We start from the raw sequence: 57671 nt of genomic DNA on the forward strand, positions 1-57671 counted from the left end.
TGATTTTTGGCACGCTGTTGAGTTCTCAAGGAACGGACGCTTCCTTTGTACTCACCCTCTCGGGCTTTCCTCCGGGCGCTTCCCTTCGGTGTTTCCAAACTCTATCAGGTCTTTTTCGGGCCTCTGACCACGGTCATCTGCGAACACACAGAACCGCACTCAGAGACTAAGATCCGACTCGATGGATGCTGCCGAGCCTGGACGCTTGGGGCGTCGCTTGGCCTCAGGCAGGAGTCCGACTGTACATGGGGTGTTGGGTCGACGCAAATCGTTTGTGCAGTGCCTCTACGGCTGCCAACCGGGACCTCTCGTGCGGAACCGGGACTTCTTATGACTTACCCTTCTGAACAGTGCGTCGTCCAGGACAGGTAGTGACGGCGGCTACGAATCTCCGCCCCCTGGGAGGCTTGCCATGACCAGCGTGACGTCCCCGCTTGCAGGACGCGCCATTGGGCTCTCTGCTGTACCGGATCCCGTGTTCTCCGGCGCGATGGTGGGTCCCGGTACCGCCATTGACCCCGCGCGTGAGCCCTCTGAGGCTGTCGCACCCGTGGACGGCATCGTCGTCTCGCTTCACCCGCACGCTTTTGTCGTGGTCGACGACCAGGGTCACGGCATCCTGACGCACCTCGGCATCGACACCGTGCAGCTCAACGGTGAGGGCTTCGAGCTGCTTGTCAGCAAGGGTGACACGGTGCAGCGCGGCCAGGGCGTGGTGCGCTGGGACCCGGCTGCCGTGGAGAGCGCCGGTAAGTCCCCGGTCTGCCCGATCGTGGCTCTCGAGGCCACGGCCGAGTCCCTCGCCGACCTCGTCGAGGCCGGCGACGTGAAGGCCGGCGACGCGCTCTTCAGCTGGAAGTGACGTCATCGCCGTCGCTGACGGCAGGTAGGACATCCAACCGCGGCGGCTGGGCCCGTCGCACTATCGGAGACGGGTGAAATGGAGACAACGCTGCGAGGCGTCGGCGTGAGCCACGGGGTGGCGATCGGCGAGGTTCGGCACATGGGAACGGCGGTACTTGAGCCGCCCGCCAAGCAGATTCCCGCGGAGGAGGCGGAGCGCGAACAGGGGCGCGCCCGTCAGGCCGTGGAAGCTGTGGCGGCCGACCTGATGGCGCGCGGCAATCTGGCCGGCGGCGAGGCGCAGGCGGTGCTCGAGGCCCAGGCCATGATTGCTCAGGACCCCGAGCTCATGTCCGACGTCGACCGTCGTATCGCGGTCGGCAGCACTGCGGAGCGCGGGATCTACGACGCGTTCTCGCACTACCGCGAACTGCTCGCCGGGGCCGGTGAGTACATGGCCGGGCGCGTCGCGGACCTGGACGACGTGCGGAATCGTATCGTCGCCCGGCTGCTGGGCGTTCCGATGCCGGGTGTGCCGGACAGCGACAAGCCCTACGTGCTGATCGCGCGTGACCTCGCGCCGGCGGACACCGCTCTGCTGGACCCGGCGCTGGTGCTCGGCTTCGTCACCGAAGAGGGCGGGCCGACCAGCCACAGCGCGATCCTCGCGCGGGCGCTCGGTGTGCCCGCCGTGGTCGCGCTTCCGGGCGCGGGTGAGCTGGTCGAGGGCACCGTGGTGGCCGTCGACGGCAGCACCGGTGAGATCTTTGTCGACCCGACCGCCGAGAAGCGCGAGCAGCTCGAGGCCGCCGCGGCCGAGCGGAAGGCCGCGCTTGCCGCCTCCACCGGGCCGGGCGCCACGTCCGACGGGCACAAGGTGCCGCTGCTTGCGAACGTCGGCGGTCCCGCGGATGTGCCGGCGGCCGTCGAGGCCGGTGCCGAGGGCGTCGGTCTGTTCCGTACCGAGTTCCTCTTCCTGGACGACAGCTCCAAGGCGCCGTCGGAGGAGAAGCAGGTCGAGGCGTACCGCAAGGTGCTGGAGGCGTTCCCCGAGGGCCGGGTCGTGGTGCGTGTGCTCGACGCCGGTGCGGACAAGCCGCTGGACTTCCTGACGCCGGCCGACGAGCCGAACCCGGCTCTGGGCGTGCGGGGTCTGCGCTCGCTGCTCGAGCACCCGGAGGTGCTGCGCACGCAGCTGACCGCGCTGGCCAAGGCTGCCGAGGGACTGCCGGTCTACCTCGAGGTCATGGCGCCGATGGTCGCGGACCGCGCCGACGCCAAGGACTTCGCGGACGCGTGCCGCGAGGCGGGCCTGCAGGCGAAGTTCGGTGCCATGGTCGAGATCCCGTCCGCCGCTCTGCGGGCGCGCTCGATCCTGCAGGAGGTCGAGTTCCTGTCGCTGGGGACCAACGACCTCGCGCAGTACACCTTTGCCGCCGACCGTCAGGTGGGTGCGGTGTCGCGGCTGCAGGACCCGTGGCAGCCCGCGCTGCTCGACCTGGTCGCGCTGTCCGCCGAGGCGGCGAAGGCCGAGGGCAAGAGCTGCGGTGTCTGCGGTGAGGCCGCGTCCGACCCGCTGCTGGCGTGTGTGCTGACCGGTCTGGGTGTCACCTCCCTGTCGATGGGTGCGGCGTCCATTCCTTACGTGCGGGCGACGCTGGGCAAGTACACGCTGGCGCAGTGCGAGCGTGCGGCCGCGGCCGCACGGGCCGCGGACAGCGCCGAGGAGGCGCGGAAGGCCGCGCAGGCAGTGCTGTCCGGCGAGTAGTCGTGACGGCCGGTCGTCGGGCCGGTGTTTCCGAGGGGCGTTCCACCTGTGTGGTGGAGCGCCCCTCGGGCGTTCTCAGTGGGTGTGTCCGGTCTCCGGTTCTCCGTCGTCCAGGTCCGGGGCCGCGCAGTAGTCGACGCCCGGCTCCGGAGACAGGAGGTCGCCGGTGATGGCGTCGGTGCAGTAGGCGTCGAAGACTTCGGAGGCGGTGAGGGGCGTCAGGCGGGTGCCGTTGAGCCGCCAGCCCTGGACCCGGTCCGGGCCTGCGTCGGTGGTGGTGCGGAGCACGAGGCCCGCGCGGCGGTCGGTCGCGATGCCGAGGGCCAGGACCGTGGTGAATTCCAGGGCCTCGCTCTCGTCGATCAAGGTGCCTGTGGTGGAGCCGGTGGTGATGTGCAGGGCGGCGAGCACGGGCTCGGCTTCTGTGGGGACGCTGCACACGAGGTGGCGGGCTCCGGGGTCGGAGGTGTCCAGCACGCGGGTCAGCAGGCTCGCCGCTCTGTTGAACGCGGCCCGGCCGATGTCCTCGCCGCAGTCGGTGCAGGTACCCGCGCGGGCCAGGACCACCGTCGCGTACTCCCACGTGGCCCGGCGTACCGATTCGTCGACCAGGTCCGGCAGGAGGTCGGCGAGCGGGCGGCCGTCGTACGGGAGCGTGGGGCCCGACGAGGCCAGTTCCGCGGTGAAGCGGGTGCGGCTCGCGGGCGCGTCCGGGTCGAGGCCCGCGTCGGAGCAGTACTCCTCGTACTCCACTGGGTCGAAGAGGGCGAGGCTGGTGTGGTTGCCCTGGGCGGCGAGCGCCCGGAGCAGGGCCTCGACCTCGCGGAGATAGGTCTTGTGGTCGTCGAAGGAAAAGGTGCGGTAGCGGCGCATCGCCGCGAAGTCTTCCGCGTCGGCCAACAAGCCGATCGTCCCGGCGACTTCGCGGCGCAGGACGCGTCGCATGGTCTCGTGCTGGCTGTTCGCCATGTTCCCCCCTGCGGACAGTCGATCAATGCTCACTCACCGTAATGGGAGGCACTGACAACGGCCGCGGGAAGGGGGCACGGGCTGGTGTCAGCGGCGGGTGCGGGCCAACTCCTCGTAGAAGCGCAGCAGGTCGAGGTTGTCCACCGAGCCCGGGTTGACCGCCTTTTCCATCGGGGTTCCCTGGAGCAGGCGTTTGACGGGGACCTCGATGCGCTTGCCGGTCAGTGTGTGCGGGATGCCAGGGACTTCGGTGATCTCGTCGGGGACGTGGCGCGGGGAGAGCTGATCGCGGATGGTCTGCTTGATGCGGGTGCGCAGGGCGTCGTCCAGGGTGGCGCCTGGGGCGAGGTGGACGAACAGGGGCATCCAGTAGCCGCCGTCGGGCTGTTCCACGCCGATGACGAGGGACTCGCGGATCTCCGGCAGGCGTTCGACGGCCTCGTAGATGTCCGCCGAACCCATGCGTACGCCTTGGCGGTTGAGCGTGGAGTCGGAGCGGCCGTGGATGACGACCGAGCCGCGTGCGGTGACGGTGATCCAGTCGCCGTGGCGCCAGACGCCGGGGTAGGTGTCGAAGTAGCTGTCGTGGTAGCGGCTGCCGTCGGGGTCGTTCCAGAAGTGGATCGGCATGGACGGCATGGGGTTGGTGACCACGAGCTCGCCGACCTCGTCGACGAGGGGCTTGCCCTGGGGGTCCCATGCCTGGAGGTCGGTGCCGAGGCAGGGGGCCTGGAGTTCGCCGATGTGGACGGGGAGGGTGGGGACGGCCCCGGCGAAGCAGGAGCACACGTCCGTGCCGCCGCTCACGGAGGCGATCCAGAGGTCGCCCGCGGTCTCGGCGAACTCGTCGTGCAGCCACCGGAATCCGTCGGGCGGCAGCGGGGAGCCAGTGGTGGCGACGCACTGCACGCGGGAGAGGTCGAAGTCGCGGGCCGGGTGGACGCCGGCCTTGCGGCACGCCATGACGTACGCCGCGGAGGTGCCGTAGAGGGTGGCTCCGGTGCGTTCGGCCACACGCCATTGGGCGCCGGTGTCCGGGTAGCCGGGGCTGCCGTCGTACAGGACGATCGTGGTTCCCGTGAGGAGGCCGGAGACGAGGAAGTTCCACATCATCCAGCCGGTGGACGTGTACCAGAAGAAGCGGTCCTCGGGGCCGAGGTCGCAGTGCAGGCCCAGCTGCTTGAGGTGTTCGACGAGGATGCCGCCCTGGGACTGGACGATGGCCTTGGGCAGGCCCGTCGTCCCCGAGGAGTAGAGCACCCACAGGGGGTGGTCGAAGGGGACCTGCTCGAAGACGGGGTCGGTGTCGGCGGACGTGAGGGCGGACCACTCCAGGGCGCCCTCGGGGACCTCGGTGCCGAGGAGCGGGATGTGGACCACGGCGCGCAGGGTGGGCAGTTCACGGCGGAGCTCGGCGACGGTGTCGCGGCGGTCGTGTTCCTTGCCTCCGTAGCGGTAGCCGTCGACGGTGAACAGGACGACGGGTTCGACCTGTTGGAAGCGGTCGAGGACGGAGCGGGCGCCGAAGTCGGGGGCGCAGGAGGTCCAGACGGCGCCGACGGCGGCGGTGGCCAGGAGGGCGACCACGGACTGCGGGATGTTCGGCAGATAGCCGCTGACGCGGTCTCCGGGGCGGACGCCGAGGGCGCGGAGCTCGGCGGCCAGGGAGCCGACCTGGCGGCGCAGTTCGGCCCATGTGACCGGGCGCGGCTCGTGCGTCTCGTCGACGTGGAGGAGGGCGGGGGTGTCCGCGCGCGCGGGTTCCTCGGCGGTGCGCAGGGCGTGCTCGGCGTAGTTGAGGGTGGCTCCGGGGAACCAGCGGGCGCCCGGCATGGAGCGGTCGGCGAGCACGCGCGTGTACGGGGTGCTGAAGCGCACGTCGAACCAGTCGGTGACGGCCTTCCAGAACATCTCCAGGTCGTCCACGGACCAGCGGTGCAGGGCCGCGTAGCCGCCGTCGGCGGGTGCTCCGTAGCGCTCGGCCCACGCCTGGAAGCGAGTGATCTGCGCCGTGGCGATCCGATCCTGGTCGGGCTGCCAGAGCGGCGAGGGGTTCGCTGGTGACATGGGGCGGCTCCCGGACTGTACGCGGCGTCTGCGTGTGCCGTGCGCACGAGCTGGGTGTGCGCGTGACACGACTGACACGGACCTTGCCACGTGATCGTCTTCCGCACCAGGGCGGGGCCGTGGTGGCCGAGATCATGACCCTGCCGGGTAACCGTGGGTGAACGGCGATTGAACGACTCACGCGCGCGGGCGGGCGGGTGGCAGGGTGAGCAGCATGAACGGTCGTGACCTGGTGCGTTCGGTGAAGGCGGTCGGCTCGGCGGGCCCGGCCCAGGGGCTGCGCTCGGTGCGGTCCGCGTGGCGCAGGAGGCGGGCGGACGCGACCGGGCTCGAGCCGCGCGGGGCCGAGCGGGCCAGGGTGCCGGGCGCGGTGACGGGGGTCGAACCGGGTCCTGGTGGCGGCGTGGTGCGGTTCGCGCGCTCCGAGCTGCGGGTGCGGGTCACGGCGGGCGGCTCGGTGTTCTGGGGCTGGGACGGGGCGCTGCCGGAGCCGTCGTACGCGCTGGCCGGGGAGGCCCCCGAGCCGGATCCGCGGGCCGTTCTGGAGCCCGACAAGGACGGCGGCTGGCGGGTGGTGGCGGAGCGCGCGACGGTGGTGGTGTCCCGGTACGGGGCGGTGGAGTTGCTCACGCCGGGTGGTGTGCGGCTGCGGCGTGACCTGCCGCCGCGCTGGTGGGAGCCGGTCGGCGGGGGCCCGGCGCGCTGGGTGCAGCGGTCCGAAGTGGCGGCGGACGCGCGGTTCTTCGGGCTCGGGGGGCGGACTTCGGGGCCGCGGTTGCGGAGCGGGGTCTATCGGTTGTGGAACACCGATCCGGGCGGGTCCTTCGGTCCCGAGGACGACCCCTTGTACATCACGATGCCGGTGCAGATGGTGGTCGCGGACGCGGGCACGCACCTGGTGTTCCACGACAACCCGTGGGACGGCACGGTGATGGTGCACGAGGGCGAGGAGGGCGCGGGTTCGGGCCATGACCGGGGCGGGTCGTGCGAACTGCGGATGGGCGGGGGTCCGCTGCGGTGCTGGGTGATGGTGGGCACCCCCGCGCGCGTGTTGCACGCATGGGTCTCCTTGACGGGTGCTCCGGCGCTGCCGCCTTCCTGGGCCCTCGGGCACCATCACGCGCGCTGGGGCTTCGGCAGCGAGCGTGAGGTGCGGCGGGTGGTCGCCGGCTATCGCAAGCGGGAGCTGCCGCTCGACGCCGTCCATCTGGACATCGACCACTTCTCCGGGCACCGGGTGTTCACGGTGGACCAGGAGCGGTTCCCTCATCTGCCGCAGCTCGCCGAGGAGTTGCGTGGCGACGGGATCCGGCTGGTGTCGATCGTCGATCCGGCGGTCGCGTCCGAGCCGGGCAACGAGGTGTACGACAGCGGGACGGCGGCGGACGTCTTCGTGCGGGACGCCGCGGGCCGGACGGTGCGTGGGGTCGTGTGGGCCGGGGAGTCGGTGTACCCGGACTTCACGGACGCGCGGGCGCGGAAGTGGTGGGGCGGGCTCTACCAGGAGCGGCTCGCACAGGGCTTCGCGGGCTTCTGGCACGACATGAACGAGCCGGTGTCGTTCGCTGCCTTCGGAGAGACCACGCTCCCCCGCTCGGCCCGGCACAGCCTGGAGGGCCGTGGCGGGGACCATCGGGAGGCTCACAACGTGTACGGCCTCGGGATGGCCCGCGCCGGGCACGAGGGGCTGCGTGAACTGCGGCCCCAGGAGCGGCCGTTCCTGTTCTCGCGGTCCGGCTGGGCGGGGATGCAGCGCTACGGAGGGACCTGGTCGGGCGATGTGGCCACGGGCTGGCCGGGGCTGCGGGCGTCGCTGTCGCTGGTCCTCGGTCTGGGGCTGTGCGGGGTTCCGTACTCGGGGCCGGATGTGGGGGGCTTCGACGGCAGCCCGTCTGCGGAGCTGTATCTGCGGTGGTTCCAACTGGGCGCGTATCTGCCTCTGTTCCGTACGCACGCGTCGCTGCGGGCCGGGCGCAGGGAGCCGTGGGAGTTCGGGCCCGAGGTGCTCGGGCACGCGCGTGTGGCGCTCGTGGAGCGGCGGCGGCTGTCGCCGTACTTCATGACGCTCGCGCAGGTGGCACGGCGCACGGGCGCTCCGTATGTGCGTCCCTTGTGGTGGGGCTGCCCCGAGGACCGGGCGCTGCGGGACTGCGAGGACGCCTTCTTGCTCGGTGACTCCTTGTTGGTGGCGCCGGTTCTGGAGCCGGATGTGCAGCGGAGGTCGGTGCGGCTGCCGCGGGGCCGCTGGTACGACACGGCGACCGGGAAGGCGTACGAGGGGCAGGCCCAGGTGGTGCTCGACGCTCCCTTGTCGCGGATTCCGGTGCTCGCGCGCGCGGGTGCGGTGCTTCCCGTGCGGGGCGCGGACGGGGGCGTCGAGCTGGAGGCGTGGGCTCCGGCTCGGGGCGGTGCCGGGGGCGGTCTGTTGATCCGGGACGGGGGTGACGGGTGGGAGGAGTCCGCGGTCGAGCGGTTCACCTCCCGGTGGCGGGACGGCAGGGTGGTCGTGGAGCGGGAGGGCCACGAGGGCGGGGAGGCCGGGTGTCCGGTCCGGGTGCGGGGATCCGCGACCTGACCGCGGGGCCTGCGCTCCCGGTCAGATGTAGCGGCCCTCGAACCAGGCCCTGACCGCCGACGTGTGGAGGGGGAAGGCGAGGTCGGTGGGGCGGCGCAGCAGGTCCCAGCCGTCGGTCTCGTCCGTGGCCGCGGAGGGCGGGAAGTCGGCCGCCGGGCGTTCGGGCAGCAGCCCGAAGAGGAGCAGGTGGCCGTCCGGTGCGCTGAGGGCGTCGGCGAGGCGGACGTCGTGGCTCGCCGCGCTGATGCCCGTCTCCTCCTTGAGTTCACGGACGATGGCGTGCCGCCAGTCCTCCCTGTCGTCGACGTAGCCTCCGGGGAGGGCCACTCCCCCGCGCGCGGGCGCGATGGTGCGGGTGATCACGACGAGGCCGGTGCCCTGGGTGTCGTACGCGGGCTGGAGGGCCACGGCGACGGGCAGCGGGTTGCGGTAGGCGGTCGCGCCGCAGTCGGCGCAGGTGCGGGGCCAGCCGGAGATGTGCTCCTCGTAGGGTGCGCCACAGCTCGAACAGTGGGAATCCGGGGCGGGGTTGGCGCGGTGCTGGGATGCGGACACGCGCGGACTGTATCCGATGGCGGGGCTTCCGGTCTTTCGCCCCGGGGCCTGGCCCTGATAGACGCGGGGGCATGACAGGACTCGCCTCCGCCCTGCGGAGCCTCACCGCCACCGCTGCCGCCCTGCTGGCCGTCGCCGCCGCTCCCGCGCCCGCTCAGGCCCACTCCGGGCCGAAGGCGCCGAAGGAGTTCGTGGCCCTCAGCGACGTCGACCCGACGATCATCCAGGAGATCCGGTACTTCACCCCGCACAACTTCGTGGGTCAGCCCGTCGACGGCTACAAGAAGCCGATGTGCATCCTCACCGAGCCCGCGGCGAAGGCCCTGCACCGGGCGCAGCGTTCGCTTCTGCGGCGGGGCTACTCCCTGAAGGTGTACGACTGTTACCGGCCCCAGCGGGCGGTCGACCACTTCGTGCGGTGGGCGGAGGACCTCAAGGACACGCGCATGAAGGCGGAGTTCTATCCCCTTGTCGACAAGTCGCGTCTGTTCGAGGACGGCTACATCGCCGCGAAGTCCGGCCACAGCCGCGGTTCGACCATGGATTTGACCGTGGTCCGGCTGCCGGTGAAGCCCACGCGGCCGTATGTTCCCGGTGAACCGCTCTCTCCTTGTTTCGGCCCGAAGGAGCAGCGCTTCCCTGACAACTCCGTGGACATGGGCACGGGCTTCGACTGCTTCGACCCCAGGGCGGGTGAGACCAGGGACGATCAGCTCTCTCCGAAGCAGCTGGCGAACCGGCAGGTGCTGCGGTCGACCATGGAGAGGGCGGGTTTCGTCAAGCTCCCCGAGGAGTGGTGGCACTTCACGTACAAGCCGGAGACCTTCCCGGACACGTACTTCGACTTCCCGGTCTCCCGGAAGTCCCTGTCGCGGCACTGACCTCGCCTAATTCGCTGGAGCCAGGCGGTCGGGGCTCGCTACGGTGCCCGTAACCTAGAGGTCCTAGGTTACGGGCACCGCCCGTCCTGCGCCCCCTCATGCCTTGGAGGCTCCCCATGCACCCGCTGTCCGAGCAGGACATCCGTACGTCGTTCATCAACTGCTCCAAGGGTGAGGCGAAGCGCCTCACCGTCCCCCGCGACCTCGACCGTTTCCCCTGGGACGACCTGGACTTCCTGGGCTGGCGAGATCCAGGGGCCCCCGACCGCAGCTACCTGGTGACCGGGCACGAGGGGCGCCTCACCGGTGTCACGCTCCGCTTCCCCTCCCGCCAGCGGGGCTTTCAGCACCGGAGCATGTGCTCGCTGTGCCTGACCACGCACCCGGGAAGCGGTGTCTCCTTGATGACCGCCCGCAAGGCGGGCGCGGCGGGGCGTGAGGGCAATTCCGTCGGCGTCTACATGTGCACCGACCTCGCCTGTTCGCTCTACGTGCGCGGCAAGAAGCCACTGGAGCCGGGCGCGCGCTTCGAGGAGACCCTGACCGTGGAGCAGCAGATCGCGCGGACCACGGGCAACCTGACGGCCTTCCTGGAGCGGCTCCACGACTGATGGCTCCACCCCGCGCGCGAGAGGGCGTCCGGGGCCACCCCCGTCGGCTCCGGACACCCTCTCCGATACTCGGACGCGAAAGCGGTGTCCAGGGTTCAGCCACCCCACCCCGATGACGGCACGCCGGGAGCGTGGCACACTTCTGACGTTCCGTCAGATCCAGTGCTGTGGAGGGACCTTGTCGCGTACGCGCACACCCGTGGTGCCCCAGTGGTTCGGCGGCGAGGGGGATGCCTTCCGGCTCCTCGGCACCCGCTGCTCGGCCTGTGAAGCCGTGTTCTTCCCGCGGGAGGACGCCTTCTGCCGCAACCCCGGCTGCTCCGGCGGGGAGCTGGTCGAGGTGCCGCTCTCCCGGCGCGGCACGATCTGGTCGTACACGGACGGCCGCTATCGCCCTCCCGCGCCGTATGTGTCCGACCCGGAACTCACCTGGCAGCCCTACACGTTGATCGCTGTGGAGCTGGCGGCCGAGCGCATGGTGGTGCTCGGCCAGACGGTTCCCGGGATCACCCCGGCCGACCTGGAGATCGGCATGGAGGTGGAGGTCGTCCTCGGCGTGCTGAACGAGGACGAGGAGACGACCTGGACGACATGGCAGTGGCGGCCGGTGGGGGTGGGCGCATGAGCGGCGAGGTGGCCGTGCTGGGCGCGGGGATGCATCCGTGGGGCAAGTGGGGCAAGGGGTTCGTCGAGTACGGGACGGTGGCGGCCCGGGCGGCGCTCGCCGACGCGGGGGTCGACTGGCGGGACGTCGGCTCGATCGTCGGCGCGGACACGGTGCGCGGCGGCTATCCCGGATATGTGGCGGGGGCGACGTTCGCGAAGGCGCTCGGCTGGCAGGGCGCGCGCGTGGCGAGCGTGTACGCGGCATGCGCCTCGGGGGCACAGGCCGTCAACACGGCCCGCGCGCAGATCCTTTCGGGGCTCGCGGACGTGGTGCTCGTGGTGGGCGCCGACGCCGCTCCCAAGGGGTTCTTCCGGCCCGCGGGCGGCGACCGTCCGGACGACCCGGACTGGCTGCGCTTCCGCGTCCTCGGGGCGACCAACCCCGCGTACTTCGGGCTCTATGCGCGCCGCAGGATGGCCGTCCACGGGGACACGCTGGAGGACTTCGCCCAGGTCAAGGTGAAGAACGCGGCGGCGGGCGCACTGAATCCGAACGCGCGCTACCGCAAGGCCGTCACGGCCGAGGAAGTGGCCGCCTCCGCCGTCGTCGCCGACCCGCTGCGGCTGCTCGACATCTGCGCCACCTCGGACGGCGCGGCTGCGCTCGTGCTCTCCAGCATGGAGTTCGCGCGCCGGCACGGGGCGGCCGACCCGGTGCGCATCCGTGCGGTCTCCACGGTCACGCCCACGTACCCGACCACCGTCCTGGACCTCCCGGACATCGCGACGGACTCCGCCGCCGTGGTGGAGCCGGGCGGCAGGTCCTTCCGGGCGTCCATCGCCCACGCCGCGTACGAGGAGGCGGGCGTCGGCCCACAGGACCTCTCCTTGGCGGAGGTGTACGACCTCTCCACCTCCCTGGAGCTGCAGTGGTACGAGGAGTTGGGGCTGTGCGGAGAGGGTGAGGGTGCCAAGCTGCTGCGCGAGGGCGCGACGGCTCTGGGCGGACGGATACCGGTCAACACCAGTGGCGGTCTCGCGTCCTTCGGAGAGGCCGTTCCGGCCCAGGCGATCGCCCAAGTCTGCGAGCTCACCTGGCAGTTGCGGGGCACGGCGGGCGACCGGCAGGTCGAGGGCGCGCGGGCAGGGATCACCGCCAATCAGGGCCTGTTCGGGCACGGTTCGTCGGTCGTGGCGGTGCGCTGAGGCGGCCTTCAGCCTCCGGGGGCGGGCCCTGGGGTGAACGCGGCGCACCGGTTAAGCCGGTGCCGTCCGCGACCTTGACGCTCCATCACGGCCGGTGAACACTTCCGGGTGTCAGTCGGCATCGCCGCCCTCGGCTCCGCGCCGCTCAGAGCTCCTGCTCCGCGCGATGGGTCTGCACAAAGGCCCAGCTCAACCGGGTATCCCCCATGGGCGATTCGACTGCGACGGCACGCTCGCCATGGAGGCCGGGCGGGGCGCGGGACGACCCCTGCCTCGGGCTGACGTAGCCAGCGGTAGTCAGGCAGTAGTCGTGGGAACCGCACCCTGCACGGAGTACCGGGGGCGCACCAACCCCCGGGCGAGGGCCTAGGAGCCGCCATGTACTCGAATAGGGACATCTTCGTCGGTGAGACCATCGGCACCGCACTCCTGATTCTCCTCGGCGCCGGTGTGTGCGCCGCCGTCACCCTCAAACACTCGAAGGCGAAGGCGTCCGGGTGGATCGTCATCGCCTTCGGATGGGGCTTCGGCGTGCTGGCCGGCGCCTACACCGCGGGGCCGCTCTCCGGCGGGCATCTCAACCCCGCCGTGACGCTCGGCATCGCCATCGACACCGACAAGTGGGACAAGGTCTGGGTCTATCTGCTCGGTCAGATGGTCGGCGCGATGCTGGGCGCCGTACTCGCGTATCTCGTGTACATGGCGCAGTTCAACGCCAATGTGGCGCGGGGCGTCAAGGACGACGACTCGGCTCCGGACGAGCCGACACCGACGCTCGGGATCTTCTCGACCATCCCCGAGATCCGTAACCCCGTCGCCAACCTGATCACCGAGATCATCGCCACGATCGCCCTGGTGCTTCCGGTGCTCGCGTTCGGCCTCACCAAGGGCCTCGGCCAGTCCGGCACACAGACGCTGATGGTCGCCTTCGTAGTCGTCGGCATCGGTCTCTCGCTCGGCGGCCCGACCGGGTACGCGATCAACCCGGCGCGCGACCTGGGCCCCCGCATCGTGCACACCTTCCTGCCGATCCCCAACAAGGGGACATCCGACTGGAGTTACGCCTGGGTCCCGGTGGCCGGGCCGCTGATCGGCGGCGCCCTCTCGGGGCTCATCTACAACGCAGCGTTCTGACCGCAGCCTTCTGAGCAAGGGGTAACCATGCCGGACAGCTCCGAGAAATTCGTCGCCGCGATCGACCAGGGCACCACCTCGAGCCGCTGCATCATCTTCAATCAGGACGGCGCGATCGTCGCGGTCGACCAGCGGGAACACCGCCAGATCTTCCCCAAGCCGGGCTGGGTGGAGCATGACGCCACCGAGATCTGGTCCAAAGTGCAGGCGGTCGTCGCGGGGGCGATAGCCAAGGCCGGGCTCCGCGCCGACCAGCTCAGCGCCCTCGGCATCACCAACCAGCGCGAGACGACGGTCCTGTGGGACCGCGCCACGGGCAAGCCCGTGCACAACGCGATCGTGTGGCAGGACACCCGTACGTCGGCGCTCTGCAACGAACTGGGCGGCGCGGACGGGCAGGACCGCTTCCGCGAGCGTACGGGGCTGCCGCTCGCCAGCTACTTCTCCGGGCCCAAGGCCGCCTGGCTGCTCGACAACGTGCCGGGCCTCAGGGCGCGCGCCGAGCGCGGCGAGATCGCCTTCGGCACCATCGACTCCTGGCTGATCTGGAACCTCACGGGCGGCACGGACGGCGGCGTCCACGTCACGGACGTCACCAACGCCGGGCGCACCATGCTGATGAACCTGGAGACCCTCCAGTGGGACCCGTCCATCCTGTCCGCGATGAACGTCCCCGAGGCGGTTCTTCCGGAGATCAAGTCGTCCGCCGAGGTCTACGGGACGGCGGTCGGCCAGCTCTCAGGAGTCCCGGTGGCCTCGGCGCTCGGCGACCAGCAGGCCGCGATCTTCGGGCAGGCGTGCTACGACACGGGGACGGCGAAGAACACGTACGGGACGGGCAGCTTCCTGTTGCTCAACACCGGTAACCGGCCGGTCGCTTCGAAGAGCGGGCTGCTCACCACCATGGGCTACAAGATCGGCAGCGAGGCCCCGGTGTACTGCCTGGAGGGGTCCATCGCCATCACGGGCGCCCTGGTGCAGTGGTTCCGCGACCAGCTCGGCATCATCCGCCACGCCGACGAGATCGAGCCGCTCGCGGCGAGCGTGGAGGACAACGGCGGCGCCTACATCGTGCCCGCCTTCTCCGGTCTCTTCGCCCCCTACTGGCGCTCGGACGCGCGCGGGGTGGTCACCGGGCTCACGCGGTACGTCACCAAGGCGCACCTCGCGCGTGCCGTCCTGGAGGCGACGAGCTGGCAGACCCGCGAGGTCGTCGACGCCATGTACCAGGACTCCGGGGTGCAGATCACCACCTTGAAGGTGGACGGCGGCATGACCAAGAACAACCTCCTGATGCAGCACCAGGCGGATGTCCTCGGGGTGCCGGTGATCCGCCCGAAGGTGGCCGAGACGACCTGTCTGGGGACCGCGTACGCGGCCGGGCTCGCCACGGGCGTGTGGAACGACCTGGACGAGCTGAAGGCGCACTGGCAGCGCGACGCCGAGTGGGCCCCGCAGATGGACGCGGAGGCCCGCGACCGCGAGTACCACAACTGGCACAAGGCGGTGGAGCGCAGCTTCGGCTGGCTCGAGGACGGCCAGGAGGGCTGAGACCCCACTGACGGCACGCGCGCGGGGAGGCTTTCCCGCGCCACGCGCGCGTGGTCGAGACTGCGGCCCGTACCCCGGTCGGCGGGGGTGCGGGCCGTAGCAATGTGCGGGGGGCGTGCGGAGGGGCGGGGCTCAGGTGGCCGCGGGCTGACGGGCGGACGCAGCCGTCGCCATGGCGTGCTCCACGACGCCGATGAGGACGTCCTTGACGGACTGCCGGTCGCGGGCGTCGCAGAGGACCACCGGCACGCTGTCGTCGAGGTCCAGGGCCTGCCGTACGTCCTGGGCGGGGTAACGGGCCGCGCCGTCGAAGCAGTTGACGCCGACGACGAAGGGTATGGAACGGCGTTCGAAGTAGTCGACGGCTGCGAAGCAGTCCTCCAGGCGGCGGGTGTCGGCGAGCACGACGGCGCCGAGGGAGCCGGTGGCGAGCTCGTCCCAGAGGAACCAGAAGCGGTCCTGGCCCGGGGTGCCGAACAGGTAGAGCACCAGGTTCTCGCGCACCGTGATGCGGCCGAAGTCCATCGCCACGGTGGTGGTGTTCTTGTCCGCGACGCCGCTGGTGTCGTCGACGGGGCGGCCCGCCTCGCTGAGGGGCTCCTCGGTGCGCAGCGGCTTGATCTCGCTGACGGCGCCGACGAGTGTCGTCTTGCCCACTCCGAAGCCGCCTGCCACCAGGATCTTCAGCGTGACCGGCTCGACGGGTGCGGTGCCGCGCTCAGAACGCTTGAAGATCATCGCTCGTTTCTCCTGCTGCCGTGGTGTCGGGGGTTTCATGTGTGTCGGGGGCTTCATCACGGAGCGGCGGCCCGTATCCGCCGCCTCCGGGGGTCTCGATGACGAGGACGTCGCCGGGGCGCACGTCCGCCGAGTCGCTGCCGCCGAGGTGGTCCACGGTCCCGTCGGCGCGCTCCACGCGGCCCGCGCCCAGCGCGCCGGGGGCGCCGCCCGCCATCCCGTACGGCGCGACCATGCGGTGCTGGGCCAGCGTGGAGACGGTCATGGGCTCGCGGAAGCGGATACGGCGCACCGCCCCGTCCCCGCCCCGCCAGCGGCCCGCACCGCCGCTGCCGCGCCGCACCGCGAACTCCTCGAGCAGGACCGGCAGTCGCCACTCAAGGACCTCGGGGTCGGTGAGCCGCGAGTTGGTCATGTGGGTCTGCACGACCGACGCGCCGTCGAAGCCGTCGCCCGCGCCGGAGCCCGAGGCCACCGTCTCGTAGTACTGATGGCGGTCGTTGCCGAACGTGACGTTGTTCATCGTGCCGGAGCCCTCGGCCTGTACGCCCAGTGCCGCGTAGAGGGCGCCGGTGATGGCCTGTGAGGTCTCCACGTTGCCCGCGACGACCGCGGCGGGCGGCTCCGGGGCGAGCAGGGAGCCGGGCGGCACGATGATGCGCAGGGGACGCAGACAGCCGTCGTTCAGGGGGATGTCGTCGGCCACCAGGGTGCGGAAGACGTACAGGACGGCCGCGTTGACCACGGCGAAGGGCGCGTTGAAGTTGGTGGCGAGCTGCGGTGACGTACCGGAGAAGTCGATGGTCGCCGAGCGCTGGGCGCGGTCGACACGCACACGGACCCGGATGACGGCACCGGAGTCGGTTGGATAAGCGAACTCACCGTCTTCCAGGGCGTCGATGACGCGTCGCACCGCTTCCTCGGCGTTGTCCTGGACGTGCTTCATGTACGCCTGGACCACGTCGATCCCGAAGTCCCCGATCATGCGGGTCACTTCGTCGACGCCCTTCTGGTTGGCCGCGATCTGGGCGCGCAGGTCGGCGAGGTTGGTGGCGGGGTTGCGGGACGGGTAGGGCGCCTCGGTGAGCAGGGCGTGCGTCTCGGCCTCGCGGAAGCGGCCGCCCTGCACCAGCAGCCAGTTGTCGAAGAGGATGCCTTCCTCGTCGATGGTGCGGCTGTCGGCGGGCATGGAGCCCGGGGCGATGCCACCGAGTTCGGCGTGATGACCGCGGGAGGCGACATGGAAGAGCACCCGCTCCCCCGGAGCGTCGAAGACCGGGGTGATGACGGTGACGTCGGGCAGGTGGGTGCCGCCGTGGTACGGGTCGTTGACCGCGTAGGTGTCGCCCGGCCGCATGCCCTCGCCGCGGCGCCGGATGACCTCCTTGACGCTGGTGCCCATGGAGCCCAGGTGGACCGGGATGTGGGGGGCGTTGGCGACGAGGTTGCCGTCCGGGTCGAAGAGCGCGCAGGAGAAGTCGAGCCGCTCCTTGATGTTGACCGACTGGGCGGTGGACTCCAGGCGGGCGCCCATCTGTTCGGCGATCGACATGAAGAGGTTGTTGAAGACTTCGAGCAGCACGGGGTCCGCTTCCGTGCCGATCTCGGAACTCTGCGTGACCGCCACCCGTTCCATGATCAGGTGGCCGTCCGCCGTCCTGGCGGCCTGCCACCCGTCGTCCACGACCGTCGTCGAGCCTGCCTCGGCGATGATCGCGGGTCCGGTGACGACGTCCCCGGCCGGCAACTCCTCGCGCCGGTGAAGGAGTACGTCACGCCAGGCGCCCCGCGTGTGCAGGCGCACGGTGTCGGGGGCTGACGACGTCGGCTGGTCGGTGTCCGTGGTGCCGAGGGCGGAGAGGTCGGGGGGCCTGGTCAGGCCGGTGGCCTCCACGGAGAGGGCCTCCACGACCACGGGGCGGTCCAGGGTGAAGGAGTAGGTGGTCCGGTGCAGCTCTTCGAAGGCGCGCTTCATGGCGCCGGGCTCGCCGAGCTCGACGGTGAGCACGGTGTCGGTGCCGTCGTAGCGCAGTTGGGCGCGGCGGGCGACGCGGATGCGGTCGGCGGGCACGTCCTCGGCGAGGAGTTCGGCGCGCGCCGCCTCCTCCAGGTCGTCGGCGGTCTTCCGGACATGCGGCATGGCGGCGGGCTCCAGGGGCGCCTCCACGGACTGCTCACGCATGGCTGTCGTGTCGGCGAGCCCCATGCCGAGGGCGGAGAGCACGCCGGCCATGGGCGGCACGAGCACGGTGCGGATGCCGAGCGAGTCGGCGACCATGCACGCGTGCTGGCCGCCCGCGCCGCCGAAGGTCGTGAGGGCGTACCGCGTGACGTCGTGCCCCTTCTGGACGGAGATCCGCTTCACGGCGCCCGCGACGTTGGCCACGGCGACCTGCAGGTAGCCCTCGGCCGCCTGTTCGGGCGTGCGGTCGTCGCCGGTCCGCTCGCTGATGTCGCGGGCCAGGGACGTGAACCGCTGGCGTACGAGCGCCTCGTCCAGGGGCTGGTCGCCGTCGGGGCCGAACACCCTTGGGAAGTGGGCGGGTTGGATTCGGCCGAGCATGACGTTGGCGTCGGTGACGGTGAGCGGGCCGCCGCTCCGGTAGGCCGCGGGCCCTGGATCAGCGCCCGCCGAGTCGGGGCCCACGCGGTAGCGGCTGCCGTCGAAGTGGAGGACGGATCCGCCGCCCGCTGCGACCGTGTGGATGTCGAGCATCGGGGCGCGCAGCCGCACTCCGGCGATCTGCGAGGTGAACACGCGCTCGTACGCGCCCGCGTAGTGCGAGACGTCGGTCGAGGTGCCGCCCATGTCGAAGCCGATCACGCGGTCGAACCCGGCGAGCCCCGACATCCGGGCCATGCCCACGATGCCGCCCGCGGGTCCCGAGAGGATCGCGTCCTTGCCGCGGAACTGTCCGGCCTCGGTGAGCCCTCCGTTGGACTGCATGAACATCAGCCGCACACCGTGGAGTTCGGCGGACACGTGCTGGACGTAGCGGCGCAGGACCGGCGACAAGTAGGCGTCGACCACGGCTGTGTCCCCGCGCGGGACGAGCTTCATCAAGGGGCTGACCTCACTGGAGAGCGAGATCTGCGGAAAGCCGGCGCGGGCGGCGAGTTCACCGATCGCCTGTTCGTGCGCGGGGTACAGGTGGCTGTGCATGCAGACGACGGCGACGGCCCGGATCCCGTCGTCGTACGCCTTCTGGAGGGGCCCGGAGAGCGCCTCCAGGTCGGGCTCGCGCAGCACGTCGCCCTCGGCGCCGACGCGCTCGTCGACCTCGATCACGCGCGCGTACAGGAGCTCGGGCAGCGTGATGGAGCGGGCGAAGATGTGGGGCCGGTTCTGGTACGCGATGCGCAGTGCGTCACGGAAGCCCCGGGTGATGACCAGGGCGGTGGGTTCCCCCTTGCGCTCCAGGAGGGCGTTGGTGGCGACGGTGGTGCCCATCCGGACCGAGTCGATCCGCGCGGGGGCGACCCGTCCGCCCTCCGACTCGCCTGCCTGCTCCAGGAGTTCGCGGATGCCTTCGACGGCTGCGTCCGCGTAGCGGGAGGGGTTGTCGGAGAGGAGTTTGTGGCTGAGCAGGCGGCCGTCCGGGGGGCGGGCGACGATGTCCGTGAAGGTGCCGCCCCTGTCGACCCAGAACTGCCAGCCAGTCACGTCTCACTCCCGCTTTCGCGCAGATCGCGCTGTTCAGAGCGCCCGGAGCCCGTTGATCACGTCGCGCAGAATACTCTCGTCGACCAGCTCGGCGGGGGGTACGGGACGTGTCACGTGCACCAGTTCGTCGTCGACGAGATCTCCTATGAGGACGCGTACGACTCCTATGGGGAGGTCGAGGCCGGCCGCTATCTCGGCGACCGACTGGGGACTGTCACGGCACAGCCCGACGATGTCGACGTGTTCCGGGGACAGCGTCTGGTCCGCCTCCGGGTCGTTCGCGCGAGACTCCGCGACGACGACCGCGATGAGGTCGAGCCGGTGCTGTGCCGTGCCCTGGGTGCGGCCGCGCGTCATCGCGTACGGGCGCACCACGGGCCCGGCCTCGTCGTCGAACCAGCGGGGCGTGCCGTGACCGTCTTCGCTCATGTCCTCCCACTACCCTCCCGTGGGCAGGTCGGTGCGCGGCGCCGTCGCCAGATGCGCACCGACCCTCTTGACCAGCAGCGTCATTTCGTACGCCACCAGGCCGACGTCGGAGTCCGCGTCCGCGAGGACGGCGAGGCAGCTGCCGTCGCCCGCGGCCGTGACGAAGAGGAAGGCGTCGTCGAGCTCGACCACGGTCTGGCGGACCCTGCCCGCCTCGAAGTGGCGACCGACCCCCTTGGCGAGGCTGTGGAACCCGGAGGCGACGGCGGCGAGGTGCTCACTGTCCTCTCTGGTGAGGTCCCTGGACACGCCGGTGGGCAGGCCGTCGCCGGACAGGACGATCGCCTTGCGGATGCTGGCTATCCGGCCCACCAGGTCGTCGAGAAGCCAGTTGAGCTCTCTCGACCCCCCGGTCGCGGCGTGCGCGTCGGCCTTCGGTGCGGTCATCGACCGTCCCCCTCAGATGTCGTTCCTGGTGCTGTGCCACCGGCAGGGTCATCGCCCGCGGCGTTCTCGTCCCGCCCCCGCTGCCACCCACGCTGGAGTGCGGCCATGCGGCTGCGTACTTCGTCGGCGTCCCGCTCCTCGGGCCCGGTCCCGGCCGGGGCGGACCCGCGCTCGGTGCGGCGCTCGGGCCCGTCCTTCAACTGCGGGGCGAGGTTGGCCTGCCGGACCCGGCGGGGCAGTCCCGACGGGGCCGCCTCGTCGGGTGCCTGGGCGGGGTCCCTGCGGATCTCCGGGGCCTCGGAGCGGGCCGGGAGGGTGTCGGGCCGGGAGTTGCGGCCGCGGCGCCTGGGGAGGCCGGAGGGGGCGATCCCGGTCTCGGAGGAGCCGGTCGATTCCGGGGCCTCTCCTGGAGAGCGGTCCGTGGCGCCCAGGGCGCTGCCCGCGCGCGGGGGCGTGAGGTCGGGCCAGCCCGACTGCGGCTCCGGCCGGCGGGGCCGGTCGAGGGCCTCGGCCTCCGTGGAGGTCTCGGCCCGCTCCGGAGTCCGGCTGTCCGAGGTGCGGCTGTCCGGGGTGCGGCTCTCCTGGAGCCTGCCGGACTTCTCCAGAGACCTGTCGGCCGGCTCCGGAGCCCGGTCGGCGCGTTCCTCGCCGGTGTCGGAGTCGGGCGTCGGCCGGGACCTCGTGTGGTTGACGGGCCGGCCGTGCGAGGTCACCAGCTTGGGGGTGCTGCGGCGGGGCAGCGGCACGGGTGCCGCCGGGTCGGGGGTGTCGGCGGTGTCGGCGTGGACATCGTGCGTGTCACGGCCGAGCAGCCCCTCGGGGCGGCGGGCCTCGCGCTCGTCCGACTCCCGTTCGTCGCGGGCCTGTTGGTGCTGCTCGCCGGGGACTCCCGCGACGCGGCGGCGCGGCCGGAAGAGGCCGCCGCGCTCGCTGTCCTCGTCCTCGATGGCCCCGGGGAAGCTGCCGAGGTCCGCCATGCCGACGGGCGCCTCCAGCTCGACCGGCCCGTCGAGCAGGGACGCGGGCAGCCCGGGAAGCTGGGCGGCCGAGCTGCCGAGCGGCGTCGAGCGGCCGCTGCCGGCCTCCTGGCGTTGCGGCCGGTCGAGCCGGAAGCCGATGCCGTTCGTGTCGGGCACATCGTCGGTGAGGAGCGTCTCCGGGACGAAGACGACGGCGGTGGTGCCTCCGTAGGGCGACGGCTGCAAGGAGACGCGTACGTTCTGCCGCTGGGCGAGGCGGCTCACCACGAAGAGGCCCAGCCGGTCGGTGTCCGACAGCTCGAACTCGGGGGTCTCCGCGAGGCGCAGATTGGCATCAAGGAGAGCGTCGGCAGCCATGCCGAGGCCGCGGTCGTGGATCTCCAGGGTGAAGCCGTTGGCCACGTGCTCGCCGAGGACCTGCACCGCGGTGTGCGGGGGCGAGAACACCGTGGCGTTCTCCAGGAGTTCGGCGAGGAGGTGGGTGAGGTCGGCGACGGCGGGGCCGGTGACGGCGATGCGGGGCAGGCGGCGCACCTCGACGCGCTCGTAGTCCTCGACCTCGGCGACGGCCGCGCGGACCACGTCCATGAGCTGGACGGGTTTGCGCCACTGCCGTGAGGGGGCGGCCCCGGAGAGGATCACGAGGCCCTCCGCGTGGCGGCGCATGCGGGTGGTCAGGTGGTCGAGGCGGAAGAGGTCGGCGAGTTCGTCGGCGTCCTCGGTCCTGCGCTCCATGGTGTCCAGGAGGGTGAGCTGCTTGTGCAGCAGGACCTGGCTGCGCCGGGCGAGGTTGACGAAGACCTCGGAGACGCCGCGGCGCAGGTCGGCCTGTTTCACAGTGGCCTCGACGGCGGCCCGCTGCAGGGTGTTGAGGGCCGCGCCGACCTGGCCGATCTCGTCCTTGCCGTACGTCAGTCGCGGCGCCTCGGTCTCGACGTCGAGCTGCTCGCCCGCCGCGAGCCGGCGCAGCACCCCGGGGAGGCGGACCCCGGACGCCTCGTGGGCCTCCAGGCGCAGCCTGCGCAGGTCGCGGACGAGGCCGCGGCCGATGCGCACGGACAGGAAGATGGAGACGAGGAGCGCCAACAGGCCGAGCACGCCCGCGACGGCGAGCCGCACGATCACGCCGACGGCTTCCGGTTCGACTCGGTCCTTGAGGCGGTCGCCCGCCTCCTTGTCGCGCTGGGAGAGGTCCTTCAGGACGGCCGCCGACGCCTCGTTCCAGCGGTCCGACGTGATGCCTCGGGGGGTGCCCGCCGAGGACTCGACGACCGACTGCTCCATCGACCGGAGCTCGGTGGTCTCGGCGCCGTTCAAGTAGCGCTCGAAGCGGCTGCGGTCGTCCTCGGGCAGCTGCTGGAGGCTGACCTCGTACAGCAGGTCGCGCTGGGCGATCAGGTCGGAGACCTGCCGGATCTCCTTGTCGCTGATCCGCCGCAGCACGAGGGCGGAGCCGAGCAACGCGTCCTCGCGGGACAGCAGTTCGCGCGCGCGGGTGACGCCGACGAGCGCGCGGCCCTGCTGGTCCAGGCTCACGTCGTCGAGGGCGTGCAGGGTCATCAGGAACTCGTAGCAGGGGTCGATCAGGCGGGTGTAGAGACGTAGGGCGGTGGCCCGGGTGATGGTGCCCTCTTCGACGGTGCGGCGCAGCGACTCGATGCCTCCGAGGGCTTCGAGGAGCGAATTCAGCCGTTCCTCGGACTTGCCGTCGACCTCGTCGCGGAGCTCCGAGTCCCCTGCCCGGGACTCGACTTGGGCCACCTTCTCGTCCGTGGCGTCCCGGCTGCGGCGCAGGGCCGCCAGGGCGTCGGACGAACCGGGGTCGGCGAGGTAGGCGAGCGTCCGGCGGCGCTCCTCCTGGATGACGGTGGCCGTGTCCTCGATGGGATAGCCGATCTTGTCGACGACGTAGGACGCGTTCAGGAGCTTGTCGGCCGAGCGTCCGGTCAGATAGGTGGCGAATCCCCACATCGCGGTGAGGGACACCAGCGGCACGAGCAGCAGCGCCACGATCTTCCGGCGGATGGACTTCCCGCGAAAGCGCATGGCCTCCCCCAGATCGACCCCTTCGGCCATGCGGTGCGACCGGGGGTACACACGTGCGTCAACAAACGGCGCGAGCCTACTACTGACACAGGGACAACTCGAAGGTGCGTCCGGACACCTTTCGGCCGTGACGTGAAAAGGACGTCCCATGTTGTCCGGGCATTACGGGAGATCGCCTCCGGTCATGTGGCACATGCCATCCCATGTCATCCCCCTTCCACGTCCGCCCAGTTGGCCGGAAGCTTTCGCTCCGTGTGCGGGAATCTTTCGTGGCACTTGTTCGTCTTTGAAAGGGGGACAGGGTACGTACCGGATGACATACCGGAGTCCTCGTGGTGAACGTGCCGCGGGGCGGCGGGGGGAGTGACCACAAGTGACGGGCACGGCAAGCAGGGCGAGAGGGACCGGCGGAGCGGCGCAGGAGCAGCGTCCGCCGCTGTGGGTGGAAGAGCCCGCACGCCGCAGGAGGCTCCCCGATCCGGTGCGGACGGCGGCCGTCCGCGCGGTGATCATCGTGTCCCTGACGCTGATACAGGCGATGATCGCCTTCCTGTGCGCCGTCGCCGGCTCCTGGCTCTCCTTCCCCATGGTGCTCAGCAGCGTGGGCAGCACGGTCGTCGCCACCTGGGCAGTCCTCGACGTGTGGGTGACGCGCCAGGTGTGGAACCAACGGCATGGAGTGGTCTCCGTACCGAGCAGCACGGCACGGCAGTTGCGGCGCGAGCGCCGCAAGGCACGCAGGCAGGCGCGGGTGGCGGCGCGCGCCAAGGAACGGATACGACGGCGGGGCGGGACCGGGCAGTTGTCGCACTCGTGAGGTCGTCACTCACGCGTGCGGCCGTGACCCACGCGTGCGGCCGTGATGACACACACGTGGGGCTGTGACATCGCGACCTTGCCGCAAGGAGGGCTCAACTCCCCGCTGTCATACGCCTGTCACTGCTGTCGGCCGCCCCAGCACCCTTCTGGCCCGTGCGAAGCCCCGGGGCCGGTCGACGGCCAGCACGCCCGTGACGGCGCCCCCGCTCTCGTACGAGACGAGGAAACCCTCGCCGCCCTCCTCTCCCAGCACGGGGAGTCCGGCCCCGTCGGACCGCCCCTCCATGACCCGGACCGTCGCTCCGTCGCCGCGGCGCCCGGCGAACTGGAGCCGTGATCCGTACTGGTCCGACCAGAAGTACGACGGCCGGGACACGGTCTCGACCGTGTGTCCCGCGAGCAGGTTGCGCACGGCGACGCGGGGCTGCTCCGTGGCGCTGGTCCAGTGTTCGGCGCGGACGCCGCCCACGCGCGCGACGTCCCCGACGGCGGCCACCTGGGGCACCTCGGTGAGGCACCCCGCGTCGCAGACCACCCCGTCGTCCAGGACGAGTGATGTCCCCCTGAGCCAGGCCGTGTTGGGGCTCGCCCCGATGCCGATGACGACCACGTCGGCGGGGAGGGTCCGGCCGTCGGTGAGTTCCACCTGACGTACGGCCTGAGTGCTCTCCATCCGTACGGCACGAGCGCCCTCCCCGTGCCGCACCGCGCTCCCGCGCAGCGCCGCCACACCCACCCCGGTGAGGAGCCGCACCCCGCCTCTGCGGTGCAGCCCCGCGCAGACCGCGGCCAGCTCCGGGCCCAGTTGGGGCACCAGGGGCAGCGGGGCCGCCTCGACCACGGTGACGTCGTGGCCGAGGCGCACGCACGACGACGCGGTCTCGGCGCCGATGAACCCGCCCCCGATCACGACGACGCGGCACGGGCCGCGCAGCAGGTCGGCGCGGAGCGCGCGGGCGTCGTCGAGGGTGCGCAGGGTGTGCACGCCCGCGAGGTCGTGGGCCGGGCCCGGCAGGCGGCGGGCGTGGGCACCGGTGGCGATGACCACGGCGTCGCTCTCCAGGGCGCGGCCGTCGTCGAGCAGCACGGAGCGGGTGCGGGGGTCCAGGCCGGTGGCCCGGGTGCCGAGGAGCCACCGGGCGTCGAGCTCGGCGGTCTCCTCGCTGTCGGTGAGGGCGAGTTCGGCGAGGGCGGGTGGGGCGTCGTCGGCGGCGGACTCGCCGAACGCAGCCCCCTCGGCCCCGCACCCGTCAGCCACCCGCTCGCCCGCCGCAGGCCCGGAGCCCGCCATCAGGAAGCCCTTCGACAGCGGCGGCCGATCGTACGGCTGATGCGGCTCCGCCCCGACGACCACCAAGCGGCCGTCGAAGCCCTGGGCGCGCAGCTCGCGGGCCGTGTAGAGCCCGGCGAGCGAGGCGCCCACCACCGTGACGGCCTTCATGCCGCGGAGCCCTCCTCCGCGGTCAGGTGCACCTGGATCGTGCCATTCACGACGGTGACCTGGTGGGTGCGGACGGAGCGGCGCGCGGGCAGGCAGGTCGCCTTGCCGGAGCGGAGATCGAATGAGGCGGCGTGGAGCGGGCATTCGACCAGACAGCCCTCCAGCCATCCCTCCGACAGGGAGGCGTCCTGGTGGGTACAGGTGTCATCGATGGCGAAGAGCTCGCCGTCGGCGTTGAACACGGCGATGGGCGGCGTGGTGTCGATGCGGATGGATTCGCCCGCGGGGAGGTCGTCGAGGCGGCAGACGGGAATCATGGTCCCCCCAATAGGTCCCTGGTTCCTGGGTCGTTGAAGGAGAGGTGCGGGGCGCCGAGCAGTCCGTGCGGAGCACACCCGGCGTCGAACCGAGGTGATCCGTATGGGGTGTCGAGCCCTGGAACAGCCTGTTCCCGAGACCGGTCGGGAACAGGACCCTTCGGTAACATGATGTTTCGTATAGCGCACGAGGAAGCGCTGTGCGCAACAGAATCCGGTCGGGGCGCCCGCCGCGTCAAGGGCTTCCCGAAGATGCGGCCAGATGCGGCTTCGACAAGCCGCCGGACGGTGAGAGTTGAGATATGACCGGCACGCGGAAAGACGCTGACCAGAGCGGCAACGGGGACGGGCGGACGGCGGCGCGGCAGTCCAGAGGGGCCGCCGGATCCGTCCAGTCCGTGGACCGCGCGGTGAGCGTCCTGGAGATCCTCGCCCGGCACGGCGAGGCCGGAGTCACCGAGATCGCGGACGAGTTGGAGGTGCACAAGTCGACGGCCTTCCGGCTGCTCGGGGTCCTGGAGGCCCGGGGCCTCGTCGGCCAGGCCAAGGACCGCGGCAAGTACTTCCTCGGCGCGGGGATACTCCGCCTGGCCGGGGCGGCGGCCGTGCGCATGGACATCTCGCAGGAGGGCGGCCCCGTCTGCCGTGAACTCGCCGACGAGCTGGGCGAGACGGTCAACATCGCGGTCCTCGACGACGACGCGGCGGTCAACATCATGCAGGCGCGCGGGCCGGCGTCCGTGACCGCGCAGAACTGGCTGGGCAGACGCACTCCGCTGCACGCCACCTCCAGCGGCAAGGTGCTGCTCGCGCACCTCCCGACGACGCTGCGCGAGGGGCTGCTGGCCCGCACCCTGCCCCGGCTGACCGAGCACACGGTGACCGGAACGGCCGCGCTGCGGGGCGAGTTGGAGTCCGTCACCGACCAGGGGTACGCGGTCGCGGTGGAGGAGCTGGAGATCGGTCTGGCCGCCGTGGCCGCCCCGGTGCGCGCGCACGACAGCAAGGTGATCGGGGCGCTCAGCGCGTCCGGGCCCGTCTACCGGCTGACCGAGGACCGGCTCATCGAGCTCGCCAAACGCACGGTGGCCGCCGCGCAGGAGCTCTCCCGCCGCATGGGGTACGGCTTCTGACCGCGTACGGCTCCTGACGGGGCGCCCTGTCGACTCCCGCACGAGGGCGGGGCCGGGAATCCCGGCCCCGCCCTCACGTGTGTCAGCCGCGTTTCGCCGCGCCGAACCGTTTTGCGAAGGCTTAACTCCGGCCCCTTGACGGCTTCTTGATGACGCTTCCACGATGTCTCCCATAGCGCAACTGATCGTGGAGTACGCAACAACTGTCCACAGCGCAGAGGAGACTGGCCGTGCCACACGAGGTCCGAGCCGTCGTCGCCCTGAAGAAGGGCGCACCCGTCGAGGTGCAGACGATCGTGGTGCCCGATCCCGGACCGGGAGAGGCACTGGTGTCCGTGCAGTCCTGCGGGGTCTGCCACACGGATCTGCACCACCGGGAAGGCGCGATCAACGACGACTTCCCGTTCCTGCTCGGCCATGAGGCGGCAGGCACCGTAGAGGCGGTCGGCCCGGGCGTCACCGGCCTCGCACCCGGCGACTACGTGGTCATCGCGTGGCGGGCCCCCTGCGGCGCCTGCCGCTCCTGTTCCCGGGGCCGCCCGTGGTACTGCTTCGACTCCCGCAACGCCGCCCAGCCCATGACCCTCCTGGACGGCACCCCGCTCAGCCCCGCTCTCGGCATCGGCGCCTTCGCGGAGAAAACCCTGGTCGCGGCCGGACAGGCGGTGAAGGTCGACCCGGCGGCCCGCCCCGAGGCCGCCGGCCTGATCGGCTGCGGCGTGATGGCGGGGTACGGGGCGGCCGTGCACACGGGCGGCGTCAGCCGCGGCGACACCGTGGCCGTCATCGGCTGCGGCGGGGTCGGTGACGCCGCCATCGCCGGGGCGTCCCTGGCCGGTGCGCGCCGCGTCATCGCCGTCGACATCGACGACACGAAGCTCGACGGCGCGACCCGGTTCGGCGCCACCCACACCGTGAACTCCCGCGGCACGGACCCCGTGACGGCCGTGCGCGAGCTCACCGGCGGCTTCGGCGTGGACGTCGCCATCGACGCGGTGGGCCGCCCGGAGACGTACAAGCAGGCGTTCTACATGCGGGACCACGCGGGCGTCCTGGTCCAAGTGGGCGTCCCGGAGCCGGACATGGCGGTCGAGCTGCCCCTCATCGACCTCTTCTCGCGCGGCGGCGCCCTCAAGTCCTCCTGGTACGGGGACTGTCTGCCCGCGCGGGACTTCCCGATCCTCATCGACCAGTACCTCAGCCGCCGCCTCGACCTGGGCGGCTTCGTCACCGAGACGGTCTCCCTCGACCAGGTGGAGGAGGCGTTCGCGCGGATGCGGCAGGGCCAGGTGCTGCGATCGGTGGTGGTCCTGTGAGCGGCCGGAACAGCAGCCCGCGCGCGGGTGCGTCCCCGCGGGTGCTCGTCATCGGCGCGGGGATCGTCGGCTGTTCGCTCGCCGACGAGCTCACCGCGCGCGGGTGGACGGATGTGACCGTCCTCGAGCAGGGGCCGCTGCCCGCCCCCGGAGGCTCCACGTCGCACGCTCCGGGGCTCGTCTTCCAGACCGGGCCCTCCAAGACCCTCACGTCCTTCGCCGCGTACACCGTCCGGAAACTGAACTCGCTCTCCGTGGACGGGCTTTCGTGTTTCCACCCCGTCGGCGGTCTCGAACTCGCCACCACGCCCGAGCGCTGGGCCGATCTGCACCGCAAGGCCGGATACGCCGCCTCCTGGGGCGTGCGCGCCGAGCTGGTCGGACCGGAGCGCTGCAAGGAGCTGTGGCCGCTGATCGACGCGGGCAAGGTCCTCGGCGGTCTGCACACCCCCGACGACGGGCTCGCCCGCGCCGTCCTGGCCTGCCGGGCCCAGATGGAGCGGGCCGAGCGGCACGGCGCCCGCTTCCTGGACCGGCACACCGTGACCGGGATCGACCAGGAGGGCGGCCGCGTCACCGCCGTCGTCACCGACCGCGGCACCTTCCCGGCCGACCATGTCGTCTCGGCCGCCGGGTTCTGGGGGCCGGTCATCGGGCGGATGGCGGGCGTCGACGTACCGCTGCTGCCGCTCGCCCACCAATACGCGAAGACGGCGCCGCTGCCCGAGCTCGCCGGTGTCAACGACCCGCGCGCGGAGGCCACGCGGCCCATCCTGCGCTTCCAGGACCGCGACCTGTACTTCCGCGAGCACACCGACCGCATCGGCATCGGCTCGTACGCCCACCGGCCGCTGCCCGTCGACCCGTTCACCGTCGCCACATACGACGAGGCGACCGCCCGCGCGCAGGACATGCCCTCCTCGCTGCCCTTCACCGAGGACGACTTCGCACCGAGCTGGCGGGACAGCCAGTGGCTGCTGCCCGCCCTGGGCGCCTCGGCCGTCGAGGAGGGCTTCAACGGGGTCTTCTCGTTCACGCCCGACGGCATGCCGGTCCTCGGCGAGTCCCGCGCCCTGCGCGGCTTCTGGCTGGCCGAGGCGGTGTGGGTCACCCACTCCGCCGGCGTGGGGAAGGCGGTCGCCGAGTGGATGGTCGAGGGGCGCGCCTCCATAGACCTGCACGACTGCGACCTGGCCCGCTTCGAGGACGCCCAGCGCTCCCCCGCGTACGTCGCCGACCGGGGCGCGCAGCAGTTCGTCGAGGTGTACGACGTCCTCCACCCGCTGCAGCCCCTGGAGCAGCCGCGCCCGCTGCGCGTCAGCCCCTTCTACGCCCGGCAGCAGGAGCTCGGCGCCGTCTTCCTGGAGGGCGGCGGCTGGGAACGCCCGCACTGGTTCGAGGCCAACGCGCCCCTCCTGGAGGGCCTCGACGTGCCCGCGCGGGACGCCTGGTCGGCCCGCCACTGGTCGCCGATCGCGGCGGCCGAGGCCCGGGCCACCCGCGAACGCGTCGCCCTCTACGACATGACGCCGCTGCGCCGCCTGGAGGTCACCGGGCCCGGAGCCCTCGACTTCCTGCAGCGCATGACCACCAACAACCTCCGTAAGAAGCCCGGTTCGGTCACCTACACGCTGCTCCTCGACGAGGCGGGCGGCGTCCGCTCCGACCTGACGGTGGCCCGGCTCGCCCCCGACCGCTTCCAGGTGGGCGCCAACTCCCCCGCCGACCTGGACTGGCTGCTGCGCCACGCCCCCGCCGACGTGCACCTGCGGGACATCACCGCGGGCACCTGCTGCGTCGGGGTCTGGGGCCCGCTCGCCCGCGACCTGGTGCAGCCGCTCACCCGCGACGACTTCTCGCACACTGCGTTCGGCTACTTCAAGGCCAGGGAGACCCACATCGGCCACGTCCCGGTCACCGCCCTGCGCCTCAGTTACGTGGGCGAGCTGGGCTGGGAGCTGTACACCAGCGCCGACCTGGGGCTGCGGCTGTGGGACACGCTGTGGGAGGCGGGGCGCGAGCTCGGGGTCATCGCCGCCGGGCGGTCCGCGTTCAACAGCCTCCGCCTGGAGAAGGGCTACCGCGCGTGGGGCGTCGACATGACCACGGAGCACGACCCGTACGCCGCGGGGCTCGGATTCGCCGTGCGCCCCGACAAGGGCGAGTTCGTCGGGAGCGCGGCCCTGTCCCGACTCGGCGCCCCCGAAAGGAAGTTGACGCCCCTCCTTGTCGACGATCCGGCCGCCGTCGTCCTCGGCAAGGAACCGGTGTACGTCGGCGGGACGCCTTCCGGGTACGTCACCAGCGCCTCGTACGGCTACACGCTGGGCCGCTGTGTCGCGTACGCCTGGCTGCCGCCTCTGGAGTCCGGCACCGGGGTGCACATCGAGTACTTCGGAGAGAAGGTCTCCGCGACCGTCGCCGAAGAACCGCTGTTCGACCCGGAGATGACCCGCATCCGCCGCTGACGGCCTGTGACCGCCGCCGACGTGCACTGACGTGCGCTCACGCCCTGAAGCGGCCCTCTCCTTGTCGCCGATTGCCCTTTCTCGCCCCCTGGAGGCCCTGTGTCCCCCACCTACGACGTGATCGTCATCGGCCTCGGCGGCATGGGGAGCGCCGCCGCCCACCACCTCTCCGCGCGCGGGGCCCGCGTGCTCGGCCTGGAGAAGTTCGGCCCCGTGCACGCCCGCGGCTCCAGCCACGGCGGGTCGCGGGTCACCCGCCAGTCGTACTTCGAAGACCCCGCGTACGTCCCGCTGCTGCTGCGCTCCTACGAGCTCTACGAGCGCCTGGAGCGGGACACCGGCCGCGACATCGCCACCCTGTGCGGCGGCGTGATGGTCGGCCGCCCGGACAGCCGCACCGTCGCGGGCTCGCTGCGGTCGGCGCGGCAGTGGGACCTGCCCCACGAGCTGCTGGACGCCCACGAGCTGCGCCGCCGCTTCCCCACGCTCGCCCCGCGCGAGGACGAGGTGGCCCTCTACGAGGCGCGCGCCGGGTTCGTGCGGCCCGAGAACACCGTCGCCGCCCATCTGCAGCTCGCCGGGCAGCAGGGCGCGGACCTGCACTTCGAGGAGCCGATGACGCGCTGGGAGCCGTGCGGGGACGGCGTGCGCGTGCACACCGCCGAAGACGCCTACACCGCGGGCCAGTTGGTGATCTGCCCGGGGGCCTGGGCGCCGCGCCTCCTCACCGACCTGGGTGTGCCGTTCACCATCGAACGGCAGATCATGTACTGGTTCCAGCCCAGTGGCGGCGTCGGCCCTTTCCTCCCGGAGCACCATCCGATCTACGTCTGGGAGGACGCACAAGGAGTGCAGGTCTACGGATTCCCGGCCATCGACGGGCCCGAACTCGGCGCGAAGGTCGCCTTCTTCCGCAAGGGGACCGTGTGCACTCCGGAGACCATCGACCGGACGGTGCACGACCACGAGATCGCGGCGATGGCCGGCCACATGTCCCGGCAGATCCCGCTGCTGCCCGGCCGCTTCCTGAAGGCGTCGACGTGCATGTACTCCAACACCCCCGACGAGCACTTCGTCATCACCCGGCACCCGGCCCACCCGGAGTCCGTCACCGTCGCGTGCGGCTTCTCCGGGCACGGCTTCAAGTTCGTGCCCGTCGTCGGGGAGATCGTCGCCGACCTGGCTCTCCAGGGCCGTACGCACCACCCCATCGAGCTCTTCGACCCCAGCCGCCTCGCCGGTGCGCCCGCCTGAGGAGTACGACCGTGACGACCTCGCCCACCACCTCGAACCCGGCCCGCACGGACCCGGCCGGGCCACCCGCCGCACCCGAGCACGGCGCCAGCCTGATCGCCACCCTGCCCGGCCCCTCCTACACCGACCCCGAGCACTTCCGGCGCGAACAGGAGCGCGTCTTCGAAGCGCTGTGGTGCTGTGCCGTGCGCTCAGCCGACCTGGAGCGGCCCGGCGCCTTCCGCACCGTCCAGATCGGCCGGGAGAGCGTCCTGGTGACCCGCACGCGCGCGGGTGAGCTGCGGGCCTTCCTCAACGTCTGCCGCCACCGCGGCGCCCAGCTGTGCACCGAGGAGTCCGGCGAGGTCCGCCGCGCCCTCCAATGCCCGTACCACGCCTGGACGTACGACCTGGACGGCCGCCTCGTCGCGGCCCCGAACCTGGTGAAGATGCCGGACGTGGACCGGTCCGCGTACGGGCTGCACTCCGTGGCCCTCAGGGAGTGGCTCGGCTACGCCTGGGTGTGCCTGGCCGAGGAGCCGCCCTCGTTCGAGGAGACCGTCATGGGTGCGGCCGTGGAGCGGCTCGGGGACCCCGCCGCGATCGCGCACTACCGCACCGAGGAGCTGGCCCTCGGCAAGCGCGTCCGCTACGACGTGCGGGCCAACTGGAAGCTCATCGTCGAGAACTTCATGGAGTGCTACCACTGCGCGACCATCCACCCCGAACTCACGGACGTCCTGCCCGAGTTCGCGGACGGCTTCGCCGCGCAGTACTACGTGGGGCACGGCGCCGCCTTCGGAGAGGACGTCGAGGGCTTCACGGTCGACGGCAGCTCCGGCTTCGGACGGCTGCCCGATGTCGCCGAGGAACAGGACCGCCGCTACTACGCGATCACGGTCCGGCCCACGGTCTTCGTGAACCTCGTCCCGGACCACGTCATCCTGCACCGCATGTTCCCGCTCGCGGTCGACCGCACGGTCGTCGAGTGCGACTGGCTGTACGCGCCCGACGTCGTCGCGTCGGGCGCCGACCTGTCCAAGTCGGTGGAGCTCTTCCACCGGGTCAACACCCAGGACTTCGCGGCCTGCGAGCGCACCCAGCCAGCGATGGCCTCACGGGCCTACCGCGCGGGCGGGGTCCTCGTGCCCACGGAGCACCACATCGCGGGCTTCCACGCGTGGCTCAGCCGGCTGCTGGACGCTTGAACATCCGCGTCGCCGTGATCTCCCCGTGCACGGTCTCCCCGGCCGGGTCCTGCTGCTGCGGCAGGCCCGGCCGCAGGTGCTCCTCGACGCTGATGTACTTGAGCCCGGCCCGCAGGTCCGCGTCGTTGCGCAGGCGGATGACCAGCGGGAACTCGGCCAGCGCCGTCGTGTCGAACAGGCCGGTGGTGTACAGCAGCTGCACGCCGAGCGCGTCCGAGACGGCCCGCTGGAGCTCCAGGAGGTACGTCGCGTTGGCGCGGCCGATGGGGTTGTCCAGGAACAGCGTGCCCGCGTGCCGGTGCTTGTCCCGGCCCCGGTCGTTGCTGCGCAGGGCGGCCATCGTGCAGTACAGGGCGATGGCGGCGGTGAGCAGCTGGCCGCCGGAGAAGACATCGCCCATCTGCCCGACGGGGACCCGCTCGGCGCGCAGCACCGCGTCCGGCTTGAGGATCTCCACGGCGACGCCGCGCGGCTCCAGGGCGGCCTGAACTCCGCGCAGCAGCAGGGACATTCCGTCCCGCCGCATGTCGGAGTTCTTCTTGACGGCCGCGCGCGTGGCCTCGTCGATGACCTCGCCGAGCCGCTCGGTCAGCGTGGCCTGGTCGGGCTCTTCGAAGCGGACGCGCAGGAACTCCTGGCCCGACCACTCCCCCAGGCCCTCCGGCAGCCGCGACAGGCGCTGCGCCGAACGCAACGTGGCCAGGGCCGACTCGACCAGTCCGCGCAGCCGGTCCACGATGCTGTCGCGGTTGCGCTCCAGCTGCTCCAACTCGTCGGTGAGGACGCGCAGTCGGGGTGCGAAGGCGTCGGCCCACTTCTTGGCGTGCTCCGGCAGCGCGGACGCGGGCAGTTCGCGGATCTGCTGGCGCGCGGGGGTGCGCACCTGCTCGTAGCGGGTGGAGTTGGCGTGCCGCACCAGGATGTCGCCGGCCTCGCGCACGGCCGCCTCCGCGGCGGACAGGTCGGCGGCGCAGCCGCGCAGCGAGCGGCGGGCCTCGGCGGCGCCCTGGCGGCCCTCCTCGAGGGTGCCGGGGTAGGGCTCGGGCTCTTCTTCGGCCTCGTCGTGGTGCTCGCGCAGCAGGTCGCGCAGGAGCGCGGCCGTCTCGTCGAAGCCACCGGCCGCGTCCTCGGTGGCGCGGTGGGTCTGGAGGAGCGCGGCGTGCGCCTCCTTCGCCCGGCGGAGCGCCTCGGTGCGCGCGGCCAGTTCACCGGTGGCGGTGCGCAGCAGGGCCTGGGCCTGCTCCGCGTCGGCGGGCACCAGGTCCTCGGGGAGCTCGGTGTGCGCGTCGCCGTCCTCGGGGGCGTGCCGCTCGGCCTCGCCGCGCAGTCGGCCGAGCTGCTCGCTGGCGGCCGACGCACGGGTCTCGATGAGCTGGACCTGGGCCTCCGCGCGCGCGGCGGCGGCCTGCCGGGACGGCCCGTCCGCGCCGTCGGTGCTCTCCAGGAGCTGGGCGGCGCGGGTGCGGACCTTGTTGCTGAGCCGGTCGAGCTCGGCGAGGGCGGCGGACTCGTCGCTCTCGGCGCGGGCCTGTTCGGCGCGCAGGTCCGCGCCGACGCCGACCTTCTCGTACAGCTGCGAGGCGGCGCGGTATGCCTCGCGCAGCGCCGGGAGGGACGTCTGCGGGGCGCCCGCCTCCGCCGGTACGTCCTCGGGGGCGCCTGCGATGTCGGCGCGCTCGGCGCGCAGGGCACGCGCGGTGCGGCGGGCGTCATCGGCGGCGCGCTGGGCGGCGCGGCGGTCCTCGTCGGCGGCGCGGGCGCGGTCCAGGCAGGTCTGGGCGCGGGCCTCCGACTCGACGGCGTCGTCGGCGAGTTCGCGCAGGGTGGTCTGCCAGCCGGCGCGCTCCCGAAGGCGGAACGCGAGCCCGGCGAGGGCGTCGGCGGCGCGCCGCGCCTTCTGGGCGGCCTCCTGGCGCTCGTCCCGGACCCGGGACGCCTCCGCGGCCGCCTCGTCGGCCTCCGCGCGCGCGGTGCGGGCCTCGACGAGCTCGGCCTCGCTCTCCTCGGCGAACTCGCGTGCCTCGCGGGCGGCCTGGGCCAGCTCGGTGAGCCGTCCCGCCGGGCAGCCGGTGCGCCAGGAGCCGAGCCGGGCGGCCAGCTCGCGGTCCTTGGCGAGGCGGACCGCGAGGGCGCGGATCTCCTCGTCCCGTCGGCCGGCCCGGGCACGGAGGGCTTGGCGCTCCTCGTCGGCGGCGTGCTCGTCGTGCATGGCCGGGTTCGGCGGCACCAGGAAGACTCCGGAGGCGCCCGCCTCGGAGGCGGACTCGGCCGGGGCCGGGGCGAGCAGCGCCGCCGCGGTGCCCACGGCGACGGCGGAGCGGGGCAACAGGGCGGCGCCGTCCAGCACGTGGCGGGCGCGCGCGTGGGTGTCGGGCTCGGTGATGACGACGCCGTCGACGAGCTCGGGGCGGGCGGCGAGCACACGCGCGTGGTCGGCGGGGTCGACGGCCTGGGCGAGGTAGCGCCAGCCGGGCAGGGCGGGGATGCCGTGCTCGCCGAGGTACTCGACGGTGGCCAGGACGTCGGGTCCCGGGGGCAGCAGCCCGCCGTCGCCGAGGGCGCCGAGGATGCGGGCGTCGTCGGCGGCGGCGGTCCTGAGCTCGAAGAGCTGCCGCTCGGCCGTGCCGACGCCGTCCTCCAGGAGGGTGCGCAGGTCGTCGGCGCCGCGGTCGAGGTCCTCGGGGGTGAGGCGGGCGCCCTCGGCGGGCCCTTCGAAGGCGGGCTCCGACTCGGCCGTGCCGTCGGCGTCCGTACGGGCCCTGGGCACTGCGGCGGCGCCGGACGCGCCCTCCAGGCCGAGGAGTTCGGCGATCCGCTCCTCACCTGCGAGGGACTCGGCGGCACGGTGCTCGGCGTCGTGGGCGCGCTCGGCGGCGGCCGCCGCGTCCGAGGCGCGCGCCGCGGTGAGTTCCGCGCGGGCCTCGGCGGCTGCGGTCTCCCTGGCGTGGTCGGTGGCGCGCCGGGCCGCCTCGCGCGCGGTGTCCCAGGCGGCGACGGTGGTCTTCTCGGCGTCGCTCGCGGCGAGCGCGGCGCGGGCCGGGTCGGCGTCGGGCGCGGTGTCGTCGATCCAGCCCGCGCGGACGGCCTCGGCGGTCTCCTGCTCGACCTCGCTGAGGCGCTGGCGCAGATGCCCGGCCTCGCTGCGGGCACGCTGTGCCTCGGTGGCGGCGGCGGTGGCGTCGCGGTGGGCGGTCTCGCCGGTCTCCTGGAGGGCGGCGGAGCGCTCCTCCTCTTCATTGGCGAGGTTCTCCGCGTCCTCAGCGGCGGTGTGCAGGGCCCGTACGAGATCGGAGGCGGCCTTGGCGCGGGCGGCGAGGGCGGGGGCCGCGTCCCGCTCGGCCTCGCGGATCGCGGCGGCCACGCGCGCGGAGCGGTCGGCCGCCGCCCGGTGGCGCAGGACGGCTTCGGCGGCCTGCCATGCGGAGTGCAGCGTGCGGGCCTCGGTGAGCTCGCGACGCTGGGCCGCGGCGGCCTTCTCGGCGACGGTGAGCGCCAAGGAGGCGTGCCGGTAGGCGAGTTCGGCGGAGATCAGGGCGCTGGTGCCGCGCGCCTGTTCGGCCTCGGTGACCGTGTGGGCGGCTCCCGTGACCTGCTCGGCGAGCTCGGCGGCGCGGCCCCGCTCCTGGGCGCCGCGCGCGGAGAGCCTGCGGGCGAGGGTGCGGGTGCGCCGCTCGGCACCCGCGTGCACGTCACGCGCGCGTGCCCGGGTGTCGGCGGCGTCGACGATGCGGCCGAGGAGGTCCACGGAGCCCGCGGTGAAGTCCCGCTCGGCGATGAGCTCGGCGCGCCGCCCCAGCTTGTTGCCGAAGCCGTGGACGAGGTCGGCGAGGCCGTCCGTGTCGCGGGTGTCGGTGACGGCCCGCAGCAGCAGGTCGGTGAAGTCGGAGTCCTTCTTGACCGCGAACAGGCCGGCGGCCTCGCCCTCGTCGGCGTTCATCTCGCGCTGGTAGCGGAAGAGTTCGGGATCCAGGCCGAGGTCGCCGAGGTGCTCGTTCCAGCGGTCGTGGATCTCCTCCCAGTGCACTTCGAGATGGGGGTACGCCTTGACCGCCTCGGTCAGCGCGTCCCGGAAGCCCTTCATGGTGCGGCGCCGCCCCTGGGCGCCCGAGGCACCCTCGACGGGCGCCCGCACGGCGGTGGACTCGGCGACCGGGAGCGAGTCCAGGCTCATCCCCGGGCCGGGCCGGAACGAGTACCACGCCTCGGCGAACTTCCGCGGGTCGTTCGAGACCTGCCGCCCGCGCCACTCGCTGACCTTGCCGACGACCACGCACTCCCCGGTCAGCGTGTGCTGCCACTCCAGGGCGACGTGTCCGCAGTCGTCGGCGAGGAGGAACTTGCGCAGCACGCCGGAGCTGGCGCCGCCCAGGGTGTTGCGGTGGCCCGGGAGCATCACCGAGAAGATCAGCTTGAGCAGGACGGACTTCCCGCCGCCGTTCTCCAGGAAGAGCACGCCGGCGGGGGCGGGGCGGCGCGGCGGGCCGACCGGCTCGTCCTCGAAGAACTCCGCCTGGGCGGGCGCGGGGTCGGGCACGGGCTCGCCCACGCCGCGCAGGTCAAGCACGGTGTCGGCGTAGCGCGCACCGGCGGGGCCGATGGAGTAGAGGCGGACCCGGGACAGCTCGTACATGGCGGCGGACTCTCGTCGTAAGTCGTGCGGAACGGCAGGAAGTTGAGGGGGCGGGACCGGCCCGGTGGCCGGGGGCGGGGCGGCGCTGCGGGGTGCCGCGGAGCGCGTCAGGAGTGGAACGGCAGGCCCGCGCCCTCGGCCAGCTCCAGGTCGTCGGTGTCGTCGGGCGGCAGCAGCGTCGCGGAGCCGTCGGTGACCGGCACGATGCCCAGCTCCAGGAGCTCGGCCAGCGCCGCGCTGCCGGCCATGTCGCGGACCTGGAGCTGGTAGCGCGCGGTGGTCCGGTAGGTGCCTCCGGAGTCGTCGCCGGTGCGCTGCAGGAAGCCGGAGTCGGTGAGGAACGCGACGGCCTTGCCCACGATGCCGGTGGTCGAACCGGCCAGGCGGCGGGCGTCCTTGGTGGCTCCGGTGGCGCTGCGCCGCGCCCAGATCCGCCAGGCGGCCTCCAGGCTCGGGGCGTCGCTCGCGGGGTCGGTGTTCTCGCCCTGTTCCTCGGCGCGCTCCTCCAGGCGGCGGCATGCCTGGCGGACGAACGCGTCGACCCCGTTGACGCTGACGCGTCCGATGTAGCCGTCGTCGGCGAGGTCCTCGGGGCGCGGGAACGCCATGGCGGCGACGGAGAGATGGGCGAGGCCGTGCAGGAAGCGGTCGGTCGAGTCGGCGGAGGCGCGGCGGGCGTAGTCGCCCATGCGGACCGCGAAGACCGAGTCCTCGGCGGCCGTCACGGCCATCCCCGCGCGCGGGGACACTTCCAGGACGACGAGCCCGAGCCCGGCGGCGACGGCGTCGGCGAGCCGCGCGAAGGGCGGGTCCTCGCGGTAGCGGCGCAGCAGTTCGCCGTACTCCTGGTCGCGGGCGGGCTGGAGCTTGGGCTGGAGGCCGAAGGCGACGAGCCGCGCCGCGTCGGCGGCGTCGGCCGGGGTGACGGGGGCGTTCGGAGCGGGTGCCTCGGAGGCTTCCGGCTCGCCCCACGCGGCGTGCTCTGCGGGGTGCTCGGTCACGGCTGGTGCTCCTTGCGGCAATGATGCGGTCGTACGTCCCCGAGCGCGCCCGGCGCCTCGGCGCGGGCCTCTCGGCTCGCGCGCCTCTCGCGGGCGTCGCTGTCCTCGCGGACCTTTGAAGGGTTCGGCTCTGCGGCCATCAGGCGGCCTCCGTCCGGTCGGCGGCCATCCCGACGGCGTCCAGGAGGGCGGTGCCCACGATGAGGTCGGCGCCGCCGAACTCCGCGTCGTCGAGCTCCGTGCCGTCGTCCACCGCGAACAGCAGCTTCTCCTCGCCCTGGCGGTAGGCGGTGCCGACCGGCGGGCTGGCCGCGTGGACGGCCAACAGGGCGACCAGATACGGCAGTTCGGAGTCGCGGCGGCGGGCCTCGGCGAGCAGCCCGGACAGGCGCCGGGGCGCGTCCGAGGGCAGGTCGAGCAGCTCCATGGCGGAGGCGAGCTGCTCCTCGCTGAACCGGCTGTCGTCCGGGGTGGCGATCAGGTCCGGCTCGGGCATCTCGGCGCCGAGGTGCTCGCGCTCCATGGGCGGCGTCAGCAGTATGTCGACGAGGTCGCCGACGCGGACCGAGACGGGCGTGCGCAGGCCGGTGCCGCGCGCGAAGAAGGCGTCCGTGACGCGGATCGCCTGCTCGACGGGGAGCGGCAGGACGGGCGCCACGAGCTGCCCGTACAGGTCGAGGCCCGCGCGCGCGGTGGGCGTGGCGAACGCCTGCCGGTCCTGCTCGGCGCGGAACAGCGGCCCGGCCTCCAGGAGCCGGGACTGGAGCTGGGTGTGGCGGCGGATGCAGTCCTTGACGATGTCGACCAGCTCGGCGGCGCGGCGCTTGTGCTCGGGGTCCTCGGACTCGTCGCGGGCCTTGCGGATGTTGGTCAGGATCGCGTTCTCGTGGCGGTAGCGGTCGGCGACGTGGTCGAGCGCCTCGGCGATCATGTCGGGGACGGCCTCGAGCCAGTCGACCGCCCGGACGTTGCGCCGGGTCGCGTCGAGGGCCTTGCGGAGCGTCTCCGAGTACTGGACGGTCCGGTAGCGGGCCTGCTCGGCGGCGAGCTGGGCGTCGGCGAGACGGCCGCGGCTGATCAGGACCTCGAGCTTGACCTCGGCGGCGATCTGGGCGCTGGTGACGTCCGTGTCGAGGGCGCCGACGAGGACGTTGACCGCTTCGTCCGTCGTACGGAGGTACACGCTCCCCCCGTAGCCGGGGACCTCCTCGATGAGCTTGAAGTCGTAGTCCCTGCGGACATACGAGCCGTCCGGCGCGAACGTGCCGTACACCGCGCGGAAGCCGCGGTCGACGCTGCCGACGTTGATCAGGTTCTCCAGGACCCAGCGGGCCACGCGCTCATGCTCGGCGGCCGGGCGCCGGGGGGCCTGGGCGGCGACGCGCGGGAGCAGCCTGGCCACCACCTGCTCGTGGTCGGCCCCGGTGTCGAAGTCCATGTTGAGCGTGACGAGGTCGATGGCGGAGAGGGCCACCTCGGCCATCGCGTAGCCCGAGTACTCCCCCGCGAGGTTCGCCTTGCGCGCGTCCAGGTCGTGCAGCGGAGCGGTGCAGGCGAGCGCGCGCAGGCGGCGCGCCAGGCCCTCGTCGGCGGCCGGGCCCAGAGCGGGCCGCGGCCCCGCGCTGAGCTGGGGCGGAGCGGTGTCCGTTGCGGCAGGCGAAGTCACGGTGCACAGACTAGGTCCTCGGTCTGACAACGGTCGAAACGGCGCAGAATCGACCGCTTCGGCCGCGGGTCACTCGTGACCGTCAGCCCTCCGCCGCCACCCGCTGCCCGTACGCCTCGACCAGCCCGCGCCGCGAGTCGTCGAGGTACTCGGCGAGCAGCCGCTCGGCCTCCCCGGCGTCGCCGTCGCGCAGACTGCGCAGGATCGTGCGGTTGCGGACGAGGTAGGGCTCGTGCAGCCGCCGCGGATCGTCCACCACGTGGAAGGCGAGGCGCAGTTCGGCGAAGACGCTGCGCATCACCTCGTCGGTGCGCGCGCTGCCCGCGAGGGCCACGAGGGCGCGGTGGAAGTGGATGTTGGCCGTGGAGACGCCCTTCCAGTCCCCGGCGCGCGCCGCCCGGCCGCCCTGCTCCACCGCCTCCACCACCGCGTCGAGTGCGAACGGCGGCTCGCCGAGCGCCCGGACGACGGCGCACTCCACGAGGTGCCGCATGCGGTAGATGTCCTCGACGTCCTCGATGGTGAGCACGCGCACGAAGACGCCCCTGTTGAGCTCGTGGACGAGCAGGCGCTCGTGGGTGAGCAGCCGGAACGCCTCGCGCAGGGTGTTGCGGGAGACGCCGAGGGCGCCGCCGATGCTGTCTTCGGAGAGCCGCGTCCCAGGCGGGAAGTAGCCCTCCGCGATGCGGCTCCGCAGGATGTCCGCGACGCGTTCCGCGGTACTCGTGCGGCCCAGGAGCGCGCGGTCGTCGGCGAGACCCGTCAGTTCAGCCATGCGCAGCCATCCCCTCAGCCATGCCCGGATTCAACCGCAGACTCAAGAACGAAACAACATGGGTATTGAGGGATCGTTCAACGATCCTCTACCTTGTCGACTCATCAGCACACGCTCAGCACGGCTGACAGCGCTCACAGCACCGCCCACCCCTCTGCGAGGTGCCCATGAGTACGACCCCACCGCCCCACGCCGTCACCACCGACCCCCAGGGAGCCGCGGGCGAACTCGCCCACCAGGAGGGCGCGTTCGGCTGGCTCCGCGCCCTCGGCCCGCGCGGGCGGCGCGCCTTCGCCGGTGCCTTCGGGGGCTACGCCCTCGACTCCTACGACTACTTCACGCTGCCGCTCAGCATGGTCGCGCTGTCCGCCTACTTCGGCCTCAACAGCGGCCAGACCGGCCTGTTCACCACGGTCACGCTGGTCGTCTCGGCGGTGGGCGGCGCCGTCGCGGGCGTGGTCGCCGACCGCATCGGCCGCGTCAAGGCGCTGATGATCACCGTCATCACGTACGCGGTGTTCACCGTCGCCTGCGGGTTCGCGCCCACCTATGAGTGGCTGCTGGTCTTCCGCGCCCTCCAGGGGCTCGGTTTCGGCGGCGAGTGGGCGGTCGGCGCCATCCTGGTCGCCGAGTACGCGACGGCGAAGAACCGCGGCCGCACCCTCGGCGCGATCCAGAGCTCCTGGGCCGTGGGCTGGGCGCTCGCCGCGGTCGTCTACACCCTGGTCTTCGAGTTCCTCGACGACGACCTGGCCTGGCGGGTGATGTTCTGGACCGGCGCGCTCCCCGCACTCCTGGTGATCTACGTGCGCCGCCGGGTCACCGACGCCCCGGAGGCGGCCGAGAAGCGCAAGCACAGCTCTACGAAGGGGTCGTTCACGGCCATCTTCCGGCCGGACCTGCTGCGCGTCACGCTCTTCGCCGTGCTCCTGTCGACCGGCGTCCAGGGTGGCTACTACACCCTCGCCACCTGGGTTCCCACCTACCTCAAGGACGAGCGCGGGCTCACGGTCGTCGGCACCGGCGGCTATCTCACGTTCCTGATCTCCGGGGCCTTCCTCGGCTACCTCACCGGCGGCTACCTCACCGACAAGCTGGGCCGCAAGCGCAACATCGCGCTCTTCGCGTTCCTCTCCGCGCTGAGCATCCTCGCCTACACGAACATCCCCGAGGGCTCCAACGGCCTTCTCCTTGTGCTCGGTTTCCCGCTCGGCTTCTGCATGTCGGCCATCTTCAGCGGGTTCGGCTCCTTCCTGAGCGAGCTGTACCCCACGGAGGTGCGCGGCACGGGGCAGGGCTTCACGTACAACACCGGCCGGGCCGTGGGCGCCGCCTTCCCCACGCTGGTGGGCTTCCTCGCCGACAGCTGGGGCGTGGGCGGCGCGCTCGTCTTCGGAGCGATCGGCTACGGCCTCGCCGTGATCGCACTCTTCGGTCTCCCGGAGACGCGGGGAAGGGAGCTGGTGTGACCTCGAAGGCCCCCAAAGAGGCGCGGGCGCGCTTCCGTTCCGGAGAGAGCGGGCCGACCGCGGGCCAGGCTGCGGGCCACACACAGGCCAACCTGGTCGCGGTCCCCGCCGACTGGGCGTACGACATGCTCCTGTTCTGCCAGCGCAACCCGAAGCCCTGCCCGGTGCTCGACGTGACGGACGCGGGCGCCTGGTCGACGCCGCTCGCGCCAGGCGCCGACCTGCGCACGGACCTGCCGCGCTACCGCGTGTGGGAGCACGGCGAGTTGGTCGACGAGCCCACCGACGTGGTGGCGCGCTGGCGCGGCGACCTGGTGTCCTTCCTGATCGGCTGCAGCTTCACCTTCGAGTGGGCACTCGCGTCGGCGGGCGTACCGCTGCGCCACATCGAGCAGGGCCGCAACGTCGCGATGTACGTGACCGACCGGCCCTGCCGCCCGGCGGGGCGCCTGCGCGGCCCCCTCGTCGTCTCCATGCGCCCCGTGCCGCCCCGCCACCTGGCCGCCGCGATCAAGGAGAGCGCCCTGCTGCCCGCGGTGCACGGCTCCCCCGTGCACTGCGGCGACCCGGGAGGGCTCGGCATCGCCGACCTCGCGCGGCCGGACTTCGGCGACCCGGTGGAGGCCGAGCCGGACGACATCCCGGTCTTCTGGGCGTGCGGGGTGACTCCGCAGGCGGCCGTCATGGCCTCCCGGCCGCCGTACGCGATCACCCACGCGCCGGGCCAGATGTTCATCACGGACGCCCGCGACGAGCAGTACCGGGTCGCTTGAACCACCGCGAACCACTAGCACGTTGTGCACCACCCGCACCAAGAACCACCCGAGCACCGCGAGAAACGGACGACATGAGCACAGGCACCATCGACCTGAACGCCGACCTCGGGGAGGGCTTCGGCCGCTGGCGGCTCACCGACGACGAGGAGCTGCTCTCCGTCGTCACCAGCGCCAACGTGGCCTGCGGCTTCCACGCGGGCGACGCGGCCACCATGCGCCGCGTCTGCGGGCTCGCGGCCGAGCGCGGCGTGCGGATCGGCGCCCAGGTCTCCTACCGCGACCTGGCGGGCTTCGGGCGGCGCGCGATGGACGTGCCGCCCGAGGAGCTGGCGGCCGAAGTGGCGTACCAGATCGGCGCCTTGGAGGTGTTCGCGCGCGCGGCCGGTACGCGCGTGTCCTATGTGAAGCCGCACGGCGCGCTCTACAACCGCGTGGTCGACGACGGCGAGCAGGCGGCCGCCGTCATCGAGGGCGTCCTGCTCGCCGACCGCACCCTCCCTGTGCTCGGGCTGCCGGGATCGCGTCTCCTGGAGACGGCAGAAAAGGCCGGACTCCCGGTCGTGACCGAGGCGTTCACGGACCGCGCCTACACCGCGCGGGGCACCCTCGTGCCGCGCGGCAGCGACGGCGCGGTGATCACCGAGGCGGACCAGGTCGTCGAGCGCTCCGTCGGCATGGCCCGCGACGGGGCGGTCACAGCGCACGACGGCGACCGGATCACCGTCCGCGCCCGCTCCTTGTGCCTGCACGGCGACACCCCGGGCGCCGTGGCCCTGGCCCGCCGCGTGCGGGCCCGCCTGGAGTCCGTGGGCGTGCGCGTGGCGGCCTTCACGTGAGGGCGCTGCCGGTCGGCGCGCACGCGCTGCTCGTCGAGGTCGCCGACGGCTCCGCCGCCGAGGCGCTCCACGCCGAGCTCCTGCGCCGCCGCGCCACGGGCGCCCTGCGCGTACGGGAGATCGTTCCCGCGGCCCGCACGGTGCTGCTCGACGGCCTGGACGACCCCGCCCGCCTCGGTGCCGAGCTCCCGGCCTGGCACATCCCCCCGCTCTCCCCGCGCGCGGAGGACGTCCTGGAGATCCCCGTCCGCTACGACGGACCCGACCTGGCGGACGTCGCGGCGCACTGGGGGGTGCCCGTCGCCGAGGTCGGCCGGATCCACGCGGCGGCCCGATTCCGCGTCGCCTTCTGCGGGTTCGCGCCCGGCTTCGGCTACCTGACCGGGCTGCCCGAGCACTACGAAGTACCGCGCCGGGCCACGCCCCGCACGACGGTGCCCGCGGGCGCGGTCGCGCTCGCCGGCCCGTACACCGGGGTGTATCCGCGTCCTTCTCCGGGCGGCTGGCAGCTGATCGGCTCCACGGACGCGGTGCTGTGGGACCACGCGCGCGTGCCCGCCGCGCTCCTGACGCCGGGCGTCCGCGTCCGGTTCGTACCGGTCACGCCGTCCGGACGAGCCGACACTCCCGCCCCGCCCCAACAAGAAGACGCGCCCGCACAAGAAGACGTGCCCGCACAAGGAGGCACCTCCTTGCGAGGAGACGCCTCCGTCCGAGAAGCCGCACCCCTTCCGTCGCCCCTGGAGTCACGATGACCGACCGTGCCTTCGCCGTCGTACGGGCCGGAGCCCTCACCACCGTGCAGGACCTCGGCCGCCCCGGCCACGCCCACCTGGGAGTGCCCCGGTCCGGCGCGCTCGACCCGCCCGCCGCCCGCCTCGCCAACCGTCTCGTAGGCAACCCCCAGGACGCGGCCGTCCTGGAGACCACCCTCAACGGCTGTGCGCTACGGCCGCGTTGCGCGGTCACCGTCGCGGTCGTCGGCGCACCGAGCCCGGTCCGCGTCGACGGGCGCCCGGCGCCCTGGGGTGCTCCCGTGCGCGTCCCTGCGGGGGCGCTGCTCGACGTCGGCACGGCCGCCTCCGGAGTGCGTTCCTACATCGCACTGAGCGGCGGCGTCGCCGTGGAGGAGGTCCTGGGGAGCCGGGCCACGGACCTCCTGTCCGGTCTCGGCCCGCCCCCGCTGGCCGACGGGACCGTGCTCACCCTGGGCGGGCCGCCCCCGGCCACCCCGCACGCGCGCGTGGACACCGTCCCGCACCCCGCGCCGCCCCGCGAGCTGATCCTCCGGGTCACCCTCGGCCCCCGCGCCGACTGGTTCACGGCCGGGGCCCTGCGGACGCTCACCACGCGCGCGTACCGGGTGTCCTCGGCGAGCAACCGCATCGGGCTGCGCACGGAGGGGCCGCCCCTGGAGCGAACCGCTCGGGCCACGGCGCGTGAACTGCCCAGCGAGGGGATGGTGTTGGGCGCGGTGCAGGTGCCGCCGGACGGCAGGCCCGTGGTGTTCCTCGCGGACCATCCGACCACCGGGGGCTACCCGGTGGTGGCGGTGGTCCAGGAGGGGGATCTCGCGGCGGCGGCCCAGGCCGTGCCGGGCACGACGGTGCGCTTCGTGCCCGGCGCCCGCCACTGAACGACCGGTCAGACCGCTCAACATCCGGTCAGGCCGCTGAACAGCCGGTCACGCCGCGTCGGGCTGCCCCGGCCCGGAAAGCGCCGCAAGCGCGGCGGAGACCGCGTGCGCGGCGCTCAGGTCGAGCCTGGCGCTGGTGCCGCGCACGTGATGGCGCAGCTCCGTGGCGGCGAGGCCGACGAGTTGGGGCAGGAGGTCGGTGCAGCGGCGCGCCACCCAGCCGGTGCCCGCGGTGGCCAGCCACCACAGCCGCGCCGACCGGGTGGGCGGCGGGAGTTGGGGCTCGCACGCGGGCGCCCCGCCGTGGGCGAGCCCCTCGGCGGTGAGCAGCGCGTGGAAGCGGGCGGCGAGGAGCCGGTGGCCCCGCTCCCCGGGATGCAGCCGGTCGGCGCTCCACAGGGCGCGGTCGGCGACCCACTCGCCGTCCGCCGCGTGCAGATGGACCGCTCCATGGCGCTCGGACAGCGTGTGCACGACGGCGTTGACCGCGCGCTGTCTGCGGGCCAGCGGGCGGGCCAGGGCGCCGGGCAGGCCGAGCATCGCCCCGGGGTCCGGCAGACAGGCGGTGAGCAGCACGGCGCCCCGCTGCCCGCAGGCCGCGTAGACGGCGTCGAGCCGGGCCGCCACGGCGTGCACGTCGAACGTGCAGCGCAGCGTGTCGTTGACGCCGACGACCACGGACACGACGTCGGGGCGCAGGGCGAGCGCGGCGGGGGTCTGGCGCCGCAGCACGTCCTCGGTCTGGGCCCCGCTCGCGGCGATGTTGTGGAACTCCACGCGCGTGCCGGGACCCGCGAGCCCCTCCGCGAGGAGAGCGGCCCAGCCCCGCCAGCCGGCCTCGACGGGATCACCCACACCCTCCGTGAGCGAGTCCCCCATGGCGACGAACCGGAGGGTCCGCATCCGACTCATCCGACGGCCCTCGCCGGGACATCGGCGGCGCCGCCGGACACGCGTACGGGCGCGTCGTGCGCCTGGAGGAAGGCCGCGACGGACGCGTCCCAGCCGAAGCACTCGGCACGCGCGCGTGCCGCCGCCCGCCGCTGCCCCTCCGGCCGGGCGAGGAGCGACATCACGGCCGCCGCGAACGCCTCGCCCCGGTCGGCCGCGACTTCTCCGGCCCCGCCCACGATCTCGGGGAGCGCCGACGACGCGCTCACCACGACGGGCGTCCCGCAGGCGAGCGCCTCCAGGGCGGCGAGCCCGAACGTCTCGACCGGGCCGGGTGCCAGGCAGACGTCGGCGGCGGCCTGGAGCGCGGCAAGCCCGCCAGGGTCCGGGACATGGCCGAGGAAGGTCACGGGCAACCTCCGCTCCCGCGCCCGCTGTTCGAGCCGTGCGCGCAAGGGGCCGTCGCCCGCGACGACGAGCACGGCGGGCACGCCACGACCCCGCAGCGCCGCCAGCGCGTCCAGCGCCGTACCGGGGCGCTTCTCCACGGAGAGGCGGGAACAGAGCACCAGCACAATCTCATCCACGCGCGCGTGGCGGCCGCGTACCTGCGCGTCCCGCAGCGCGGGGTGCCGGGCGTCGAGGTCGACGCCCAGCGGAGCCCGTACGACATTGCGCGCGCCCACGCGCAGGAACTCCCGCTCCGCCCAGGCCGTGGTGCACACCACGCGCGCGTAGACGCGTGCCGTACGGGAGTTGAGTGCGTCGGCGGCGCGCCGGGCCGCTTCCGGAGGCAGGCCCCAGGTGCCGAGGACGCCGTCCGTCGTCTCGTGGGAGACCATCACGGCCGGTATGCGGGCCTGTCGCGCCCACGCGCCGGTCCAGCGCAGCGTCGTGCGGTCGGAGACCTCCAGTCGGTCGGGCGCGAGGCGGCGCAGCACCGCGGCGACCCGCCGCCGGTCCACGAGCACCCGGTAGCCGCCGGTGCCGGGCAGCACGGGCCCCGGCAGGGTCACCACGCGCCCCTGCTCCGTCTCCCGCTCCCCGGCCCGCTCACCGGGCACGACCAGGACGGGCTCGTGGCCCGCGGCACGGTAGCCGCGACCCAACTCCCGCAGCGCGGTGCGCAGTCCGCCCGACTCGGGCGTCACGAAGTTCGCCACCCGCACGATGCGCAGCGGGCCCGCGTCAGGCGCGCCCGCGCGCGCCATGCCGTCGGCACGCCTCTCCGGCCTCTCCGGCCCGCTCATGCCGCCACCACCGTCCGCGCCGCGAGCACCTCGGTGTAGTGCCCGATGAGCCGGTCCCCGACGGCCGCCCAGGTCCGCCCCTCGACTGCGGCGCGGCCAGCGGCGCCGTACGCCTCCCGCAGGCCGGGGTCGGCGGTGAGGGACCAGACGGCGTCCCGCACCGCTGAGGCGTCGCGCGGCGGCACGAGAAGCCCGGTCCTGCCGGGTACGACGAGGTCGAGCGGGCCGCCCGCGGCGGGCGCGACGACCGGGACTCCGCTGGCCATGGCCTCCTGCACGGTCTGGCAGAACGTCTCGTAGGGCCCGGTGTGCACGAACAGGTCCAACGAGGCGAAGATGCGGGCGAGTTCGTCGCCGGTGCGGCGGCCGAGCAGCACGGCGCCGGGAAGGGCCGCGCGCACCGACGCCTCGCTCGGCCCGTCGCCCACGACGACGACCCGCACGCCGTCGAGCCCGCACACTCCGGAGAGCAGCTCCACCTGCTTCTCGGGGGCGAGGCGCCCCACGTAGCCGACGATCAGCTCGCCGCCGGGCGCGAGCTCACGGCGCAGCGCCGTATCCCGCCGCCCCGGGTGGAAGCGGACGGTGTCCACGCCGCGCGGCCACAGGCTGGCCCGGGGCACCCCGTGGGCCACCAGGTCACTCAGGGCGGCCGTGGAGGGCGCGAGGGTGCGGTCGGCGGCGGCGTGGACGCCGCGTATGCGCCGCCAGGCGGTGGCCTCGCCGAGGCCCATGTACGTGCGCGCGTACCCGCCGAGATCCGTCTGGTAGACGGCGACGGCGGGGATGCCGAGGCGTGCGGCAGCCGCCATGCCGCGCACGCCGAGGACGAACGGGCTGGCCAGATGGACCAGTTGGGCCCGGTGCGCGGTCAGTGCCGCGGCCACGCGCCGGCTGGGCAGCGCGACGCGGACCTGCGGATAGCCGGGCAGCGGCAGGGAGGGGACACGGACGACGGGGCAGGGCACGGCGGCGTCCCGGCCGGGCTCGGCGGCCGCGGTGGCGGGGGCGATGACGAGGGGGTCGTGGCCGCGCGCGGCGAGGTGCCGGGCGGTCTGGAGGGCGCAGTGCGCCACTCCATTGACGTCGGGCGGGAAGGATTCGGTGACGATGACGACGCGCATACCGGTGGTGGGTCGCATACCGGTGTTGTCGTCGGGCGGGGCGTGGCCGCGTCAACGTGGATCTTTCCTGGCGAGGAACGTCCCATGAGCGTTCCCCTCCGCGCCCCGCGGCAGCGGGGCGCCGCGCCTCGTCCGGAGGGGCTCATACGGCGGGCGCGTCGGGCCCGATTCTGCTGCGCACCGCGGTCTGTACCTCGTCCTCCTCGGCGGGGTCGGCGGCGAGCCTGCGGAGCTGTGTGACGACGCGGGCGTCACCGGTCTCGGCGTGCAGGGCGGCGACTTCGCGGGTGGACTCCTCGCAGTCCCAGAGGCACTCGACGGCGAATCCGGCGGCGAAGGAGGGATCGGTGGCGGCGAGCGCGCGGGCGGCGCGGCCGCGGAGGTGGGACGAGGCGGTCTCTCGGTAGACGTGCCGCAGGACGGGGGCCGCGCAGGCGATGCCGAGCCGTCCGGCGCCGTCGACGAGGGTCCACAGGGTCGGTGCGTCCGGGCCTTCGCCGCGCACCGCCTCACGCAGGGCGGCGAGGACGAGCTTGCTGTCCTTGGCCCCGCCCCGGCAGGCGAGCATCCGCCCGGCGGCGGCGCCGAGGGCGTCCGGCCGCCCGGACCAGCGGCGGGCCTGCTCGACGGCGGCGACGCTGCGCATGCGCTCGAAGGCGTCCACGGCGGCGTCCGCCACGATCGGTGAGGGGCTCTCGGCAGCCTGCTCGACGAGAGCCAGCACGTCGGGATCGTGCGCGTCGGCGAGGTAGCGCAGGGCTGTGCCCCGGGCGCCGTCCGAGCCGCTGCGGGCGGCCTCGAGGATCTCGTCCCGGTCCTCGGGTCCGGCGACGGCGGTCAGGCAGCGGGCGGCCGGCACATGGAGCACCACACCGCGCTCGAGCCCTTCCTGCGCCCACTCGAAGACGGCCTGGACGCTCCAGCCGGGGCGTGGCCCGGAGGGCCGCATCTGTCGCTGCCAGCGATCGAAGGAGCCCCGCTCGCCGGCCGCCCGCACCCGGGCGCCGATCTCCTCGCGCGGGTCCTCCGCCCACAGCCGCCAGGGCCGGGGCTCGAAGGCGTCCCGGACGGCGGCGGCCAGCTCCGCCTCTCCCTCGGCGTCGGCCGGGAAGCGGGCGAGCACGGGCCCGGCGAGGGCGCGCAAACCCGCGTCGTCGTCGCGCAGCGCCAGTTCGTCCAGCGCCCAGGCCCAGTTGGCGCCGAAGGCGGCGTACCGGCGCAGCAGCTCCAGGGCGTCACGCCTGCCGTACGAGGCGAGGTGGCCGAGGACCGCGAGGGCGAGGCCCGTGCGGGAGTCCTCGGTGTCGAGGATGTCCTCGGAGTCGAACAGGTGCCGCTCGATCTCGTCGATCTCACCGTGGAGGTCGAGGTAGAGCCGGGCGTAGTAAAGGGAGCGGTTCTCCACCTGCCAGTCGTGGCGGGGGTCCCGCAGAACGCAGTGGTTCAGAGCCGCGAGCGCCTCGGCGCGCGGCGCCGTGAGGGCGTGCAGCGTGCCGTCGCCGCGACCCCGCTGAAGCAGGCCGAGCAGCGTACCGCTGGGCGCTATGAACGGTTCGAACATGGGAAACAGCCTCACATCAAGCGTCGACGCAACCGGGAATCGTGCTTTACCTGGCCGCGCGCCAACACGTCGGGCCGCCCGCCGTCTGCTGCTTGTTGAAAGCCATTGTCCTCTGCCTTTCGTCGGTGGCCCGCACGGGATCCGGCCGGATCCCACGAGGTGGGCCGCTCACGGTCCGCGCGGTGCGGCAACTCCTGCCCCGCCGTCGCGTCCGTAAATCACGTCGTCATGATGACCCAGCGGTTCTCTCCGCCGCGACCACATTTCCGGCGCCCCCGCCGCCGCAGGTCAGCTACCCCGTTCAGGCCGCCCCGAACAGCCGGAGCAGCTCCTCCTTACCGAACATCCGGGCGGTGTCGACCGCGGAGGGCGTGCCCGCGGCCGGATCGGCGCCCCCGTCGAGGAGGGCCCTGATGACCTCGTCGGCGCCCTTGAAGACGGCCCCCGCGAGCGGCGTCTGGCCCCGGTCGTTGGCCCGGTCCGGGTCGCCGCCACGCTCCAGGAGGGCGCGGACCGCATCGGCGTGACCGTGATAGGCGGCGAGCATCACCAGCGTGTCGCCACGGTCATTGGTGAGATTGGCCGGAACTCCGGCGTCCACATAGGCCGCGAGCGCGTCGGTCTCGCCCTGGCGCGCGAGATCGAAGATCTTGCCTGCCAGCTCCACGACCTCCGGGTCGGGGGCTTCGCTCATGGTCAGGCCGCCTTTCAGATACGGGGTTCGCCTACAGGTGACTCGGCGACAAGGTGCGCACGACCTGCAGCCGTACGAGTGAATCGACAGGGTACTGCCCGTCACGGCACATGACGGGGCCCGCCCGAGGCAAAGATCACCGCAGGCCCCACGTGCCGCTCCGACCGCGCCCGTACGGCCCAGCAACCCGCTGCCATTGGGGGGGAATATCCAAAATTTCCCCCATTTGCACCTTTTATCGTATGGATACATGCTGTGAGCCTGGAAGAACTCATGGTGACTGTCCCCCCACTCAGGAGAACTCTCATGGTCCTGTCCATCTCTGGCGTCGTGCTGCTCGGAGTCATCGCCTTCCTCTTCTTCCGCAAAGACGGACTCAAGGCGTCCCACGCACTGGTCTGCGCACTCTTCGGCTTCTTCCTCGCGGGCACCGCCATCGCCCCGAGCATCAAGGCGGGCAGCGCGAGCCTCGCGAGCCTCCTCGGCGGGATCAAGTTCTGACGTCCCCCTCTCCCTCGTAACACCCCGTACGCACCATCAGGAGACAGACGTGGCACGGCGCCCCCTCCCCCGCATTCTCAGCAGCGGGTCCGCCCCGATCGCACGCGGCCGGGAGACCATCGCCCGCAGCCGCGAGACGATCACCCGCAGCAGGGAGATCGCGCGGTCGGCCGCCGACAGCGCCACCGACGTCCTCCACCCGCTGATCACGATCACCCGCGGACTGCGGCGGCTCGCTGCGGCCGGGCGGCGCAGATGGGCCGCCACCCCCAAGGACCGGCGCGGACCGCTGCTGTTCCTGGTGGCCTCGGTGATCCTGGTCGTGGCGCTCGTCCCGTACGGTCCGCTGCTGGCCGCCATCTGCCTGATGGCGGCCGCCGCATGGACCGGCCGCGAGCGCACCGCGCCCGCCCCCACGGGCCCGGACGACTCCCAGGTGGAGCGCCTCCAGTCGCTCTACGAAGCACTCGTCCCGTACTTCTCCGTCCCCGAGGACCCGAGCCCTCTGTACGCGCACGGCGGCGAGTGGGAGAAGGCGTTCCCCAGCTACGACTTCGACGAGACCGGACGCGTCTCGCGGCTCGTGGTGCGCTACCCGGCGTACTTCACGGACGGCGAGGCCGACTCACGCGCGCGGATCGAGCAACTGCTGCACGCCAAGTCGGGCCGCGGCCGCGAGTACCACTTCGAGTGGGACGAGGAGGGCAACCAGCTGGCCGTCGCGGTGCTGCCCCCGCTGCCCACCGACATCGCCGCCCAGCGCTTCGTCACCGCCCCCGGTGAGACGGTGCTCGGCTTCACCGACCCGACGGTCGTCCAGCGCACCCTCCCGGTCGCCGACGGCGACGACCAGCGCGATGTGCCCCCCGTCATCTGGCGCACCGGGATCCGCTCCACCGAACCGCACCTCCTTGTCGTCGGCCAGCCCGGCAGCGGCACCACGACGCTCCTGCGCTCCATCGCCCTGCAGGCCCTCCAGCACGGGGACGTCCTGGTCGTCGAGGGCAACGGCACGGGCGACTACGCCTGTCTGACCGGACGCGACGGCGTGCTCGCCGTCGAGTGCGGCCTCGCCGGGGCGCTCGCCAGCCTGGAGTGGGCGGCGCACGAGACGGAGCGGCGGCTCATCGCCGCCAACCGCGCCCGCCAGGCCGGCCACCCGCCGCCGGAGGACACCAAGCGCCCCCTGTGGCTGCTGCTCGACCACCCCAGTGTGCTCGGCCACCTCGCGGCCGCCGACGGGGACCGGGATCCGCAGTCCCTCCTCCAGGTACCCCTGCGGCACGGCCGGGCGGCCCATGTCACGGTCGTCGTGGCCGATCAGTTCGACAGCCTGGACTCGCTGAGCGACGCGGTCCTGCAGCACACCCGCGCGCGCGTGGTGCTCGGCCCCGCCGAACTCGACCAAGTAGAGGACGTCCTCGGCGTCCCGCCGCACACCACGCCCACCCGGGACGTGCCCCCGGGCCGCGGCTACGCCCGGCTCGGCACCGGCCCCGTGCACCGCCTCCAGGTGCCCGCGACCCCCGACCCGTACGACGACGCGACGAGCGAGTCGCACCGGCGCGCGGTCATGGAGCTCCTTCCGGAGCGCACCATGCCCGCCGACGCGACCGACGCCCGTGCCGAGCACGACGCCGAGGCGGAGCCGGTCCCGGCCGAGGGCTGAGCGGCACCTCCCGTACGGGGCTCCGCCCGTCCCTCAGGCCACGAACGTGCGCGGCGGCTCGGCGCCCGAGCCCGCCCCCGTCGCGACCAGGCGCGCGGCTGCCGCGAGCCGCACCGCCGCCTCCTCGGCGACCGCGCCGCCCACGGTGAACGGCAGCCGCACATAGCCCTCGAAGGCCCCGTCGACACCGAAGCGGGGCCCGGACGGGACCCTGACCCCCACCCGCTCGCCGACCTCCGCGAGCCGGGACCCGGAGAGCCCGCCGGTGCGCACCCACAGGGTCAGCCCGCCGCCCGGGACCTCGAACTCCCAGTCGGGCAGCTCGCGGCGCACGGCGGCCACCAGGGCGTCGCGGTTCTCCCGCGCCTGGGTCCTGCGCACGTCGACGGCCTCCTGCCAACCCCCGGTGTTCAGCAGCCAGTTCACGGCGAGCTGTTCCAGGACGGGGGTGCCCAGGTCGGCGTAGGCGCGGGCGGCGACGAGGCTGCGGATGACATCGGGGGCGGCCCGCACCCAGCCGATGCGCATGCCCGCCCAGAACGCCTTGCTCGCCGAGCCGACGGTGATGACGGTCGAGCCCGCCGGGTCGAACCCGCAGACGGGGCGCGGCAGTTCCAGGTCGTCGTCGAGCCGTAGCTCGCTCATCGTCTCGTCCACCACGAGCACCGTGCCCGCCGAGCGCGCCGCGTCCACGAGCCGGCGGCGCTGGTCCTCGTCGGCGAGGGCACCGGTGGGGTTGTGGAAGTCGGCGACGACGTACGCGAGCCGGGGCGCCGCGTCGCGCAGCACCTGCCGCCAGCGGTCCAGGTCCCAGCCGCCGAGGCCCTCGGCCATCGCGACGGGCACAAGGCGGGCTCCTGCCTCGCGCATCAGCTGGAGGATGTTGGCGTACGAGGGCGACTCGACGGCGATGCGCTCGCCGCGGCCCGCGAAGAGGTGGCAGATCGCGTCGATCGCGCCCATGGCGCCCGTGGTGACCATGATCTGCTCGGGCATGGTGGGGATCCCGCGCGCGGTGTAGCGCTCGGCGAGCATCTCGCGCAGCGCGGGCAGCCCCGCCGGATAGTCGCCGTGCGTGTGCGCGTAGGGCGGCAGCTCTTCGAGGGCGCCCTGCACCGAGCGGGTCAGCCAGGGCTCGGGGGCCGGCAGGGCCGCGCAGCCCAGGTCGATCATGGAACCGAGCGCCTCGGGCGGCAGCGGTTCGAGCCCGCGCGCGGGCAGGGGATTCCCGGCCGGGACGGCGGTCCAACTGCCCGCTCCCCTGCGGGACTCCAGAAACCCTTCGGAACGCAGTGCCTCGTAGGCGGCGGCCACCGTGGTCCGGCTCACGGAGAGGGAGACGGCGAGCTCGCGCTCGGCCGGCAGGCGGGCGGCGACCGGGACGCGCCCTTCGAGGACGAGCAGCCGGATGCCGTCGGCGAGCGCACGGTAGGCGGGCGGACGCCGGGTGCCGGCACCCGCGGGGCGCGCCTGCTGGGACGTGAGCAGCCGGGCGAGCTGGGCCGAGCCCACCGCCGAAGTCCACTGAGCCATCTCGACCAGTCCACCTTCCCCGAATTGGCCATGGTTGCGACCTGGTTCCAAGCCACAGGGTGTCATGCGTCAGGCCATTAGCACGATCGGGGGGCACTCCTTGTCCGCGAAGTCGACGAAGTCCGCGAAGACACCGCGTCGCACATCCGTCACACCCGGCGGGAAGCCCCATCTGGCACGGCGGCTGTGCCAGCTGTACGCCGGTCTGACGCTCTACGGAGTCAGCTCCGCCCTCATGGTCACGGCCGGGTTCGGGCCGGAGCCGTGGAACGTGCTGAACCAGGGGCTCGCCGAGCTGACCGGCCTCTCCATAGGCACCATCTCGATCATCGTGGGCGCCGCCGTCCTGCTGCTGTGGATCCCGCTGCGCCAGCGCCCGGGGCTCGGCACGGTGTCGAACGTGTTCCTCTGCGGCCTCTCCATGGACGCCACCCTGGCGCTCCTGCCGGACTCGGACTCCTTCGCCGTGCGCATCCCGCTCCTGGCCGCCGGGATCCTCCTCAACGGGCTCTCGACGGGCCTGTACATCACGGCCCGGTTCGGCCCCGGCCCGCGCGACGGCCTCATGACCGGCCTGCACCAGCGCACCGGCCGCTCCATCCGCCTGATGCGGACGGTGATCGAGGTGGTGGTGGTCGCGACCGGCTTCGCGCTGGGCGGCACGGTGGGCGTCGGAACCGTCCTGTACGCGGTGTCGATCGGCCCGCTCGCCCAGTTCTTCCTGCGGGTGTTCGCCATCCCGGGGGCACCCTCGCGCAGCGTCGTGGCCGCCGCCGGTCAACCGGAGCAGGCGATACTGCAGCGGTGACCCCGCGCGTACGCCACCCCTACCTCGACCACCAGCGACCGCTCGCCTTCGCCCACCGGGGCGGGGCGGCGGACGGCCTGGAGAACACCGCCGCCGCCTTTCGACGCGCCGTCGACGCGGGCTACCGGTACCTGGAGACCGACGTCCACGCCACGGCCGACGGCAGGCTCGTCGCCTTCCACGACACGACGCTCGACCGGGTCACCGACGCGGCGGGCCGGATCGCGGACCTCCCCTGGAGCGAGGTGCGCCACGCGCGCGTGGCGGGCAGCGAGCCGGTCCCCCTCTTCGAAGACCTCCTGGAGTCGTTCCCCGACGCCCGCTGGAACGTCGACGTGAAGGCCGAGCCCGCGCTGCTCCCGCTCCTCGACCTGATCCGCCGCACCGGCTCCTGGGACCGGGTCTGCGTCGGCTCCTTCTCCGAGTCGCGCGTCGCCCGCGCCCAGCGGATCGCGGGCCCGCGCCTGGCCACCTCGTACGGCACCAGGGGCGTGCTCGCGCTGCGCCTGCGGTCGTACGGGCTGCCCGCCCTCCCGCGCGGAACGGCGATCGCCGCGCAGGTGCCGGAGGTGCACGCGGGCGTCCGCGTCGTCGACCGGCGCTTCGTGCGCACCGCGCACGCGCGCGGGCTGCAGGTCCACGTCTGGACCGTGAACGACCGCGATCGGATGACGGCTCTCCTCGACCTCGGTGTGGATGGCATCATCACTGATCACATCGAGACGCTGCGCGAGGTGCTGAAGGACCGGGGGACCTGGGCCTGACCGCCCAGGAGCGGGCGCGGACCACGGGGAACAGCGAGGGGGCACGGGTGAGCAGCGACACCGTGCGGGCGGCCGAAGCCGTCGAAGAGGCGGCCGAAGCCGCCGAGCGCAAGCGCGAGCAGCGCGGCTGGTACTTCTACGACTGGGCCTGCTCGGTCTACTCGACGAGCGTGCTCACCGTGTTCCTCGGGCCCTATCTCACCGAGGTCGCCAAGTCGGCCGCGGACCCCGGGGGTTATGTGCACCCGCTGGGCATCCCGGTCCGCGCGGGCTCCTTCTTCGCGTACTCCGTGTCGGCCTCGGTGATCCTGTCGATCCTGGTGATGCCCCTCGCAGGCGCCGCCGCCGACCGCACCGGCCGCAAGAAGCCGCTGCTCGCCACGGCCGCCTACCTGGGGGCGGCGGCCACGGCGGGCATGTTCTTCCTGGACGGCGACCGCTATCTCCTGGGCGGGCTGCTCCTGATCGTCGCCAACGCGTCCCTGGCCGTGTCGATGGCGCTCTACAACTCCTACCTGCCGCAGATCGCGCCGCCCGAGGAGCGCGACGCGGTCTCCTCGCGCGGCTGGGCCTTCGGATACGCGGCGGGCGCCCTCGTCCTGATCGCGAACCTGGTGCTGTTCACGGCCCACGACAGCTTCGGCGTCTCCGAGGCCACGGCGGTGCGCATCTGCCTGGCCTCGGCGGGCGTGTGGTGGGGCGCCTTCACCCTCGTGCCGCTGCGGCGGCTGCGGGACCGGGCCGTGGCGCCGTCGGACCGGGGCGGGTCCCAGGGATGGCGACAACTGGCCGCGACCGTGCGGGACATGCGCCGCCATCCGTACACGCTGGCCTTCCTCCTGGCGTATCTCGTCTACAACGACGGCGTCCAGACGGTCATCTCCCAGGCGTCCGTGTACGGCTCGGAAGAGCTGAGGCTCGGCCAGTCCACGCTGATCGTGGCGGTCCTCCTGGTGCAGCTGCTCGCGGTGGCGGGGGCCCTCGGGATGGGGCGCCTCGCGCGCAGGTACGGGGCGAAGCGGACGATCCTCGGCTCGCTGATCGCGTGGACCGTGACGATCGGGGCCGGGTACTTCCTGCCC

46 protein-coding genes (1 of these 46 running past the window's edge) are annotated in these 57671 nt (G+C 72.9%); 25 read left to right on the forward strand and 21 right to left on the reverse strand.

The features are described from left to right. Positions 1-412: 412 nt before the first annotated feature. A complete protein-coding gene (locus tag ACFWYM_RS39810) occupies positions 413-862 on the forward strand; it encodes a PTS glucose transporter subunit IIA (protein ID WP_384848842.1) in 450 nt (149 codons plus the stop codon). A gap of 78 nt (positions 863-940) precedes the next feature. After that, the gene (ptsP, locus tag ACFWYM_RS39815) at positions 941-2611 is read left to right on the forward strand and encodes a phosphoenolpyruvate--protein phosphotransferase (protein WP_384848845.1); all 1671 of its coding nucleotides are present in this window, start codon (positions 941-943) and stop codon (positions 2609-2611) included. Positions 2612-2686: 75 nt separating this feature from the next. On the opposite strand, the gene ACFWYM_RS39820 is transcribed toward ptsP, so the two are convergent. Together ACFWYM_RS39820 and ACFWYM_RS39825 are read right to left on the reverse strand one after the other, a co-directional pair. Beyond that, positions 2687-3580: a hypothetical protein gene (locus ACFWYM_RS39820; RefSeq protein WP_384848848.1), complete on the reverse strand. Its 894-nt coding sequence runs from the start codon at positions 3578-3580 to the stop codon at positions 2687-2689. 87 nt (positions 3581-3667) lie between these two features. Beyond that, the gene (locus ACFWYM_RS39825; protein WP_384848851.1) at positions 3668-5647 is read right to left on the reverse strand and encodes an acetoacetate--CoA ligase; all 1980 of its coding nucleotides are present in this window, start codon (positions 5645-5647) and stop codon (positions 3668-3670) included. 214 nt (positions 5648-5861) lie between these two features. Between ACFWYM_RS39825 and ACFWYM_RS39830 the strand changes: the two genes are divergently transcribed. Beyond that, entirely contained in the window at positions 5862-8222 is a 2361-nt protein-coding gene (locus ACFWYM_RS39830) for a glycoside hydrolase family 31 protein (protein WP_384848854.1), read from the forward strand. Positions 8223-8243: 21 nt separating this feature from the next. On the opposite strand, the gene ACFWYM_RS39835 is transcribed toward ACFWYM_RS39830, so the two are convergent. Beyond that, the gene (locus tag ACFWYM_RS39835) at positions 8244-8777 is read right to left on the reverse strand and encodes an NUDIX domain-containing protein (RefSeq protein ID WP_384848857.1); all 534 of its coding nucleotides are present in this window, start codon (positions 8775-8777) and stop codon (positions 8244-8246) included. A 71-nt stretch (positions 8778-8848) separates the two neighbouring features. Here ACFWYM_RS39835 and ACFWYM_RS39840 point away from each other — a divergent pair, with 71 nt between their 5' ends. From ACFWYM_RS39840 to glpK, 6 genes are all read left to right on the forward strand, one after another. Then, complete coding sequence (locus tag ACFWYM_RS39840; RefSeq protein WP_384848860.1) at positions 8849-9658, forward strand: M15 family metallopeptidase; 810 nt, start codon at positions 8849-8851, stop codon at positions 9656-9658. Positions 9659-9774: 116 nt separating this feature from the next. Next, positions 9775-10269: an FBP domain-containing protein gene (locus ACFWYM_RS39845; RefSeq protein ID WP_384848863.1), complete on the forward strand. Its 495-nt coding sequence runs from the start codon at positions 9775-9777 to the stop codon at positions 10267-10269. 199 nt (positions 10270-10468) lie between these two features. Beyond that, positions 10469-10894 carry a Zn-ribbon domain-containing OB-fold protein gene (locus ACFWYM_RS39850; protein ID WP_384848965.1) on the forward strand — a complete coding sequence of 142 codons (426 nt, stop codon included), beginning with the start codon at positions 10469-10471 and terminating at the stop codon, positions 10892-10894. Further along, a complete protein-coding gene (locus ACFWYM_RS39855; protein WP_384848866.1) occupies positions 10891-12081 on the forward strand; it encodes a lipid-transfer protein in 1191 nt (396 codons plus the stop codon). Before ACFWYM_RS39850 ends, ACFWYM_RS39855 begins: the two co-directional genes overlap by 4 nt. Before the next feature lie 378 nt (positions 12082-12459). Continuing rightward, entirely contained in the window at positions 12460-13215 is a 756-nt protein-coding gene (locus ACFWYM_RS39860) for an MIP/aquaporin family protein (protein ID WP_384848869.1), read from the forward strand. A gap of 27 nt (positions 13216-13242) precedes the next feature. Further along, on the forward strand, positions 13243-14766 hold the full coding sequence (glpK, locus tag ACFWYM_RS39865) for a glycerol kinase GlpK (protein WP_384848872.1): 1524 nt from the start codon (positions 13243-13245) through the stop codon (positions 14764-14766). Positions 14767-14898: 132 nt separating this feature from the next. On the opposite strand, the gene ACFWYM_RS39870 is transcribed toward glpK, so the two are convergent. The 5 genes from ACFWYM_RS39870 to ACFWYM_RS39890 are packed head-to-tail and all read right to left on the reverse strand — an operon-like array spanning position 14899 to position 23070. Then, on the reverse strand, positions 14899-15504 hold the full coding sequence (locus ACFWYM_RS39870) for an ATP/GTP-binding protein (RefSeq protein ID WP_384848874.1): 606 nt from the start codon (positions 15502-15504) through the stop codon (positions 14899-14901). Beyond that, the gene (locus tag ACFWYM_RS39875; RefSeq protein WP_384848877.1) at positions 15485-19168 is read right to left on the reverse strand and encodes a hydantoinase B/oxoprolinase family protein; all 3684 of its coding nucleotides are present in this window, start codon (positions 19166-19168) and stop codon (positions 15485-15487) included. The genes ACFWYM_RS39870 and ACFWYM_RS39875 overlap by 20 nt, the downstream gene beginning before the upstream one ends. A gap of 33 nt (positions 19169-19201) precedes the next feature. Continuing rightward, positions 19202-19597 carry a DUF742 domain-containing protein gene (locus ACFWYM_RS39880; RefSeq protein ID WP_384848880.1) on the reverse strand — a complete coding sequence of 132 codons (396 nt, stop codon included), beginning with the start codon at positions 19595-19597 and terminating at the stop codon, positions 19202-19204. Between the two features lie 9 nt (positions 19598-19606). After that, on the reverse strand, positions 19607-20044 hold the full coding sequence (locus ACFWYM_RS39885; protein WP_384848884.1) for a roadblock/LC7 domain-containing protein: 438 nt from the start codon (positions 20042-20044) through the stop codon (positions 19607-19609). Then, the gene (locus ACFWYM_RS39890; RefSeq protein ID WP_384848887.1) at positions 20041-23070 is read right to left on the reverse strand and encodes a nitrate- and nitrite sensing domain-containing protein; all 3030 of its coding nucleotides are present in this window, start codon (positions 23068-23070) and stop codon (positions 20041-20043) included. The genes ACFWYM_RS39885 and ACFWYM_RS39890 overlap by 4 nt, the downstream gene beginning before the upstream one ends. 373 nt (positions 23071-23443) lie before the next feature. Between ACFWYM_RS39890 and ACFWYM_RS39895 the strand changes: the two genes are divergently transcribed. Then, a complete protein-coding gene (locus ACFWYM_RS39895) occupies positions 23444-23887 on the forward strand; it encodes a hypothetical protein (RefSeq protein WP_384848889.1) in 444 nt (147 codons plus the stop codon). Positions 23888-23995: 108 nt separating this feature from the next. Here the strand turns inward: ACFWYM_RS39895 and ACFWYM_RS39900 are convergent, their stop codons facing one another. Next, on the reverse strand, positions 23996-25330 hold the full coding sequence (locus ACFWYM_RS39900; RefSeq protein WP_384848892.1) for an NAD(P)/FAD-dependent oxidoreductase: 1335 nt from the start codon (positions 25328-25330) through the stop codon (positions 23996-23998). Then, entirely contained in the window at positions 25327-25647 is a 321-nt protein-coding gene (locus ACFWYM_RS39905; RefSeq protein ID WP_384848895.1) for a bifunctional 3-phenylpropionate/cinnamic acid dioxygenase ferredoxin subunit, read from the reverse strand. Before ACFWYM_RS39905 ends, ACFWYM_RS39900 begins: the two co-directional genes overlap by 4 nt. A gap of 302 nt (positions 25648-25949) precedes the next feature. Here ACFWYM_RS39905 and ACFWYM_RS39910 point away from each other — a divergent pair, with 302 nt between their 5' ends. The 5 genes from ACFWYM_RS39910 to ACFWYM_RS39930 all read left to right on the forward strand — a co-directional run bounded on the left by ACFWYM_RS39910 (position 25950) and on the right by ACFWYM_RS39930 (position 33005). After that, positions 25950-26780 carry an IclR family transcriptional regulator gene (locus ACFWYM_RS39910; protein ID WP_384848898.1) on the forward strand — a complete coding sequence of 277 codons (831 nt, stop codon included), beginning with the start codon at positions 25950-25952 and terminating at the stop codon, positions 26778-26780. Positions 26781-27010: 230 nt separating this feature from the next. Beyond that, positions 27011-28096, forward strand: coding sequence for an S-(hydroxymethyl)mycothiol dehydrogenase (locus tag ACFWYM_RS39915; protein ID WP_384848900.1), 1086 nt, complete (start codon positions 27011-27013; stop codon positions 28094-28096). Then, entirely contained in the window at positions 28093-30564 is a 2472-nt protein-coding gene (locus tag ACFWYM_RS39920) for an FAD-dependent oxidoreductase (protein ID WP_384848903.1), read from the forward strand. Before ACFWYM_RS39915 ends, ACFWYM_RS39920 begins: the two co-directional genes overlap by 4 nt. 99 nt (positions 30565-30663) lie before the next feature. Beyond that, positions 30664-31818, forward strand: coding sequence for an N-methyl-L-tryptophan oxidase (gene solA / locus ACFWYM_RS39925; RefSeq protein ID WP_384848906.1), 1155 nt, complete (start codon positions 30664-30666; stop codon positions 31816-31818). A gap of 11 nt (positions 31819-31829) precedes the next feature. Then, positions 31830-33005, forward strand: coding sequence for an aromatic ring-hydroxylating dioxygenase subunit alpha (locus tag ACFWYM_RS39930; RefSeq protein ID WP_384848909.1), 1176 nt, complete (start codon positions 31830-31832; stop codon positions 33003-33005). Here ACFWYM_RS39930 and ACFWYM_RS39935 read toward each other — a convergent pair. The 5 genes from ACFWYM_RS39935 to ACFWYM_RS39955 form a co-directional block, all read right to left on the reverse strand. Next, on the reverse strand, positions 32983-37635 hold the full coding sequence (locus ACFWYM_RS39935) for a hypothetical protein (protein ID WP_384848912.1): 4653 nt from the start codon (positions 37633-37635) through the stop codon (positions 32983-32985). The two genes, ACFWYM_RS39930 and ACFWYM_RS39935, sit on opposite strands and share 23 nt — an antisense overlap. Positions 37636-37742: 107 nt before the next feature. Further along, positions 37743-38636 (reverse strand): hypothetical protein, encoded by an 894-nt coding sequence (locus ACFWYM_RS39940; protein ID WP_384848915.1) that lies wholly within the window; start codon positions 38634-38636, stop codon positions 37743-37745. After that, positions 38633-38776: a hypothetical protein gene (locus ACFWYM_RS39945; protein WP_384848917.1), complete on the reverse strand. Its 144-nt coding sequence runs from the start codon at positions 38774-38776 to the stop codon at positions 38633-38635. Before ACFWYM_RS39945 ends, ACFWYM_RS39940 begins: the two co-directional genes overlap by 4 nt. Further along, entirely contained in the window at positions 38776-40302 is a 1527-nt protein-coding gene (locus ACFWYM_RS39950) for a hypothetical protein (protein WP_384848920.1), read from the reverse strand. Before ACFWYM_RS39950 ends, ACFWYM_RS39945 begins: the two co-directional genes overlap by 1 nt. An 82-nt stretch (positions 40303-40384) precedes the next feature. Next, on the reverse strand, positions 40385-41077 hold the full coding sequence (locus ACFWYM_RS39955; RefSeq protein WP_384848923.1) for a GntR family transcriptional regulator: 693 nt from the start codon (positions 41075-41077) through the stop codon (positions 40385-40387). Between the two features lie 167 nt (positions 41078-41244). On the opposite strand from ACFWYM_RS39955, the gene ACFWYM_RS39960 reads away from it, so the two are divergent. The 5 genes from ACFWYM_RS39960 (at position 41245) to ACFWYM_RS39980 (ending at position 45794) form a co-directional block, all read left to right on the forward strand. Beyond that, complete coding sequence (locus ACFWYM_RS39960; protein WP_384848926.1) at positions 41245-42546, forward strand: MFS transporter; 1302 nt, start codon at positions 41245-41247, stop codon at positions 42544-42546. Continuing rightward, positions 42543-43319 carry a putative hydro-lyase gene (locus ACFWYM_RS39965; protein ID WP_384848929.1) on the forward strand — a complete coding sequence of 259 codons (777 nt, stop codon included), beginning with the start codon at positions 42543-42545 and terminating at the stop codon, positions 43317-43319. The genes ACFWYM_RS39960 and ACFWYM_RS39965 overlap by 4 nt, the downstream gene beginning before the upstream one ends. Positions 43320-43393: 74 nt before the next feature. Further along, complete coding sequence (locus tag ACFWYM_RS39970) at positions 43394-44158, forward strand: LamB/YcsF family protein (RefSeq protein ID WP_384848932.1); 765 nt, start codon at positions 43394-43396, stop codon at positions 44156-44158. Beyond that, positions 44155-44913, forward strand: a complete 759-nt coding sequence (locus ACFWYM_RS39975; protein ID WP_384848935.1) for an allophanate hydrolase subunit 1 — start codon at positions 44155-44157, stop codon at positions 44911-44913. Before ACFWYM_RS39970 ends, ACFWYM_RS39975 begins: the two co-directional genes overlap by 4 nt. Next, the gene (locus ACFWYM_RS39980; RefSeq protein WP_384848938.1) at positions 44910-45794 is read left to right on the forward strand and encodes a biotin-dependent carboxyltransferase family protein; all 885 of its coding nucleotides are present in this window, start codon (positions 44910-44912) and stop codon (positions 45792-45794) included. The genes ACFWYM_RS39975 and ACFWYM_RS39980 overlap by 4 nt, the downstream gene beginning before the upstream one ends. Positions 45795-45842: 48 nt before the next feature. Here ACFWYM_RS39980 and ACFWYM_RS39985 read toward each other — a convergent pair whose 3' ends face one another. The 5 genes from ACFWYM_RS39985 to ACFWYM_RS40005 all read right to left on the reverse strand — a co-directional run bounded on the left by ACFWYM_RS39985 (position 45843) and on the right by ACFWYM_RS40005 (position 51314). Next, positions 45843-46697 carry an SGNH/GDSL hydrolase family protein gene (locus ACFWYM_RS39985; RefSeq protein WP_384848941.1) on the reverse strand — a complete coding sequence of 285 codons (855 nt, stop codon included), beginning with the start codon at positions 46695-46697 and terminating at the stop codon, positions 45843-45845. Positions 46698-46702: 5 nt separating this feature from the next. Beyond that, complete coding sequence (locus ACFWYM_RS39990) at positions 46703-47896, reverse strand: glycosyltransferase (protein WP_384848968.1); 1194 nt, start codon at positions 47894-47896, stop codon at positions 46703-46705. 35 nt (positions 47897-47931) lie between these two features. Continuing rightward, positions 47932-49059: a glycosyltransferase family 4 protein gene (locus ACFWYM_RS39995; RefSeq protein WP_384848971.1), complete on the reverse strand. Its 1128-nt coding sequence runs from the start codon at positions 49057-49059 to the stop codon at positions 47932-47934. 142 nt (positions 49060-49201) lie between these two features. Next, a complete protein-coding gene (locus tag ACFWYM_RS40000) occupies positions 49202-50620 on the reverse strand; it encodes a HEAT repeat domain-containing protein (protein ID WP_384848944.1) in 1419 nt (472 codons plus the stop codon). Between the two features lie 301 nt (positions 50621-50921). After that, complete coding sequence (locus ACFWYM_RS40005; protein WP_384848947.1) at positions 50922-51314, reverse strand: ankyrin repeat domain-containing protein; 393 nt, start codon at positions 51312-51314, stop codon at positions 50922-50924. A gap of 306 nt (positions 51315-51620) precedes the next feature. On the opposite strand from ACFWYM_RS40005, the gene ACFWYM_RS40010 reads away from it, so the two are divergent. Then, a complete protein-coding gene (locus ACFWYM_RS40010; protein WP_384848950.1) occupies positions 51621-51815 on the forward strand; it encodes a hypothetical protein in 195 nt (64 codons plus the stop codon). 49 nt (positions 51816-51864) lie between these two features. Next, positions 51865-53484, forward strand: a complete 1620-nt coding sequence (locus ACFWYM_RS40015) for a hypothetical protein (RefSeq protein WP_384848953.1) — start codon at positions 51865-51867, stop codon at positions 53482-53484. A gap of 33 nt (positions 53485-53517) precedes the next feature. Here the strand turns inward: ACFWYM_RS40015 and ACFWYM_RS40020 are convergent, their stop codons facing one another. Continuing rightward, entirely contained in the window at positions 53518-55017 is a 1500-nt protein-coding gene (locus ACFWYM_RS40020) for a PLP-dependent aminotransferase family protein (RefSeq protein WP_384848955.1), read from the reverse strand. 64 nt (positions 55018-55081) lie between these two features. Here ACFWYM_RS40020 and ACFWYM_RS40025 point away from each other — a divergent pair, with 64 nt between their 5' ends. The 3 genes in view from ACFWYM_RS40025 to ACFWYM_RS40035 are tightly spaced (at most 47 nt apart) and all read left to right on the forward strand, a layout consistent with a single transcriptional unit that may run on beyond the window. After that, the gene (locus ACFWYM_RS40025; protein ID WP_384848957.1) at positions 55082-55825 is read left to right on the forward strand and encodes a YitT family protein; all 744 of its coding nucleotides are present in this window, start codon (positions 55082-55084) and stop codon (positions 55823-55825) included. Further along, the gene (locus ACFWYM_RS40030; RefSeq protein WP_384848960.1) at positions 55822-56589 is read left to right on the forward strand and encodes a glycerophosphodiester phosphodiesterase; all 768 of its coding nucleotides are present in this window, start codon (positions 55822-55824) and stop codon (positions 56587-56589) included. The genes ACFWYM_RS40025 and ACFWYM_RS40030 overlap by 4 nt, the downstream gene beginning before the upstream one ends. Before the next feature lie 47 nt (positions 56590-56636). Then, on the forward strand, positions 56637-57671 hold the 5' portion of the coding sequence (locus tag ACFWYM_RS40035) for an MFS transporter (RefSeq protein WP_384848962.1). Its footprint extends 327 nt past the window's final position; 1035 of the gene's 1362 nt are visible here — the first part of the coding sequence; it begins with the start codon at positions 56637-56639; the stop codon falls past the right edge of the window.

The sequence above is a fragment of the Streptomyces sp. NPDC059009 genome (assembly GCF_042740175.1).
Lineage (GTDB): Bacteria > Actinomycetota > Actinomycetes > Streptomycetales > Streptomycetaceae > Streptomyces.

Coding starts and splice junctions, on each gene's coding strand:
- ACFWYM_RS39810 (WP_384848842.1), top strand. CDS start 413: ATGACCAGCGTGACGTCCCCGCTTGCAGGACGCGCCATTGGGCTCTCT.
- ptsP (WP_384848845.1), top strand. CDS start 941: ATGGAGACAACGCTGCGAGGCGTCGGCGTGAGCCACGGGGTGGCGATC.
- ACFWYM_RS39820 (WP_384848848.1), bottom strand. CDS start 3,580: ATGGCGAACAGCCAGCACGAGACCATGCGACGCGTCCTGCGCCGCGAA.
- ACFWYM_RS39825 (WP_384848851.1), bottom strand. CDS start 5,647: ATGTCACCAGCGAACCCCTCGCCGCTCTGGCAGCCCGACCAGGATCGG.
- ACFWYM_RS39830 (WP_384848854.1), top strand. CDS start 5,862: ATGAACGGTCGTGACCTGGTGCGTTCGGTGAAGGCGGTCGGCTCGGCG.
- ACFWYM_RS39840 (WP_384848860.1), top strand. CDS start 8,849: ATGACAGGACTCGCCTCCGCCCTGCGGAGCCTCACCGCCACCGCTGCC.
- ACFWYM_RS39845 (WP_384848863.1), top strand. CDS start 9,775: ATGCACCCGCTGTCCGAGCAGGACATCCGTACGTCGTTCATCAACTGC.
- ACFWYM_RS39855 (WP_384848866.1), top strand. CDS start 10,891: ATGAGCGGCGAGGTGGCCGTGCTGGGCGCGGGGATGCATCCGTGGGGC.
- ACFWYM_RS39860 (WP_384848869.1), top strand. CDS start 12,460: ATGTACTCGAATAGGGACATCTTCGTCGGTGAGACCATCGGCACCGCA.
- glpK (WP_384848872.1), top strand. CDS start 13,243: ATGCCGGACAGCTCCGAGAAATTCGTCGCCGCGATCGACCAGGGCACC.
- ACFWYM_RS39870 (WP_384848874.1), bottom strand. CDS start 15,504: ATGATCTTCAAGCGTTCTGAGCGCGGCACCGCACCCGTCGAGCCGGTC.
- ACFWYM_RS39880 (WP_384848880.1), bottom strand. CDS start 19,597: ATGAGCGAAGACGGTCACGGCACGCCCCGCTGGTTCGACGACGAGGCC.
- ACFWYM_RS39885 (WP_384848884.1), bottom strand. CDS start 20,044: ATGACCGCACCGAAGGCCGACGCGCACGCCGCGACCGGGGGGTCGAGA.
- ACFWYM_RS39890 (WP_384848887.1), bottom strand. CDS start 23,070: ATGCGCTTTCGCGGGAAGTCCATCCGCCGGAAGATCGTGGCGCTGCTG.
- ACFWYM_RS39900 (WP_384848892.1), bottom strand. CDS start 25,330: ATGAAGGCCGTCACGGTGGTGGGCGCCTCGCTCGCCGGGCTCTACACG.
- ACFWYM_RS39905 (WP_384848895.1), bottom strand. CDS start 25,647: ATGATTCCCGTCTGCCGCCTCGACGACCTCCCCGCGGGCGAATCCATC.
- ACFWYM_RS39910 (WP_384848898.1), top strand. CDS start 25,950: ATGACCGGCACGCGGAAAGACGCTGACCAGAGCGGCAACGGGGACGGG.
- ACFWYM_RS39935 (WP_384848912.1), bottom strand. CDS start 37,635: ATGTACGAGCTGTCCCGGGTCCGCCTCTACTCCATCGGCCCCGCCGGT.
- ACFWYM_RS39945 (WP_384848917.1), bottom strand. CDS start 38,776: ATGGCCGCAGAGCCGAACCCTTCAAAGGTCCGCGAGGACAGCGACGCC.
- ACFWYM_RS39955 (WP_384848923.1), bottom strand. CDS start 41,077: ATGGCTGAACTGACGGGTCTCGCCGACGACCGCGCGCTCCTGGGCCGC.
- ACFWYM_RS39960 (WP_384848926.1), top strand. CDS start 41,245: ATGAGTACGACCCCACCGCCCCACGCCGTCACCACCGACCCCCAGGGA.
- ACFWYM_RS39970 (WP_384848932.1), top strand. CDS start 43,394: ATGAGCACAGGCACCATCGACCTGAACGCCGACCTCGGGGAGGGCTTC.
- ACFWYM_RS39980 (WP_384848938.1), top strand. CDS start 44,910: ATGACCGACCGTGCCTTCGCCGTCGTACGGGCCGGAGCCCTCACCACC.
- ACFWYM_RS39985 (WP_384848941.1), bottom strand. CDS start 46,697: ATGCGGACCCTCCGGTTCGTCGCCATGGGGGACTCGCTCACGGAGGGT.
- ACFWYM_RS39990 (WP_384848968.1), bottom strand. CDS start 47,896: ATGGCGCGCGCGGGCGCGCCTGACGCGGGCCCGCTGCGCATCGTGCGG.
- ACFWYM_RS39995 (WP_384848971.1), bottom strand. CDS start 49,059: ATGCGCGTCGTCATCGTCACCGAATCCTTCCCGCCCGACGTCAATGGA.
- ACFWYM_RS40000 (WP_384848944.1), bottom strand. CDS start 50,620: ATGTTCGAACCGTTCATAGCGCCCAGCGGTACGCTGCTCGGCCTGCTT.
- ACFWYM_RS40005 (WP_384848947.1), bottom strand. CDS start 51,314: ATGAGCGAAGCCCCCGACCCGGAGGTCGTGGAGCTGGCAGGCAAGATC.
- ACFWYM_RS40010 (WP_384848950.1), top strand. CDS start 51,621: ATGGTCCTGTCCATCTCTGGCGTCGTGCTGCTCGGAGTCATCGCCTTC.
- ACFWYM_RS40020 (WP_384848955.1), bottom strand. CDS start 55,017: ATGGCTCAGTGGACTTCGGCGGTGGGCTCGGCCCAGCTCGCCCGGCTG.
- ACFWYM_RS40025 (WP_384848957.1), top strand. CDS start 55,082: ATGCGTCAGGCCATTAGCACGATCGGGGGGCACTCCTTGTCCGCGAAG.